Consider the following 54861-nt stretch of genomic DNA (forward strand, 5'->3'; position numbering starts at 1 on the left):
GCCGCGGTACCGCACATGCGGTACCGCGGCCGAGGCCGTTCCCGGGGGCCGGGGCCTACGCGCCGCGCTCGGCCTCCTTGTCCAGTTGGAAGGCCTCGTTGCCGAGCCCGATGCGGGCGTGGACCTCGGGCGCGCGGGCGCGCAGGACCAGGCCCTGGACCAGGCCGGCGACGAGGGCCAGCCCGATGACGCCGGGCAGCAGTCGGCTCAGCACGGAGCCGGGTCCGGCGCCGACGAGCACGTCGAAGTCCTTGGCGGTGTACCCGGCGATCACGACCAGGGCGAGGCCCGCCAGCGCCGAGGTGACCAGCCGCCAGGCCTGGGCACCGGCGGCCCCGCGGCGGGCGAAGAAGACGATGACGGACAGCGAGGCGATCGCCATCAGCACGATCACGCCGAGGGCGCCGATGTTGCCGAACCAGGTGAACAGGTGCAGGACGGGGGCGGTCGGGTCGCCGGTTGGCTTGTCGTCGGTGAGCGCGAAGGCGAGGACGAGCACCACGGCGATGCCCGTCTGGAGCAGCGAACCGGTGCCGGGGGCGCCGCTGGTGCCGGTGGTGCGGCCGAAGGCGCCGGGCAGCAGGCCCTCGCGGCCCATGGCGAAGGCGTACCGGGCGACGACGTTGTGGAAGCTGAGCAGCGCGGCGAACATGCCGGTCACGAAGAGGACGTGCAGGACGTCCGTGAAGGTGCCGCCGAGCCGGGCCTCGGTCAGGTGGAAGAGCAGTCCCGCGCTCTGCTCCTGCGAGGTGGCGACGATGTCGGCGGGGCCGGTGGCCACGGTGAGCGCCCAGCTGCTGATCGCGAAGAAGACGGCGACGCCGGTGACCGCGAGGAACATCACGCGGGGCACCAGGACGTGCGGCCGACTGGTCTCCTCCGCGTAGACCGGGGCCTGCTCGAAGCCGAGGAAGGCGGCGATGCAGAAGCACAGGGCGGTGCCCACGCCGGCGCCGGTGAGGGTGTCCGGGTTGAAGGCGTGCAGTGACAGCCCTTCCTTGCCGGGGTCGGCGACGGCGGCGACGTCGAAGACGACGACCAGGAGCACCTCGATGACCAGCAGGACGCCGAGCACGCGCGCGTTGACGTCGATCTTCAGCCAGCCCAGCGCGCCGACGGCGACCGCGGCCGCGAGCGCCGGTATCCACCAGGCGACCTCCAAGTCGGCGTAGGTGGCGAAGAGCCCGGAGACCTCGAAGCCGAAGATGCCGTAGATGCCGACCTGGAGCGCGTTGTAGGCGACCAGGGCGACCATGGCGGCGCCCGCGCCGGCGGTGCCGCCGAGGCCGCGGGAGATGTACGCGTAGAAGGCGCCGGCGTTGTGGACGTGCCGGCTCATCTCGGCGTAGCCGAGGCTGAACAGCACCAGCACGGTGCCGAGGACCACGAAGAGCAGGGGCTGGCCGACGATGCCCATCACCGCGAATGTGGTGGGCATGACACCTGCGACCACCATGAGGGGGGCGGTCGCGGCGAGCACGGAGAGCAGCAGACCGCCCGTGCCGAGGCGGTCGGCGCGCAGGGCGCGCTCCTGCCCCTTGAAGGTGCTGATGCCGTCCGCTGCGGATCCGCTCGGGCTCGAACTGTCCGTGGTCATCGGGAGACCGTCCTTGGGTCGGGAGTGGTTGTCGGGCGTGACGCGGTGGGCTGGGTCGGCCGGATCGGGCTCGTGCGGGTTCATCCGGTGCCGAGGGCGGCGGCCCGTGCGGCGCGGAAGGCGGCGAGCGGGTCACGGTCGGGGTACGACCAGGGGGCCTGGGTGGCCTTGTCGCCGATGCGGTGGAACAGGGCGACGGCCTCGGCGCCCCGGCCCTCGCAGAGCTTGGCGTGGGCGAGGAAGTTCAGGTCGATCAGGCGGCGCGGATGGCCTTCGTGCTCCCACTCCAGCCACCAGTCGAAGGCGGCCTTCATCACCTGCCGGGCACGGCGGCCCACCCAGTGGCCGGAGGCGGCCGGGTCGGCGCGCTCCTGGCCGGCGGCGGCGAGTGCGCGGTAGCGCTCGGCGTGCGCGATGACCGGCAGCATCGCCAGGGGGGAGTCTGCGGGCGCCTGTTCGGCGGACCAGTTGGCGAAGTCGTAGACCTCGTGCAGCGGGTCCGGGCCCGTCTCCACCCGGCGTTCGGCGAGCCAGGCGACCACCAGGTGGTGGGCGTGGTGGTGGTCCGTGTACCGGGTGCGGACCTGTTCGAAGACCCGCACCACGTCGCCCTCGGCGCCCTGGGCGCACTCCAGCAGCAGCAGACCGAGCCACGGGGTGGGGTCGGCGGGTGACGCCGCGGCCGCCCGGTGGCAGGCCTCGCGCGCATGGGCCGTCTTCTCCTTGCCGCGCAGGGCGCGTCTCACCAGGGCCAGGGCGAGCAGGACCGACGCGTCCCCGGAGTCGGGCTCGGCGAGCAGCCAGTCGCGGACCCAGGCGGCAGTGGATGCCTCCCGGGCGAGCACGGTGATCCGGTGGCCGCGGCGGTCCCAGTCGTCCCCCGTACGGACGAGCAGCGAGCGGGCGTTCTGCCACCGGCCTTGCGCCAGCGCGGCCCGCGCGGCGACGAGTTCCTCGTCGTCGAGGGCCTCGTCGAAGGTCTGTGCCGCACGTCTGCGGGCACGGCCGAGGGGAGGCGGGGGTGGAGACACCGCGGACTTCCTCACGCGCTCTTCTTGTGGCTCGGCCCATGTCGGACGGTCGGTCGGTACGGCAGTGGTCGGCTGCCGATAGCCATGGGCCGATCACGGACAGCAAACCGGCAGCCAACAGTTGACGTCAAGGGCGCCCGAGTCATTACACGCGTCAACCAGCGTCACGGACAGGTCACTTGGGATCCGGCGGCCGGGTTCACGTCCGTCCGGCGTGACACAGCCGGCAGCTCCCGGAAGCCGTACCTGCCGCGGACGGCCGGTCCTGCTTGGATGGGACCCATGAGTGCCGCTGACGGACCCGCGCGTGCCGCCGACGAGATCCTCGACATCGTGGACGAGGACGACCGGGTGACCGGCCGGTCCCCGCGCGGTGAGGCCTACGCCCGGAAACTGCGGCACCGTTGCGCGTTCGTCCTGGCCAGGGACGCCGAGGGCCGGATCTTCGTGCACCGCCGCACCCCGACCAAGCTGGTCTTCCCCTCCTTGTACGACATGTTCGTCGGCGGGGTCGTGGGTGCCGGGGAGAGCTACGACGAGGCGGCCCTGCGCGAAGCCGAGGAGGAACTGGGCGTGTCCGGGCTGCCTCGCCCCGAGTACCTCTTCAAGTTCCTGTACGACGACGGCACCGGCCGGACCTGGTGGTCCGCGGTCTACGAGGTCCGCTGCGACCTGCCCGTACGGCCCCAGGCCGAGGAGGTGGCCTGGCACGCCTTCCTGACCGAGGCGGAGCTGGAGCGACGCCTGAGCGAGTGGACGTGGACACCGGACGGTCTGGCGGCGTACGAACGACTCAGGGCCACCCGGGCCCGGGGGCCGGAGCGTCCGGGCTAGTGCCCGGCGGGCCACGTTCGCCCGTCAAAAGCGGCGTCACGGGGGCGTCCCCTGCTCGAGCTCGTCGAGTGCCCGGGGGAGTCGGCGGGCGACGACAACGCGGCGGATGTGCGTACCGGACCCCGCGTCTGCGGCATGATCCGCCGGACAGGCTCTGGGTGCCGTCCGGTCAGGGCGTCCCGGTAGGGTCGCGGCGTGATCGACTTCGTACGGAACGTCCGGCTGTGGTTCGCGCCCGAGGACGTGCGGCAGGAGGGGGACACGCCCGACTACCGGTTCTCACTGGCGAACGAGCGCACGTTCCTGGCCTGGCTGCGCACCGCCCTCGCGCTGATCGGCGGCGGCTTCGCCGTGGACCAGTTCCTGCCGGACCTGCGCTGGGGCTGGCGGGTCGGGCTCGCGCTGGCACTGCTCGCCGCCGGGGTGCTGTGCGCCCTGCGCGCGGTCGATCACTGGGTGCGCTGCGAGCGGGCCATGCGGCGCGGCGAGGACCTGCCGGTGTCCCGGTTCCCGGTACTGCTGAGTCTCGCCGTCGCCGTCGTCGCCGTCGCGATGGTCGTCGTGGTGCTCGTCGGGTGGAAGGGGTGAGCGGGCCGCCCGGGGCCCGGGCGGCCCGGGACCCCGGGCTGCAGCCCGAGCGGACCCGGCTCGCGTGGCGGCGTACGACCCTCGCGTGCACCGTCGCGTCCGTGCTCGCGGTGCGCACGGCGCTGCACGGCGGGGTGTCGGCCGCCGGGGTGGTCCTGTGCGCGCTGTGCTGTGTCTGCTGGCTGGGGTTCCTCCTGGTCGCCCACCGCAGGATCCACGCCCTCGCGGCCACGGCCACCCCGGCCGCGCCCTCTCCCCGGCGTCTCACCGCGGCGGTGCTCTGCGCCGGGGCCCTGGCCGTGTGCGGGGCGGCCCTCGTCCTGCTGGACCGGACCTAGGCGCGCTGTCCGGGGAGGTCGGTGACGTGGCTCCCGGAAGGCCGCCTCACCGGTCCTCCGGCTCCCCGGCCACGGTGACCACGATCTTGCCCCTGGTCCGGCCCTCCTGGTTCAGCAGGTGGGCGTCCGCCGTGCGTTCCAGCGGGAACGTCTTCGAGACGTGCACGCGCACCGCACCCTGTTCCGCCAGTTCGGACAGGTGCCCGAGGTCCCGGGGGTCGGGGCGGACGAAGCAGTAGCGGCCCCCGTACTCCGCCACCGCGTTGTCGGCGATCGACGCGAGCCGGCCCTCGGGGGCCAGGAGGTCGGCCGAGGCCTTCAGGGTGTCGCCGCCGACCGTGTCGAACACCGCGTCCACGCTGTCGGGGGCGAGCTCCCGCACCCGCGCGGCGAGGCCCTCGCCGTAGGACACCGGTTCCCCGCCCAGCTCGCGGACGAAGTCGTGGTTGTGCTCGCTCGCCGTACCGATGACCCGGGCACCGAGGTGTGCGGCGAGCTGGACGGCGATGGAGCCGACGCCGCCGGCCGCGGCATGCACCAGGACGGTCTCGGCCCGTTTCACCTCGAGGGCCCTGTACAGCACCTGGTAGGCGGTGAGTCCGGCGAGGGGCAGTCCGGCGGCTTCCTCGAAGGACAGGTTGCGCGGCTTGCGCGCGAGGGTCCGTACCGGGGCGGCCACGTACTCGGCGAAGGTGCCGCGGGAGAGGAAGTCCTCACGCACATAGCCGATGACCTCGTCGCCGACGGCGAACTCGGGGACCGCGGCACCGGGCCGTACGACCACACCCGAGACGTCCCAGCCGGGGATCACCGGGAACACCGGGGCCAGGACCGGGTCGAGATAGCCCTCGCGGCACTTCCAGTCGACGGGGTTGACGGCCGCCGCCCGCACCTTCACGAGTACCGAGTCCGGGCCGACCCGGGGATCGGCGACCTCCCCGTACTCGAGCACCTCGGGGCCGCCGTATCGCGTATAACTGATCGCCTTCATGGGGTAGACCCTCCGGCGTCGCCTCCCGCCGCGCAAGCCGAACGGCCGAACGGGCGTGTCGTGTGCGCGTGCGGTGGACGGGGCGTGGCTCCGGTCACGTTTCGCTCACCCCCTGGACGACATACCGACCGGTCGGCATCATGTGTCGGGTACCGTCACCTGCCCGTAGGAGCGAGAATGAGCCCCGACCACCCGCCCGGACTGGATCTCGACCGGCTGAGCGCCCTGCTCGAGCGGGAGCGGCCCGGCCTGGTGAACGGCCCGCTCTCCGGCCGACTCATCGAGGGCGGCAGGTCGAACCTCACCTACGCGCTCTCCGACGGCACCGCGCAGTGGGTGGTACGGCGCCCGCCGCTCGGGCATGTGCTGGCCACCGCGCACGACATGAGGCGTGAGCACCGGGTGATCACCGCACTGCACCCGACCCCCGTGCCGGTGCCCCGCACCGAGCTGCTGTGCGAGGACGAGGAGGTGCTCGGGGCGCCCTTCTACGTCATGGAGTTCGTCGACGGCGTCCCGTACCGGACGGCGGACCAGTTGGTGCCGCTGGGGCCGGAGCGCACCCGTCGGGCCGTGCTCGGCCTGGTGGACACGCTCGTCGAACTGCACGCGGTGGACCCCGGCGAGGTGGGCCTGGCCGACTTCGGCCGCCCCGAGGGCTTCCTGGACCGGCAGCTGCGACGCTGGGGCAAGCAGCTGGACGCCTCCCGCGACCGGGAGCTGGCCGGCATCGACGAACTGCACGCCGCGCTGGGGCGGAAGCTGCCCCGCTCCCCCGCGCCGGCCGTGGTGCACGGCGACTACCGCCTCGACAACGTCCTGATCGGCGAGGACGACGAGATCAAGGCGATCCTCGACTGGGAGATGTCCACGCTCGGCGATCCGCTGACCGACCTCGGCCTGCTGGTGATGTACAGCATGCCGCTGGACGTGCCCGGCTCACCCGTCTCCACGACGGCCGAGGCGCCCGGACATCCGGCACCCGCCGAGCTGATCGAGCGGTACGCCGCCCGCTCGGGACGCGACGTCTCCGCGGTGTCCTGGTACACGGCGTTCGCCTGGTTCAAGCTCGCCGTGATCCTCGAGGGCATCCACTACCGCTACACGCTGGGCCAAACGGTCGGCCGCGGCTTCGACCGCATCGGCGATCTGGTCCCCGTCTTCATCGAGCACGGTCTGACCACTCTTCAGGAAGGCTGACGGGACATGGACTTCGCGTTCGACGCGCGCACCGAGGAGCTGCGCGCCAGGCTGCTCGCCTTCATGGACGAGTACGTCCACCCGGCCGAGCAGGTCGCCCACGAGCAGCGCGCCGGGCTGGCCTCGCCCTGGGACACCGTCCCCGTGGTGGAGGACCTCAAGGCCGAGGCCCGCCGGCAGGGGTTGTGGAACCTGTTCCTGCCCGACTCCACGTACGGCGCCGGCCTCACCAACCTCCAGTACGCCCCGCTCGCCGAGATCACGGGCCGCTCCCCGCAGCTGGCGCCCACCGCCACCAACTGCGCGGCGCCCGACACCGGGAACATGGAGGTGCTGGCCCAGTTCGGCGACGAGCAGCAGAAGAAGCAGTGGCTGGAGCCCCTGCTGGCGGGGGAGATCCGCTCGGCGTTCGCGATGACCGAGCCGGAGGTGGCCTCCTCGGACGCCACCAACATCACCACGCACATCGAGCGGGACGGCGACTCGTACGTCGTCACGGGCCGCAAGTGGTACATCTCCGGGGCGATGAACCCGGGCTGCCGGATCTTCATCGTGATGGGCAAGACCGACCCGGACGGGGCGGACATCCGCCGCCAGCAGTCGATGATCCTCGTGCCCCGCGACACGCCCGGCGTCACCGTCGAGCGCGCCATGCAGGTGTTCGGTTACGAGGACCACTCCCACGGCGGCCACGCCGAGGTGGTCTTCGACCACGCGCGCGTGCCGGTGGCGAACCTGATCGGTGAGGAGGGCGGCGGTTTCGCCATCGCCCAGGCGCGGCTCGGTCCCGGCCGGATCCACCACTGCATGCGGTTGATCGGCATGGCCGAGCGGGCGATCGAGCTGATGTGCCGACGGGCCGTGTCCCGTGACGCCTTCGGCAAGGCGCTGGCCCGGCAGGGCGTGGTGCAGAACTGGATCGCGGACGCGCGGGTCGCGGTCGAGCAGCTGCGGCTGCTGGTGCTGAAGACGGCCTGGATGATGGACACCGTGGGCAACCGGGGCGCCCACACCGAGATCCAGGCCATCAAGATCGCCACCCCGCGCACGGTCGTCGGCATCCTCGACCGGGCCATCCAGTTGTACGGGGCGGGCGGGGTCAGCCAGGACTTCCCGCTGGCCGAGCTGTACGCCGCCGCCCGCACGCTGATGATCGCCGACGGCCCGGACGAGGTGCACCAGCGGTCGCTGGCGCGACGGGAGCTGAAGAAGTACCTGTAGGCGGGAAACTCCGGCGGCTCAAGGGCGGAGTGCGCGCAGCAGCAGGTCGGCGAGGTGATCGGCGACCTGCTGCGGCGTGAGGGGCCCGTCGGGGCGGTACCAGGTCGACAGGTGGTGCACGGAGCCGAAGTGGTAGTCCACCACCAGGTCGGCCGGGGTCGCCGTGGAGAACACGCCCGCCGCCTGGCCCTCCTCGATCAGGGCGCGGAAGCGCTCGTGGTAGCGGCGGCGCTCGGCCCGTACCTGCTTGTTCTTCTCCGGGCTCAGATGGTGCATGGAGCGGAAGAAGATCGACGCGTCGTCCAGGTTCTCGATCGTCGTGACGACGACGTCGGCCGCGGCGCCGCGCAGGCGCTTCTCGATCGGCTCGTCGGCGCTCGCGTAGGAGTCCAGGCGTTCCTGCTGGAGGCGCAGCATGCGCGCGTAGACCTCGTGCAGCAGGTCGTCCTTGGAGCCGAAGTAGTGGTAGAGCGCGCCCTTGGTGACGCCCGCCGCCTCGACGATCTCCTGCACGGAGGTACGGTCGTAGCCCTGCTCGGCGAAGAGCCGGGTGGCGGCGGCCAGGAGCCGCTGCGGCACCGGGGGCCCGTCACCGTCCGTCGTCCTGGGCACTGCCGCCACCTGCCTTCCGTGTCGCTGTTCGTTGTCGCCGGCCGCTGCCGGTCGTCGTCACCACTGGTCGTCGCCGCTGGTGCCGCCGGCCGTCCCGGGTCGGGGAAAACGGTTCCCCGACGGGGATCTTCCCACTTGCCGTCTGCGGCGCGTCGGGCAGGATCTCCGGCCGCCGCGCGGGCTCACGTGCGGTCATGGCCGGTCATGACCGGCCGGGCGGCTCACCGGGTGGCCTCCCAGTGCCGCTGGATGCGGTTCATGCCGCCGAGCCAGCGCTCCGGGTCGGCGGCGCGGGCCTGGTAGTACTCGGCGACCTCGGGGTGCGGCAGGATCAGGAAGCGGTCCTCCTCGATGCCGCGGAACAGGGCGTCGGCCACGTCCTCGGGCTCGATCGCGGTCGGCTTGAGCACCAGGTCGCCCGCGCTGCCGCTGTCGGTGAGCATGTCGGTGCGCACACCCTGCGGGCAGATCGCGTGGACCCTCACACCGCGGTGGCGGTACGTCAGGGACAGCCATTCGGCGAAGGCGTAGGCGCCGTGCTTGGTGACGCTGTAGGGGGCGGTGCCGATCATGGTGAGCAGTCCGGCGGCGGAGACGGTGGAGACGAAACGGCCGCTGCCGCGTTCCAGCCAGTCGGGGAGCAGCGCGTGCGCCGCGCGGACGTGGGCCATGACGTTGACGTCCCAGGAGAGCGCCCAGCCCTGTTCGTCGAGCGGCCCGCCGGGCTCCCCGCCGTCACGGCCGACGCCGGCGTTGGCGCAGTAGACGTCGATCCTGCCGCCGAGCGCGTCCAGGGCCTCGGGGACGACGCAGGAGGCGTCGCCCGGGACCGCGATGCCGCCGATCTCCTCGGCGACGGCCTTGACGCGGCCGGCGTCCAGGTCGTTGACGACGACCCGGGCCCCCTGGCCCGCGAAGCGGCGGGCGAGTGCCGCCCCGATGCCGCCCCCGGCGCCCGTGACGACCACCTTCGCACCCTGCACGGTTTCCACCATCGGACTCCTTCGACGCGGCGGCCGGCCGCTTGCCCGGCCGGCTCTGCTTTCCGGCGGTTCCGGCGATCCCGACCCGGCCGCGGCGGTGACGCGCCGCGTTGCCGCCGTCACGCCGCTCGCATCACGTCAGACTAACCGGTCGGTATGCCGGGCGGAAGAAGAAGACGCAAACCGGCCAGGCCCGACTCGTTCCCCGGTGCGGTTCACGCGCGTTAACGTGCGTGGGCATGACACCCGCAGCGATCACGGAGGTCACAGTATGAAGCTGTCCAGACGGAGCCTGCTCGCCACCACCACAGCCACCCTCGCGGCCACCGCGGCCACCGCCGTCCCGGCGCACGCGGCCCCCGGACGGGCCCCTGCCGCGGGCCGGAGGCTGCGCACCGGCTTCGAGCAGCTCGCGGCGGACGGTTACGCGCTGCTCGAGGGCCGACGTGTCGGCGTGGTCACCAACCCGACGGGCATCACCCGGGACGTACGGCACATCGTCGACGTCATGCACGCCGACGACCGCGTGGACCTGACCGCCGTGTTCGGACCCGAGCACGGCTTCCGGGGCACCGCACAGGCGGGCGGCTCCGAGGGCCGCCACGACGACCCGGCGACCGGCCTGCCCGTCTACGACACGTACCTGAAGAGCGGCCGGCCCCTCGCCGACGTCTTCACCGCGTCCGGCGTCGACACGGTCGTCTTCGACATCCAGGACGTGGGCGCCCGCTTCTACACGTACATCTGGACGCTCTATGACTGCATGGAGGCGGCGCGGCTCGCGGGCAAGCGGTTCGTCGTCCTCGACCGGCCGAACCCGATGACCGGGCGGGCGGCGCTGGGGCCCGTGCTGCACCCGGAGTTCGCGACGTTCGTCGGGCGGCAGCCGATCTCCCAGGCGCACGGGATGACGGTGGCGGAGCTGGCGCGGTTGTTCAACGCGGAGTTCCTGGCCGATCCGGTACGGCTGGAGACGGTACGGATGTCGGGCTGGCGGCGGTCCGACTTCTACGACGCCTCGGGGCTGCCGTGGGTACCGCCCAGCCCCAACATGCCGACGCCCGAGACGGCCCTGGTGTACGCGGGGACGTGCCTCTTCGAGGGCACCAACCTGTCCGAGGGGCGCGGGACGACCCGGCCGTTCGAACTGCTGGGCGCGGAGGGGATCGACGGACGCTGGGCGGCCGAGGCGAACGGGCTCGGCCTGGCGGGTGTGCGGTTCCGTGAGGCGTACTTCGCGCCCACGTTCTCCAAGTTCCAGGGGAAGACCGTCGGGGGCGTCCAGCTCCATGTGCACGACCGTGACGCGTTCGATCCGGTCCGTACGGGAGTGGGACTGCTGGTCACCGCCAAGCGGGCGTGGAGCGGATTCGCCTGGCGTCCGGACAACTGGATCGACAAGCTGACCGGCTCCACGCGCGTGCGCACGATGATCGACGCGGGCGCGGACACGGACGAGGTCGTGGCCGACTGGCGGGACGAGCTGGCGGCGTTCCGGCGGACGCGCCAGGAGTATCTGCTGTACCGCTGACGCGTGCGTTCACCCGGCGAGCGGTCCGCCGGGCACGCGCCGTACGGCGGCAGCGACCACAGCGACCACAGCGACGGTGACAGGAACGGCGGCGGGTCAGGCAGCGGCCCGCCGCCGTCCGGCTTCCGCGTGCCGGTCGTCCATCTGCTCACCGAGCACCACCCGCAGGTCTTTCACCTCTGCCACCTGCGGTGATGCCGCCCCGGCCGCGTTCGCCGGGGACAGCGGGGTGATCAGGGAAGCGATCGGTGCGCATAACGCCGCGCTCTTCAGGAACCCGTGGAGGCCGCGGGGAGTTCTCAGACTGTCGAGGGGTGTGCGCGGCACGCCGCGGCACGGGGGCTCCTCCCGGCGGGGACCGGGCGGGGCGCCACCGCCGGCCTCTCCGCGAGGGAGGGTGAACACGCGTCACTTTCCGCTGCGGCGGCACTGGAGATGACCACGGGGGACCACAACTGAATCATCGGACACGGGAGTTGACCGGTGACTCACCACGACCGACCGATGGCCGGCCCGTGGCCGCCCCACGGGGGGCCATCGAAAAAAGATGGAGCCGATTCGCGTGTCGATACGTCTACTCGACGACGTCCGTTCGACGACGCCGAAGTGACCGATTACAGGTGCAGGTGTGACGGAGGTGCAGGATGATGGCCGGTTTCCGAAGTCTGGCGAGACAGGTCCGCGATCCACGGTGCGACCTGGCGCTGCGGCGCTATTCGCTGCGCAAGTGCCTTGAGCGATTCGCTCCGTACGGGCACAGGGCGACCTGGGACCATCTGTGCTCACGTGCCGGGTTCGACCCCGAGGACCGCTCCGTCGACCCAGCGCGGCTCGTGGCCGCACTGGACGAACTGGAGGAGGCCCGGGCGGTCTGGCAGTCCTACGAGGTCGAGTTCGCCGAGCGCCGCAGGAAGGAGAAGCACGACGGCCTGCGCAGGCCGGGCAGCGTGGACGACTGGCACCGGCTGACCTGGGGCGGTTTCGGTGTGGCCTGGTGCGACGACCCGCGCGTGCATCCGCGTGAGCCGCTGGCCGAGGTGCTGCGACGGCTGATCGCCGCGCTCGAACGAGCGCCGGGTTCGGCCTGCCCCGTGTGCCGGGGGGAACGGCTCATGTGGCGGTACGACCTGGATCACGAGCCGTCGACGGGACCGGTCTGCACGGACTGCGGAATCCTGGTGCCGCGCCCCGTCCTGACCGCCGAAGCACTGGCGGGCGCCAGGCGGTCGAAACTGCTGGTGTCGGCCTGAGGGGTGTGGGGGCGCGCCGGGGATGCCGCGCCCCCACTGTCACACGGGCCCTCGCCCGGGCGGGACCCGGCCTGCCCGGTTGCCCGGCCGCTTGTCGGCTGGGTTCTCGGAGTTCACGGGATTCACGGGATTCTCAGTGTTCTCGGGGTTCTCGGGGTTCTCGCGCAGCAGCCGGGAACCCGTCAGGCGTTCGCCGAAGACGTCGTCCGGGTTGGACAGGACGCAGGTGTCCAGCGAGAGGCAGCCGCAGCCGATGCAGTCGGTGAGGTGGTCGCGCAGCCGGTTGAGCTGCTTGATGCGCTCGTCCAGTTCGGCGCGCCAGGCCTCGGAGAGATGCGCCCAGTCGCCCCGGGTGGGAGTACGTTCCTGGGGAAGCTCGGCGAGTGCCCCGCGGATCGTCGCGAGTGGGATGCCGACGCGCTGGGCGGCCCGGATGAACGCGACCCGGCGGAGGGTGTCACGGCTGTAGCGGCGCTGGTTGCCCGCGGTGCGGCGACTGCTGATCAGGCCCTTCGACTCGTAGAAGTGCAGGGCCGACACGGCTGCGCCGCTGCGCATGGAGAGCTGGCCGACCGTGAGCTCGTGGATCTTCTCCGGAATCTGGGGCACCCCTCGAAGCCTACCCACCCCGCACGGTTCGGGTCCGTTGACAAGGGCCGCACGGCCGACCATGCTAAGCAGTCGCTTAGGCAGACGCGCGCGGGTGGGCGCGTGCGATCACGTGACGCGAAAGGCCGGGACATGGCAGAGCCGAGGATCTTCACGTCCGTCGACGACCTGAAGGCGGCGGTGGGCGAGCATCTGGGGTACACGGACTGGCTGGAGGTCGACCAGAAACGGATCGACCTGTTCGCCGAGGCCACCGGTGACCACCAGTGGATCCATGTCGATCCGGAGAAGGCGGCGGCCGGGCCGTTCGGCACGACCATCGCGCACGGCTATCTGACGTTGTCGCTGCTGCCGCTGTTCGGCCCGCAGCTGCTCTCCGTCGAGGGCGTGAAGATGGGCGTCAACTACGGCACGAACAAGGTGCGCTTCCCCGCGCCCGTCCCCGTCGGGTCGCGGGTGCGTGCCACCGCGAAGGTCACCGCCGTCGACGAGGTGGCGGGCGGCGTCCAGGTGACCACGGCCTTCACCGTGGAGCGCGAGGGCGGCGAGAAGCCGGTGTGCGTGGCCGAGTCGGTGGCCCGCTACTACCTCTGAGCGGTGCCCGTCCGGTCGGCGCCGACCATCCGCAGCACGAGGTCGGCGTAGAGGGCGCCGACCTCCTCGGGGGTGCGGGCGCCGTTGGTGTTGAACCAGCGCGCCACGTCGACGCAGAGGGAGAGCACGGCGCGGGTGGTGCCCCGCACGTCGGGGACGTCGAACTCGCCCGTGCGCACGCCCTCCTCGATGATCCCGCGCACCTCGGCGTCGACCTGTCGGCGCAGGGCGATGATCTCGGCGCGGGCGTCGGGGCCGAGCGAGTCGAGTTCGTACTGCACGACCCGCGCGGTGGTACGCCCGCCGGCGTGCCAGCGGACGAAGGAGCTCACCGCGTCGGCGAGCCGTTCGGTCGGGCCGCCCTCGGCACGGGCCGCGGTACGCAGGATGTCCACGGCCTTCTCGTGGCCGATCCTGCTGATGCGGTGGAGCAGCTCTTCCTTGGTCTTGTAGTGGATGTAGAGCGCGGCCGGGCTCATGCCGGCGCGGCCCGCGATGTCGCGGGTCGTCGTGGCGTGATAGCCGCGTTCCGCGAACGCCTCCACGGCGGCGAGCAGCAGCCGTCGGGCCGCGTCGGGTGTGACCTCGCCCCACGGCTGCGCCTCACCGCCGGCCGTGTCCTCCGCCGCTCTCATCGCTCACCCCATTCGCCGACAGGGGTAACACCATACCGGCAAGGGTGAGCGGGCGCTTAGGGCCGGTCCGGCGGATCATGGCGGAGAGGCGCTCGAGGGGCCCTGGCGCGCCCGGTGTCAGAGCTTCTGCAGCGGGTCGTGTTCGGCGAGGAGCTTCTCCAGGCGCGCCTGGTCGACCCGGTTCACCATCTGCCCCGCCTCCTGGCGGTCCCGGATGACCTTGGCCAGGGTGAAGGCGGAGGTGACGAGGTACAGGACCGCGATGCCCAGGAAGGCGCGGACCCAGGCGTCGGCCTCGAGGTTGAAGATGCCGACCGCGGTGGCGCCCATGGCCACTCCGAAGGACGCCACGGCCTGACCGTAGAAGGCGGCCGTACTCTGCTGCTTGACCGGTGTGTCGCTCATGGGGACAAGAGTCGGCGGATGTGGTCGCGGCCACATCCGCTCGGATACTCAGGCAGGTACTCAGAACGCCGAGACCCCGGTCAGGGCGCGTCCGATGACCAGTTTCTGGATCTGGCTGGTGCCCTCGTAGAGGGTCATGACACGGGCGTCGCGCAGCAGCTTGCCCGCCGGGTACTCGTCGAGGTAGCCGTAACCGCCGTGGACCTGGAGGGCGTTGTTCGCGGCGCGGACGGCCGCCTCCGAGGCGAAGAGCTTGGCCTTGGAGGACTCCACCGCGAACGGCTGTCCGCGGTCGATCAGGTCCGCGACCCGCCAGGTCAGCAGCCGGGCGGCGTCGACGTCCACGGCGATGTCGCTGATCAGCTCCTGGACGAGCTGGTGGTGGGCGATGGTCTTCCCGAACTGCTCGCGCTCGCCCGCGTACCGCACGGCCGCGTCGAGCGCGGCCTGGGCTATGCCGACACAGCCCGCCGCGACCGACATGCGCCCCTTGGCGAGGGCGGACATGGCGACCGAGAAACCCTTGCCCTCGGGACCCAGCATCGCGGACGCGGGCACCCGCACGTCCTCCAGCACCAGCTCGGCGGTGGCCTGACCGCGCAGACCGAGCTTGCCGTGCAGGGTGCGACGCGTCAGGCCGGGGGTGTCGGCGGGAACGAGGAAGGCGGACATCCCCTTGTGGCCGGGGGCATCGGTGGAACGGGCGAACAGCAGGACCACGTCGGCCCAGGTGCCGTTGGTGATGAACATCTTGGTGCCGTTGATGACGTAGTCTCCCCCACCGTCGCGCACCGCGCGGGTGGAGACCTCCCCTGCGTCGGAACCCGTGCCCGGCTCGGTGAGGCCGAAGCAGCCGACGTACGCGCCCGAGGTGAGCCCGGGAAGCCAGGTCCGCTTCTGCTCCTCGTCGCCCCAGGCGGCGACCGTCTTGGCGACCAGCCCCAGGGACACGGAGACGATCCCGCGCACGGAGGAGTCGCCGCGGCCCAGTTCCTCGGTGACCAGGCAGTAGGCGAGGTGGTCGCCGCCGCAGCCCCCGTACCGCTCGTCGATCGTCAGCCCGAGGAACCCGACCTCGCCGAGCTTCTTCACGATGCCGCGGTCGACCTCCTCGGCCCGGTCCCAGGCCGTGGCGTGGGGGACGACCTCCCGCTCGACAAAGTCCCGGGCGAGCCGGCGGACGGCGCTGTGCTCCTCGCTGAGCTCCAGGTTCATGACGGCCACCCCACCTGATTAGCACTGCTAGTTTTCCGACGCAGCCCTACTATGTGCGCCATGGCCCGACCGCGCAAGCCCCTGCTCAGCCCCGACCGGATCGTCGAGACGGCCCGTGAGCTCGTGGACGCGGAGGGCCTCGCGGCCGTCTCCACGCGGCGGCTCGCCGCACAGCTGGGGGTCAGCGGGCCCTCGCTCTACAACCACTTCCGCACCAAGGACGAGATTCTCGAGGCGGTGGCCGACTCGGTGAGCGCGCTGGTCGACCTGTCGATGTTCGAGGACGGCCGGGACTGGCGGACCGCGCTGCACGACTGGGCCGTCTCCTACCGCGCCGCGCTGCGCGACCACCCCAACATCGTGCCGGTCCTGGCGCGCGGCCCCGGCCGCCGCCCGGCCGCCCTGCGGCTCGCCGACGCGGTCTACGGCGCGATGGTCGACGCCGGCTGGCCGCCGGCGCAGGCCACGTCCATCGGTGCGCTGATGCGGTACTTCATCATGGGCTCGGCGCTCGGTTCCTTCGCCGGCGGTTTCGTGGACGACGCCGGCGCCTACGATCCCGCCGACTACCCCCGTCTCGGGCAGGCCCATCTGCTCGCCGAGAAACAGGAGAAGATCGACGAGCGGGCCTTCGAGACCGGGCTGACGGCGCTGCTGGACGGTCTGGCCGAGCAGTACGAGCAGGTGCGGGGCTCTTAGCCACGTGCTGCGGTACGGGTGGTGCGGCGGGGGGCACGGGGCAGTGTCTGCGCGGACGGTTCGGCCGGCGCCGAAGAGTGCGTGCCGCATGCTGGGACGCATGACGTCGAAGGACCCCCGGGCCCCCGGGCTCGCCCGGTTCGCCGGACTGATCGCCGACGAGACACGGGCCGCGTGCCTGCTGGCCCTGCTGGACGGCCGGGCGTGGACGGCGGGCGAGCTGGCGCGGCGCGCGGGCGTCGCCCCGTCCACGCTGAGCGAGCACCTGGGCAAGCTGGTCGCCGGCGGGCTGCTCGCCGAGGAACGGCAGGGCCGGCACCGGTACGTACGGCTCGCCGACGCGCGGGTCGCCCAGTTGCTGGAGGAACTGGCCGGGCAGGTGGCCCCGGACACGGCTGTGCGGCCGCGCACCCTGCGGCAGGCCGGCGTGGGCTCGGCGATGGCCCGTGGACGCACCTGCTACGACCATCTCGCCGGCCGGCTCGGCATCACGGTGACGGACGCGTTCACGGCACGCGGACTGCTCCGCCGGGACACCGGGTTCGCGCTCACCGAAGCGGGCCTGCGCTGGTTCGACGCCCTCGGCATCGGACTCGACCGCCGCGCCCGCCGCCCGCTGGCCCGCGCCTGCCTCGACTGGACGGAACGCCGCCACCACCTGGCCGGAGTCACCGGCGCGGCCCTGTGCCGGCACGCCCTGGACGCAGGGTGGTGTGTCCGCATCGGCTCCGAGCGCGCGGTGAAGGTGACGGAGGCGGGCGAGCGGGCGCTGTCCGAACTGCTGGGGATCGAGGAAGCGGCCCTGCACTGACCGGCGCCCCGCCGCGCCGCCCCCGCACGACGCCCTAGAAGACCACCAGGGCTCGTCCGCCCTTGCCCGCCGACATGGTGTCGAAGGCCGCCGGGATGCCGTCCAGGGTGATCCGTTCCGTCACCAGGGCTCCCAGGTCGAGACGGCCCGCTCGGATGTGTCCGGCGAGGACGGGGAGGTCCCGGGCGGGATCGGAGTTGCCGTAGACGCAGCCGGACAGGGTTCTGCCCCAGTGGAAGATCTCCAGGGCGTTGAAGGTGACCTGCTGGTCCTTGCCTCCGATGCCGACGACCGTGGTGCGGCCGCCGCGGCGGGTGGAGTCCCAGGCGGTGCGGATGGTGGTCGCGCGGCCGACGCACTCGACGGCCGCGTCCACGCCCTGTTTCCCGGTGAGGGCACGGATCTCGCGGGCCGTGGTGTCCGAGGCGACGAGGTAGTCGGTCGCCCCGGCGGAGCGCGCCAGCTCCTCCTTGGCCGGGGAGACGTCGACCGCGACGATCGTCGTCGCGCCGGCGATCCGGGCCGACTGGAGGGCGGCGAGGCCCACTCCCCCGACACCGAACACCGCGACCGACTCGCCCGGCCGGACCCGCGCGCAGTGGTGGACGGCGCCGTAGCCGGTGAGCACGGCGCACCCCAGCAGGGCGGCGTCGGTGAGCGGGACGCCGTCCGGAGCGGGCAGGACGCAGGACGCGGGCACCACCGTCTCCTCGGCGAAGGCGGCGACGTTCAGGCCGGGGTGGAGCGGGGTGCCGTCGTCGGCACGGTGAGCGTGCACCCGGGCGGCACCGCTCAGGGCGTCGGCGCACAGCCACACCTCACCGCGTGCGCAGGCGGGGCAGGCGCCGCAGGAGGGCGCCCAGTTGAGGACGACGCCGTCGCCGGGAGCGACACGGGTGACGCCCTCGCCGACGGAGACGACCGTGCCGGCGCCTTCGTGGCCGAGCACGGCCGGGACCGGGAGGCGCATGGTGCCGTTGGTCAGGGACAGGTCGGAGTGGCAGACACCGGCGGCGGCGAGCCGGACCCGGACCTGGCCGGGACCGGGCTCGGGCAGGTCGATCCCCGTGGTCTCCAACGGGGCGTCGACGGCGGACAGTACGGCGGCGCGGACGGCCATGGTGGATGGACTCCCCTAGAACTGGAGGGACTTGGTCTGGAGGTACTCGGTCAGGCCGTGCACGCCGAGTTCGCGTCCCACGCCCGACTGCTTGTAACCGCCGAACGGCGCGAGGGGGTTGAAGCGGCCACCGTTGATGTCGACCTGACCGGCCTCCATGCGGCGGGCGAACGCCGCCGCCTCGGCCTCGTCGCCGGCCCAGACCGCGCCGGCGAGTCCGTAGACGGTGCCGTTGGCGATGCGCAGGGCGTCCTCCTCGTCCTCGTAGCGCAGGACGGACAGGACGGGCCCGAAGATCTCCTCCTGGGCGATCGTCATGTCCGGGGTGACGTCGGCGAAGACGGTGGGGCTGACGAAGCACCCCTTCTCGCGCGGGGCGTCAAGGCCGCCGGCGACCAGACGCGCGCCCTCGGCGACGCCCTTCTCGATGTAACCGCGCACGCGTTCCTGCTGCTTGGCGTTGACGAGGGGGCCGATGCGGTCGCCGTACTTCGCGGCGGCGGCCGCGGCGAGCTCGACCGCCTCGTCGTACTGGTCGCGGTGGACCAGCATGCGGGTCCAGGCGCTGCACGTCTGGCCGGAGTTGGACATCACGTTGGCGACCCCGACGTTGACCGCCCGGGCCAGATCGGCGCCGGGGAGGATCACGTTGGCGGACTTGCCGCCCAGTTCGAGGGCGACCTTCTTGACCGCGCCCGCGGCGACGGCGCCGATCCGGCGGCCGACGGCGGTGGAGCCGGTGAAGGAGACCAGGTCGACGCCCGGGTATTCGGCGAGGGCCTGCCCGGCCACCGGGCCGAGGCCGGTGACCAGGTTGAACACGCCGGCCGGAACCCCCGCCTCGTGCACCGCCTCCGCGAAGAGCCGGGCGACCAGCGGGGTGTCCTCGGCGGGCTTGACGACGATCGTGCAGCCGGCGGCGAGGGCCGGGGCGGCCTTCGCGACGATCTGGTGGAGGGGGTAGTTCCAGGGCGTGATCGCGCCGACCACACCGACCGGTTCGTGCAGGACGGTCGAGTTGCCCGTCTTCTCCTCGAAGGGGTACGTCGCGGCCAGCTCGGCGTACGAGCCCGCCACCGCGACGGGCACGCCCGCGTGCACGGTCTGCGAGAGCTTCAGGGGTGCGCCGAGCTCGGCCGTCACCGTCCGGGCGATCTCCTCCTGTCGGGCCACCAGCACGTCACGGAGGGCGGCGAGGCGGGCGGCGCGCTCGGCGGGCGGGGTCGCGGCCCAGGCCGGCAGGGCGGCACGGGCGGCCCGTACGGCGGCGTCCACGTCCTCGGCGGTGCCCGCGGGGACGGTGGCGATCACCTGCTCGTCGGCCGGATTCACGACCTCGATCACGTCCGGGCCGGCGGCGGGGCGCCAGGCGCCGTCGATGTACATGCCGTCGTATGCCTTCATCGCGCTTCCTCCGGAACGGGGGGTCGAGGTCCGCAACATAAACTAGCGATGCTAATTTCCTGGCGCCAGAGGGGCCGCGTCACTCGTTCGGTCAGAGCAGCCGGGGCGGGGCAGCCGCGTTCGCCGTGCCGGCGAAGACGGACAGCCAGGCTATGCCGGCTGCCGGAATGGAGCGGACGAACGCGTCCAGCCCGACCGCCGTGGCGCGTCGGCGCGTCCCGCGTCGGCGGGAGGCCCTCCGCCGGGCGCCGGCGGGCCGGTCCGCTCCGTCGGCCGGGACGACGCGCGCAGCGCCACCCCCGCGGAGAGGAACGACAGCGCGCCCGGCATGGCGAACGGGGCCGCCACGCCCGCCACTCCGGCGACCAGGCCGGCCGCGGCGGGCGTGGCGACCTGGCCCAGCCGGTTTCCTGTCAGGCGGAGCGCGAGAGCGGTGGGGCGCGTGCCGGCCGGGGAGGCCTGGACGACCGTCGTCATGGAGAGCGGCCGGCCGCGGTACGCCTTTCGGTCATGGGGTCGGTTCCGAGACCGTGATGTCGGCCGTGCTCTCCACCGGCTTTCCGCGTACGGCCCACACCGAGCCGTCGTCCGCGTGGAGGCGGGCGGTGACCTGGTGCGTGCCGCGCCGGACGGTGTGGGCGGAGAGGTGGTGGCCGGGGGTACGCAACTGTGCGACGAGGCGGTCGTTCACGTAGAGGTGGGCGAGGCCGCGGCCGGGCACCGCCCGTCGGACGGTGCCGTCCGGCGAGAAGCGGAAGTTGCGCACGGTCAGCCGTACGTCCCAGCCGCCGTCGGCGTCGGGCGTCACCTCGACCCCGACCTCGGGCGCGTCCTCCGCCCCCACCTCGCGGTAGGGGCGGCCCCCGTCGTCCTTCTCCTCCAGGAGCCTGCCGACCGGTGAGGGCGACTCGCCGTTCTCCCTCTGTCCCGCAAGCGAGCCGCAGCCCGCGGCTCCGGCCAGCAGTACGACACAGACCGCGAGTGCGGTGACCGGCTTTCCCGTCCACGCCATGCCGGGGAGCGTAGAACACGGGTACGGATTCCCGGATCCCCCTGGAGTCGGATCCCCCTGGGGTCGGATCTCCCTGGAGTCGGGTTCCCCGTCCTCCGTCACGAGGAGGGCGCGGCCCGGGAGCGGGGACGGCCGCGACACGCGGGACGGGACCGTGCGGCCCTCTTGCGCCGGGGAAACCGCAATCCTACGGTGTTGCATAGGAATCGCACGCAAGGGAGCAGCGAAGATGAGCGATGGGGGCACCGCCCGCGCGAGCGCATTCGAGCGTGGGGGAGCACGCAAGGCCGCCGAGGGACTCGACCACCTCTCCGGTTTCGGCAACGAGCACAGCTCCGAGGCGCTGCCGGGCGCCCTGCCCGAGGGACGCAACTCACCTCAGCGCGCGCCGCTCGGGCTGTACGCGGAGCAGCTGAGCGGCACGGCGTTCACCGAGCCGCGGGCCGACAACCGCCGCTCCTGGCTGTACCGGATCCGCCCGTCGGCCGCGCACCCGGCATTCACCCGCACGGGCAACGGCGCGCTCCGCAGCGCGCCCTTCACCCAGACCGTGCCCGACCCCAACCGCCTGCGCTGGAACCCGCTGCCCGCGCCGGCGGAGGGCACCGACTTCCTGGCCGGCCTGTGGACGCTGGGCGGCAACGGCGACACCGCTCAGCGCACCGGAATGGCGGTGCACCTCTACCACGCGACCGCCTCGATGGAGCGGGTGTTCAGCGACGCCGACGGTGAGCTGCTGATCGTCCCGGAACAGGGCGGGCTGCTGCTGCGCACGGAGTTCGGGCTGCTGCACGTGGAGCCGGGACACATCGCGCTGATCCCTCGCGGGGTGCGCTTCCGTGTGGAGCTTCTGGACGCCTCGGCCCGCGGTTATGTGTGCGAGAACTACGGGGCGTCGTTCCGGCTCCCCGACCTCGGCCCGATCGGCGCCAACGGACTGGCCAACGCCCGGGACTTCCGGGCCCCGGTCGCCGCGTACGAGGACGTCGAGGGGCCGGTGGAGGTGGTGAACAAGTTCTGCGGCAACCTGTGGTCGGCCACCTATGACCACTCCCCGCTGGATGTCGTCGCCTGGCACGGAAACCACGTGCCGTACGCCTACGACCTGCGCCGTTTCAATGTGATGGGCACCATCTCGTACGACCACCCGGATCCGTCGATCTTCACGGTGCTGACCTCGCCGAGCGACACCCCGGGGCTGGCCGGGGTGGATTTCGTGGTCTTCGCCCCGCGCTGGCTGGTGGGTGAGGACACGTTCCGGCCGCCGTACTTCCACCGGAACGTGATGAGCGAGTACATGGGCCTGATCGAGGGCGCGTACGACGCGAAGGCGGAGGGCTTCGTCCCCGGTGGTGGCTCGCTGCACAACATGATGTCGGCGCACGGCCCGGACCGGGAGACGTTCGAGAGGGCGAGCGCCGCCGAGCTGCGCCCGCAGAAGATCGACGACGGCCTGGCCTTCATGTTCGAGACCCGCTGGCCGGTGTCCCTGACCCCGCAGGCGGCCCGGGCGGAGCACCTGCAGCAGGGCTACGACGACGTGTGGCAGGGCTTCGAGCGTCACTTCCGCCCGTTGCACTGAACGTTCCCCGACCGGTACGGATACCCCCGTGACCTCCTTCGCCCCGGACTCGATCGTGCTGAACCGCAAGTTGCCGCTCTGGTATCAGGTGTCGCAGTCGCTCCGCGCCTCGATCCTCGGCCGCTCGCCCCAGGACCCACTGCGCCTGCCCACCGAGGAACAGCTGGCCGGGCACTACGGGGTGAGCGTGCTGACCATGCGGCAGGCGCTGAAGGAACTGGAGGACGAGGGGCTGATCACGCGGCACCGCCGGCGCGGCACGTTCATCGAGCCGGATGCCCGGCGGGGCACCCCGGTGCGCCTGCTGGGCTCGGTGGACGCGATCGTGGCCCAGCAGTCCGGCATGACGACCGAACTGCTGGAGCACGGTCCGGCGCCGGTGCCGGCCGAACTCGCCGAGTACTTCCCTGACTTGTCCGAGGCATCGGCGTACCACAGGCTGCGCAGCGACGAGAGGACGGGAGAACCGACCAACCACGCCCGCAACTACGTCCGGCCCGAACTGGCCGCCCGTATCGACCTGGACGACCTGGTGCGCTGGCCGATGACCAAGGTGCTGCGGGATGCCGTCGGGGCGGACATCAGCCGCATCACGGACATCGTGGAGGCGCGGCTCGCGGACCCGGAGACGGCCCGGCTGCTCCGGGTCCCGTTGCTCAGCCCGATCCTGCACTACACCGGGATCACGTACGACACCGACGGCCGGCCCCTGGACGTGGCCGTCATCAACTACCGGGGCGACCGCTTCTCCTTCACGGTGACGCTGGACGCCACCTGATCCGGTCGGCCCTTCAGGCCGTACGATGCCCAGCGTGACGCACGACGACGCTCCGCTGCTGGCGGACCTCATGCCGTGGTCCGTCGCACCGCCGCGACTCGGCCGGGGGTGGCCGGCGGCCCCCGACCCGGCGGCCCTGAAGGCCCGTTGGGACGCCCTGCTGAAGGCCGTGGGGCCCGACCGGGAAGCCCTGTTCCAGCCGACGCGTTCGCGGACGGTGCACACGGCGGTCGGGCAACTGCCGGGCCGGGCGGGCGGCACGGAGAAACTGGCGCGCGCCTCGGGCCCGTGCCCCGAGCCGGTCCGCGTGCTGCGCTCCCCCTTCGACGAGCAGTGGCTGATCCCCGACCAGCGGCTGATCGACGCGGCCCGCCCCGAACTGTGGCGGGTGACCGACGAGCGGCAGATCTTCGTCGTCGAGACCACCGCGGGGCGGGGCGAACGCACGCGGGGCGACCGCCCGCCGGGTGGACGCGCCGGGAGCGGCGGGGCCCGCGCGGACGACCCCGCCGGTCCGCTGCTGCTTGCCACGTCCCTGCTGCCGGTGCTGCGCCCCGGCCGTGTCCGCCCGCTGTACCGCCGGCCCGGAGGCACGGAACCGAACCTGGCCCCGGCCCTGTCCGAGCACCTCGCGGCGCGGCTCGGCCGGGAGGTCCCGGCCGTCGACGTGCTCGCCTGGACGATGGCCGTGGTGCGCGACGGGCCGGGCGGGCTCACGGTGCCGCTCACCGGGGACGCCGACGTGTGGGCCACGGGCGTGGAGGCGGGTCACCGACTGCTGTGGCTGATGCGGCGCGACGGGGAGCGCCCCCGGCTCCCGGGCGGACGCCGCCCCTACGTCCGGGCCCCGCTCCCTTCCCGGCCGCTGACCGTGCGCTACGACCCCGCTGAGGAGGCCCTGTTCCTCGACGAGGGCCGCATCTCACCGGTGCCGCCGACGGCCTGGGAGTTCGAGGTGGCCGGGGTCCGGGTGCTGGAGCGGTGGTGCGCGGTCCGCACGGGCGGGGCCGAGCCGGGCACCCTGGACGCGATCCGTCCGGCCGGCTGGCCGCAGACCTGGACCTCGGAGCTCCTGGAGCTGATCACGGTCCTCGCCCTCATGGCCGAACTGCGCCCGTTTCAGGTCGCGTCGGGGGGCCGCTTGGCGGTCGACCCGATCACGTCGACGGAACTGCACCGGGTCGGCGTGCTCCCGGCGCCGAGCTCCGCGCGCCGGCCCGCCTCGGTACTGGACGCCCACGAGGAGGGGCCGGAGGGCCAACTCGCCCTGCTCTGACGCGCCGGACGGCGGCGCGACGGCCCGGACGGCGGCTGAGGCGGACGCGACGGGCACGACGAGTACGGCAGGTGACGATCCGACGGGACCGTGGGCCGGGGAAGGGGTGTGGAAGGGGCGACGTGCCGGTGCTCGGGTGTGCGTCGTGCGCCGTGGGGTGACAGGGGGCGCGCGCGGTGCCGCGCCAGGACGGTGGGTCCGTCCGGGCGCGGGTCTAACGGCTGCCGAGCAGGGAGCGACGCAGCCGACGCAGCGGGGCGAAGAGCGAGACACGGCTCGTCCGTGCCCGCACGCCTCTGGCTCCGTGGTCGCGTGCGGTCAGCTCACGCATCAGCGACGTCGCCTCGACCGTCTCCCGCTGCGGGACGGCGGGTCCCGCCAGCACCGAGAGGTGGCGGTCCAGGCGCGCACTGGTCGCGCTGCTTCCACAGGTGATCGCAGGGACCCTGGCCCTGCTGTGCACCGTTATCCGTTCCATGTCACTCCCCACCCGTACGAGTCCACCCCGGGCAGGGTAACCCTATCGCCCCGTACGGGCACTCGTGCATCGCGGTCGCAGGATTCACCTTCCCCGTAAGGAGGTTGACGAACACTCGACGATTACTCTCCGAATCCGACCGTTTTCAGGGTGAGTTGGACGACAGGCTGGCTGGTGGGCTGCGGTGACCCCCCGCCGGGCTCGACGGTCACGGCGAGTGACGTCGCGGATGCGTCGAGGTCGGAGGCGACCAGGGGCGTGTCGGCCTCGAAGAGCCCCAGGGAGCGCGGTTCGGCCCCCGGGCGCATCAGCCACAGTTGGCGCACACGTCCGTTCGGCGGGTTGCCGTATCCGCCCAGGGTGACGACCGCGCTCCCCGCCGACGCGGAAGCGATCACTCCGATCGTGCCGCCCCCTGCACCCCGGCCGCTGCTCGCGCGGGCGTCCGGGGCCGCGAGAACGTGTGCGATCTCACGTGCACGGTCCCGTTCGGCGTTCAGTTCGTCCTGGGTCCGGTCCGCCTGGACGGCGAACAGCGAGGCGACGACGAGGGCCGCGGCGGCGGTGGCCGTCGCGAAGGGGACGAACAGCGGCATCCCGCGCCGCTCACGGGCCGGCGGCGGGGACTCGGCACCCCATACGTGGAGCGGCAGTCGCGGGGCATGCGCGCGTGTCTGTTCCCGGGACCCGGGCACGGCTTCGGGTGCGGGATCCTGCGGGGTGGTCCGTACGGCGGCCAGTACCCGGTCGCGCAGGGCGGGCGGCGCCGGGACGGCGGCGGACCGGGCGAGGCGGACGGCGTCCTCGGCCAGGACGCGCGCCTCGGCGGCGCAGCGGCGGCAGCTGCTCAGGTGCTTCTCGAAGCGGACGCGTTCGGCGGGTTCCAGCGCGTCGAGCGCGTAGGGGGCGGCCAGGGAGTGGAGGTCTTCTCGGCGCAACAACCGGTCCAGGACGCTCATGCGGCACTTCCCAGGCAGTCACGCAGTCGGGTGAGGCCGTCACGCATCCGTGTCTTGACCGTGCCCAGCGGCAGGGAGAGCCGCTCGGCCACCTCACGGTAGGTGTAGCCGTCGTAGTAGGCGAGGGTGACCGACTGCCGCTGCAGGGCGGTGAGGCGGTCCAGGCAGCGGCGCACCCACTCGCGTTCCAGGCCGGCCTCGACCTCCTCGGTGACCTGGTCGAACGCGGGCCCGCTGCCGTGCCGGGCGGCCTCACGCCGCTCGCGCTCGTCGGCCGCGCGGGCACTGCGCACCCGGTCGACGGCCCGGCGGTGGGCGAGTGTGAGGACCCAGGACAGTGCGCTGCCCCGCCCGGGGTCGAACCGGGCGGCGGAGCGCCAGAGTTCGAGCAGCACCTCCTGCGCGACCTCCTCCGACTGGGCGGGATCGCGCACCACCCGCCGTACGAGCCCGTACACCGGTCCGGACACCAGCCCGTACAGCGTCTCGAATGCCTTCTGGTCGCCGCCTGCCACCCGCACCAGAAGCTCGTCCGCCTCCAACGCGCCTCTCCTCTCCCGGCCCCGCGGGGCCACCTGGTCACCGAGGCGTTCGCCGTGATCACGCCTCCGGAGGGGATTACGGATCAGCGGACCGAAAACGCGGGTCGAACAGCGGGAAATAATACGGGCGTTCCTCCCCGTCCCGACTTTCGACCAATCCGGCCAGGACTCCGCTCCGAATCCCGGTACGTCAGACAAGTTGGCACTGAGGACGGACGGCATGACACCTAACTCCAGGACCGGCGCGGGACGCAGGAGCCTCGCGACCCTGATCTGCGGCGCGCTGGCCGCCGGCGGCCTCGCCGCCGTCGGCACGACCGCGCTGGAACCGGGGGCGGCCTCCGCCTCCAGCCACCGGGAGGCCCCCCTGATCTCGGGCACCCCGCAGTACGACAACACCGATCTGTACGCGTTCGTCAGCCCCGACAAACCGGACATGACGACGATCATCGCGAACTGGATCCCGTTCGAGGAGCCGGCCGGCGGACCGAACTTCTTCACGTTCGCCGAGGACGCGCAGTACGACATCCACGTCGACAACAACGGCGACGCGCAGGGCGAACTGCTGTTCCGCTACACCTTCCGGACGCATACGAAGAACGAGAAGACGTTCCTCTACAACACGGGCCCGGTCACCAGCCTGGACGACCCGGACCTCAACATCACCCAGACCTACGACATCGAGCTGTTGAAGCTGAAGGACCAGCACCTGGTGTCCCGTACGAAGATCGCGGACGACGTCCCGGTGGCGCCGTCGAACGTCGGCAAGGCGTCCATGCCGGACTACGGCACGCTCCGCGAGCAGGCCGTGCACGAACTGGCGGGCGGCGCGACGACGTTCGCCGGCCAGGCCGACGACCCGTTCTTCCTGGATCTGCGCGTCTTCGACCTGCTGTACGGCGGGAACCTCTCCGAGGTCGGCAACGACACGCTCAAGGGCTACAACGTCAACTCCCTGGCCCTCCAGGTCCCTACGCACATGATCACCGAGTCGGCGGACCAGCCGGTCGTCGGCATCTGGTCCACCACTCAGCGCAAGAACGCCAAGGGGGAGTTCACCCAGGTGTCGCGGCTGGGGAGTCCGCTGGTGAACGAGGTCGTCAACCCCCTGAAGGACAAGGACACCTTCAACGCGTCCGCGCCGTGGGACGACGCCCGGTTCCTGAAGAACGTCACGCACCCGGAACTGCCGAAACTCATCGAGGCGATCTACAGGATCGAGGCGCCCGCCGAGCCGCGCAACGACCTCGTCGACGTCTTCCTCAAGGGCGTCGAGGGGCTCAACCAGCCGCCGCACGTGACGCCGTCGGAGATGCTGCGCCTCAACACGTCGATCGAGCCGACGGCCGAACCGAAGCGGCTCGGTGTGCTGGACGGGGACAACGCGGGCTTCCCCAACGGGCGGCGGCTGACCGACGACGTGGTCGACGCGGCGCTCCAGGTGGTCGAGGGCGAGCTGGTCGGCGCGGAGAACGACCTGGGTGACGCGGTCGACGCCAACGACAAGGAGTTCGGCGCCTCGTTCCCGTATCTGGCCGAACCGACGGAGGGGTCGCGCGGTCCGCTCGCCGAGGGCGTGGACAGCGGCAACGACGTACGCAACCAGCTCGGTGACGCGCTGCGGCCGGCCGGCGCCGAGGGCTTCGACGACACCACCCTGATCGCCGCGTCCGCCGGTGCGGGAGCCGGCGGGATCCTGCTGATCGGCGGGGGCCTGCTGTGGTGGCGCAGGATGCGCGGCCGGGCGTACTGACCGGCTCCGCGACCGCGGACGACTGAGGACGACCACCAGCAGACCGAGGAGAGGCATGCCTCCGCGTACGAACGACCACGCCCCGGAGGGCAGCCGGGGGACCGGGCCCGCCGAGCCCGCCGCACCACCGAGGACGGCGCGCGCACAGCCGGGCGCCGAGCCCGATCCCGGCACCTTCTCCTCCGGCGCCCGTACGGCCGCCCTGCGCCGGTTCTCCGGCGCCGCGCGGCGCTCGCGCGGGCTGCGCCTCATGGTGTGCGCCGCACTGCTGGCCGTCGCGACGACCGCCGGGGCGGTCGCGGCCGGGGGCGCCCGGGACGGGGCCCGGGCCGATGCCGCTCCCGCGGCCGGGACGCTCGCGGCCGGTGTGCTCGCCCGGGGCGACCTCGACGCGGGGATCCGCTCCCTGCAGGCCCATCTCCGTGCCCAGCCGAGGGACTTCGGCGGGTGGGCCGTCCTGGGGCTCGCCTACGTCGAGCAGGCGCGGACCAAGGGGGACCCCTCGCGCTACCCGCAGGCCGAGCGGGCGTTCGTCCGCTCCCTCGCGCTCGAGCCCGGCAACGAGCAGGCCCTGGCCGGCCGTGCCGCCCTCGCCGCGGCCCGGCACGACTTCTCCGGCGCCCTGGAGTACGCCGACCGGGCCCTGCGGCAGAACCCCTACAGCGAGCGCGCTCTGTCCTCCCGGATCGACGCCCTCGTCGAGCTCGGCCGGTACGACGAGGCCGCCGAGGCCGCCGACACGGCGGACAGCAGGCGTCCGGGGGTGCCCGTCTTCACTCGGTACGCGTACGTCCAGGAACTGCGCGGCGACGTGAGGACCGCCCGCAAGGTACTGGAACGGGCCCTGGCCGGCGCGTCCACGGCCCCGGATGTGGCATACGTGGCGACCGCGCTCGGTCGACTCGCCTGGAACCAGGGGGACCACGAAGTCGCCCTGCGTCACTACGCACGGGCGCTCGGCGTCGACGAGGAGTACCTCCCCGCTCTGGAGGGCCGGGCCCGTGCCCAGGCCGCGAGCGGTGACCGCGCGGGCGGGATCGAGACCCTGGAACAGGTCGTCGCCCGCTCCCCGCTGCCCGGCCCGCTGGTCGCCCTCGGCGAGCTGTACGAGACCCGGGGCGCCGACGGCGACCGCGCGAAGGCCCAGGACCAGTACGTCCTAGTCGACGCGCAGACCGCCCTCGCCCGCGCCGGCGGGGTCAACGCCGACCTCGACACGGCGCTCGCCGCCGCCGACCACGGCGACACCCGAACCGCCCTGCACGCGGCCCGCGCCGAATGGGACCGTCGGCACAGCGTCCACACCGCGGACGCCCTCGCCTGGGCCCTGCACCGGAACGGACGCTCCGAGGAGGCGCTCCCCTACGCCCGCCGGGCCACCGCCACGGGCTACCGCGACGCCGCCTTCCTCTACCACCGCGGCATGATCGAACACGCCACCGGCCACGGCGGCGACGCCCGCCGGTCCCTCACGGCGGCGCTGGAGCTGAACCCCGGTTTCTCCCCTCTCGGTGCCCGCGCGGCCCGTGCCGTCCTGAGGGACCTGGAGGCGACGCGGTGAGCCCCCGTCGTACGCCGGCCACCGGCCTCGCCGTCCTCACCGCCGCCTGCGCGTTCGCCCTGGTGCCGACGACGACGGCGCGCGCGCACCCGCTTGGCAACTTCACCGTCAACCGTTACGACGGGCTGGTGGCCGCGCCCGGCGAGCTCCGCATCCATCATGTCGAGGACCTCGCCGAGATCCCGGCCACCCAGGCACAGCCGGACGTCAGCGCGCTGGGCACGGACGAGTGGGCCCGGCGGCGCTGCGCCACCGCCGCCCGCGACAGCGAGGTCCGCGTCGACGGACGGACGGTCCCCGTCACCGCGAGAAGCAGCCGTGCGCGCGTGCGTCCCGGTCAGGCCGGGCTCGACACGCTGCGCGTGGAGTGCCGGCTGACGGCTCCGCTGCCCGAGGGCGACGCGGTGGACGTCTCCTTCCGCGGGGCCGGGGCGTCCTCGGGTCCCGGCTGGCGGGAGATCACTGCACGCGGTGACCGGATGACGCTGGCCGCGTCGGACGTGCCGAGGATGTCGCAGTCACGCGAACTGACCCGTTACCCGGAGGAGTTGCTGTCCTCACCGGCCGACACCACGACTGCGGCCCTGCGGGTGCGTGCGGGCGGTCCCGCGCTGGCGGGGACGGAGCCCGACGCGCCGTCCGCCTCCGTGCTGCCCCGCGCCGCCGACCGGTGGACCCGCGCCCTGGACGACCTCGTCGCGCGGCACGACCTCACGGTGGGCTTCGCGGTGCTCGCGCTGCTGATCGCGCTCGTCCTCGGCGCGGCACACGCGCTCGCGCCGGGTCACGGCAAGACGCTCATGGCCGCGACGGCGGCAGCCCGGGGCGGCAGGGCCCGGCTGCGGGACGTCCTCCCGATGGCCGCCTCGGTGACGGTCACCCACACCCTCGGTGTGGTCGCCCTCGGCCTGCTGGTCACGGCCGGTTCGGCCGCCGCGCCCTCGGTGATCGCCTGGCTCGGCATCGCGAGCGGGGCACTCGTCACCCTGGCGGGCGCGAACCTCCTCCGCCGCGCGCTGCGCAACCGGCACCACACGCATCACCACGACCACGAACACGGCGACGGCAGCCATGATCACGTCCACGGCCCGCACGACCGTCCCGGTCACCCACACCCCCGTGTCGTCCAGCACACTCACGGCGGTCGCCCCCACACCCACCCCGTCGCCCCCACCCTCCGCGACACGATCCTGCTCGGCTTCGCCGGCGGGCTGGTGCCCAGTCCGTCCGCCGTCGTGGTGCTGGTGGGCGCCGCGGCCCTCGGTCAGGCCTGGTTCGGGCTGCTGCTCGTCGTCGCGTACGGCATCGGGCTGGCCCTCACCCTCACCGCCGCCGGGTACGCCGTCGTCAAGGCGGGCAGTGGAGTGACCCGGCTCCTCGCCCGGCGCCCGCGCTGGACCACGCGCCCGACGGTCGCGCTCGTGCGCCGGAGCGCGCCCCTGGGGTCGGCGTTCGTCGTCGTGGTCCTGGGCGCCGGATTGCTGTTCAGGGGGGCGGCATCCGCACTCGGCTGAGCTATTTTCATGAGGAAACGGAGAATTCGCCCGGATGCGATGGGGGGCGCCATGTCCGAGGAACCGAGCGGTGAGCGGGTGGTCGCGGGCCGGTACCGACTGCTGTCGCCGCTGGGTGAGGGCGGTATGGGGACCGTGTGGCGGGCCCGCGACGAGGTGCTGCACCGCGAGGTCGCCGTCAAGGAGGTGCGTGCCCCGGCCGGACTGCCGGCGGCCGACGTGGAGCGGATGTACGCCCGGCTCGAGCGGGAGGCGTGGGCGGCCGCCCGGATCACCGACCGCAATGTGGTGACGGTGTACGACGTGGCGACCGAGGCCGGTCGCCCGTGGATCGTCATGGAACTGGTCCGCGGCCTGTCCCTGGCCGACGTACTGGAGGCCGAGGGTCCACTGGATCCGCGACGCGCCGCGCACGTCGGCGCGGAGGTGCTCGCCGCGCTGCGCGCCGCGCACGGTGCCGGGGTGCTGCACCGGGACGTGAAGCCCGCCAACGTGCTGATCGCGAACGACGGGCGGATCGTGCTCACCGACTTCGGGATCGCCGTGGTCGAGGGCAGTTCCGCGCTGACCATGACCGGGGAGGTCGTCGGATCGCCCGAGTTCCTCGCCCCGGAGCGGGCGCTGGGCCGCACCCCCGGCCCCGAGTCGGACCTGTGGTCGCTCGGTGTACTGCTGTACGCGTCGGTGGAGGGCTGCTCGCCGTTCCGTCAGGACACCCCGCTGAGCACCCTGCGTGCGATCGTCGACGAGGAACTGCCGCCGCCGCGCCGGGCCGGACCGCTGACCCCGGTCGTCGAGGGGCTGCTGCGCAAGGACCCGGTCGAGCGGCTGTCGGCGGCGCGGGCCCAGCAGGACCTGCGGCTCGTCGCCGCCGGGGGCACCCCCACCCAGGGAGGCGTGCCCCTCGCCGGCACGGCAGGGTCGGCGCCGTACAGCCCCACCGTCACCACGCATCCCCACCCGCACGGGACCGCTGCCTCTCCCCCGCCCCCGACACCGGTCCCGGCTCCGGCAGCCGGGGCCGGCGAAACCACCCGTCCCGAGGGCGGTCGCCGCGCCGCCGCCGTCCTGGTCGCGGGCGTGGCCGTACTGGTCCTGGCGCTGGCCGGGCTGACGTACGCGCTGCTGAACCGCGGGGACGGCAGGGACGCTTCCGGCACCGACCCCCGGGGAGGCGGCGCGAGTTCGTCCGCGCGGACCGGCGACGACAAGAACCCTGAAAAAGGCGACAAGGGCGGCGGGGAGACGGCCGGGCAAACCGACGGGCCGGCCCCGCCCGCCTCCGCGAGCGGCGACGACGGCTACGACGACGGTGAGGAGACCACCCCGCCGCGGCAGTCGGTGCGGGTGACGGTGGAGGGTGCGCACACGGAGTACTCCGGGGTCTGTCCGCCGCCGAGGGAGCGGGCGCCGGCGTTCACGGCGACGTTCACGGTGGGTCGGCTGCCCGCGGAGGTGTCCTACCGCTGGGTGTCCGAGGACGGTTCGGTGGCCGACCGGGGGTGGCGGACGCTGTCGTTCCCACGGAACGGCGGGCACACGAAGCGGGACACGGTGACCGTGACGACGTACTCGGCGACCGGGACGTTCGAGAACTGGATCGCTGTGGAGGTGCGGGAGCCGGTGCGCACGACGTCCGACTCGGTGCCGTTCTCGGTGACGTGCGAGACGGAGACCCCGTCGGACGGGGCCTCCCCCTCTCGTTCCGGTTCGGTGACCGCCCCCTGAGCGGGCGGCCACCGGGGTCTTGCGTCCGGCTCAGGCCGCGCTGTTGAGCACCGGGAGGTAGCCGCCGGACTGGCCGGCCGCCTTCGGGTGGTAGGACTCACCGATGTTGAGCCAGTTCACGCTGTGCAGCCAGGAGTTGGCGGAGCAGATCTCATGGCCGGTGAAGGGGGCGCGTACGTCGCCGAAGGTGAAGGCGTGTGCGCGGGCGCGCTGGGCGATGGTGGTGGCGAGGAGGTCGGCCGCGTCGTTGATCGCCTTCCGTTTGGCCTCGGAGAGGCCGATGCAGGACGTGCCGAGCTGGTAGAAGCGGGGGTAACCGAGGACGACGACATGGGCGTTCGGGGCCCGGGTGCGGATGGCCGAGTAGACGCTGTCGAGTCGGCCGGGCAGCGTCGACTCGACGTACGCCCGCGCGGTGGCGATCCGCGAGAGGCAGGTGCTTTCGGACTGGAGCACACAGGTCGTCATGACATCGGCGAAACCGGCGTCGTTGCCGCCCACGCTGATCGAGACGAGTCCGGTGGTGGCGCTGAGCGGGCCGAGCTGCCCGGAGACGACGTCGTTCGTCCGTGCGCCCGAGCAGGCGGTGAAGTCGAAGGACGAGGGTGAGTTGGCTGCGGCCCAGAGGTAGGGATGGGCCTTCGTGCTGCGCTTGCAGTCGCCGCTGGAGCCGATGTAGCTGCCGGCTCCGACGCCGGAGGAGTAGGAGTCGCCGAGCGCCACATAGCCGCCGGCGGCGGCCTGTTGGGAAGCCTGCGCCGTGGCGGCCCCGGTGAGGGCGGTTGCGACGGCGAGGAGGAGTGAGCCGAGAAGGACGGAAAGCCGGGAACGTCTCATGGAACCTCCCTTTAGCAGGATCTCTGCCACAACTTTCATAGCAACTACGCGCGTTGACTGGAAGTGTTCATGCCAAAACTGTGACTTCCCTCAGGGCTCACGCGACTTGCCCACCTCGGACCGCATCCGGGCAGGCATGTTCAATCCCGGACGAATTCAGGCCTTAGGACCGTTCGGACCTTGACGCCCACAACGGGCTGCGCCACATTGAAGCCCGGCATCCGGCGCTTCGGGGGGCAAAGTCGGCCATGCAGACCATGCGGATCATGCGGACCATCGGCGTCAACGCGTCTTCACCGAGGCCTTCTTCGGGACCCGCCGGCCCAGGATCTCCCGGCCGGTCGACCGGAAGGCTTTCTTCGTGCGGGCCGGGACCGTCCGGCCAGACGCGCACGTAACAGCCAAATCAACAAAAACGTGAGATCTGTTTCCAGGTCTTGCCATACTGGTTCAATCATCAATACCGTCGCACACTGCAATACATCTCACTCGCACCGGTTCGTCAGTACGCGGCTCCAGGGGAGGGCTCAGGACCGCGACGGACCGAGGCGGGGCGCGGTAGGGGGGTGCCGTGCTCGGTGACCGCAACGGTGACCGAGCCGTGCCGCGCGGTCGGCCGTCGCATGCTGCGGCCGGCCAGTTTTGCCAGCTCACCCGGCGTACGCGGAACTCCGTTCCGTCGTACCGCGGGTGAGAACCCCCCTTTCGAACCGGACGAATAGCCGGGCCGCCCGGGGGCGGGCGGCCCACCGGACGAGAGGGACCAGACTCATGAGTTCCGTTCTGCAGCCGGCGACCGCGGACGAGAATCCGCCGGCCACCGGAAAGTACCGGCCCGTCTCCTCGCACCTGGCCATCGCACCGCCGGTGAGCGTGGTGATCCCGGCCATGAACGAGGCGGAGAACCTGCCGTACGTCTTCAAGACGCTCCCCGACTGGATCCACGAAGTGGTCCTGGTCGACGGCAACTCCACCGACAACACCGTCGAAGTGGCCCGCGAGTTGCGGCCGGACGTCAAGGTCGTCGAACAGCGCGGCAAGGGCAAGGGGGACGCCCTGAACGCCGGGTTCCAGGCCTGCACCGGCGACATCATCGTGATGGTCGACGCGGACGGCTCGGCCGACGGCAACGAGATCGTGTCGTACGTCTCCGCCCTGGTCTCGGGCGCCGACTTCGCCAAGGGGTCCCGCTTCGCCAACGGCGGCGGCACCGACGACATGACCTTCATCCGCAAGCTCGGCAACCGGGTCCTGTGCGGTGTCGTCAACCGCAAGTTCGGCGCCCGCTACACCGACCTCTGCTACGGCTACAACGCGTTCTGGCGGCACTGCCTGGACAAGATCGACCTCGACTGCACCGGCTTCGAGGTCGAGACCCTGATGAACATCCGGGTCGTCAAGGCCGGGCTGAGAGTGCAGGAGATACCCAGCCACGAGTACCTGCGCATCCACGGCACGAGCAATCTTCGGGCCGTGCGGGACGGGTTCCGCGTCCTCGGGGTGATCCTCGGGGAACGCTCCAACCGGCGGGCCCTGCGCCGCCGTCCGCATCACTCGCCGCTGCTCGGAACGGTCCGGGGGAAGGTGTCTTGAGCGACCCCGGCATCCCCGGTGCCCCCGGCGGCTGTGGTGACACCGGCATCTCGGTCGTGATCTGCGCCTACACCGAGGACCGCTGGGAGGACGTCCTCGCGGCGGTCGCCTCGGTGCGGGCGCAGTCCCGGCCGGCCCTGGAGACCCTGCTGGTCGTGGACCACAACCAGGTTCTGCTGGACCGTCTGGTCAAGGAGTACCGGGACACCGACGACGTGCGGGTGCTCGCCAACGCGGGCCCCCGCGGCCTGTCCGCCGGCCGCAACACCGGCATCGCCGCCTCGCGCGGTGAGATCGTCGCCTTCCTCGACGACGACGCCGTGGCCGAACGCGACTGGCTCAGGCACTTCGCCGAGGGCTACGCCGATCCGCGGGTGATGGCGGTCGGCGGGCGCACCGAGCCCGTCTGGGCGTCGGGCCGGCGTCCCGGCTGGTTCCCCGAGGAGTTCGACTGGGTGGTGGGCTGCACGTACCGGGGGCTGCCGCGCGGGCGGGTGCGGGTGCGCAACGTCCTTGGCGGCAACGCCTCCTTCCGGCGCAGCGCCTTCGACGCCGCGGGCGGCTTCGCCACCGGTATCGGACGGGACGGCGACAAGCGCCCGCTGGGCGGGGAGGAGACGGAGTTGTGCATCCGCCTCAGCCGTGCCCGGCCCGACGCGGTCCTGCTGATCGACGACCGCGCGGTGATCCACCACCGGGTGCCCCAGGTCCGCGAGCACTTCCGCTACTTCCGCACCCGCACCTACGCCGAGGGGCTGTCCAAGGCGCTGGTGGCGCGGAGCGTCGGCGCCGGGAAGGGGCTGGAGTCGGAACGCCGGTACACCACGCGTGTCCTGCCGGCCGGGGTGGTACGGGGGTTGCGCGACGCCCTGCTGGCCCGGCCGGGTGGCGCGGGACGCGCGGGCGCGATCGTCGCCGGGGTGCTCACGGCGGCGGGCGGATACGTGGTGGGGAGCGTGCGGGCCCGGCGGGGCGGGGTCACGTTCTGCGTGGTGGACGTCGGCGGCGAGGCCCGCCGTGCCGGGGTGCACCCGGGCGAGGAGCAAGGAGGCGCCCATGGCCGACGTGACTGACGAACGCGTCCCGATCCTCATGTACCACTCGGTGGCCACCGAGCCCAACGACGCCACCCGCGCGCTGTCCGTGACCCCGCAGGCGTTCGCCGAGCAGATGGCGGTGATCGCCGAGCGGGGCCTCACCCCCGTCGACACGGCGGAACTGGCCGCCTGCTGGCGCACGGGACGCCCGCTGCCCGAGCGGCCGGTGCTCGTCACGTTCGACGACGGCTACGAGGGCGTGCACCGGCACGCCCTGCCCGTGCTCGCCCGGCACGGCTTCCCGGCCACCCTGTTCGTCTCCACGGGCTGGCTCCGGGGGCCGCACGACACCGGGGGCGGCCTGGACACCATGCTGGACTGGGAGCAGGTGCGCGAACTGGCCGACGCGGGGGTGGAGATCGGCGGCCACAGCCACAGCCACCCGCAGCTCGACCAGCTCGACGACCGGCGGCTGCGCTCCGAACTGGTCCTCTGCAAGGAGATCGTCTCGGACCGACTGGGCCGCGCGCCCGCCTCGTTCGCCTATCCCTACGGCTACTCCAGCCGCCGGGTGCGGGAGGCGGTGCGGGAGACGGGGTACGCGCAGGCGCTCGCCGTCGGCAACGGTCTCGCCCGCCGGTCCCAGGGACCGTACGCGCTGCGGCGCGTCACCGTGCGCCGGTCGACGGACACCGCCGAGTTCGAACGGCTGGTGGAAGGCCGCGCCCTCAGCCGCGTGTTCGTCCGGGACCGGGCCCTGACCAAGGGGTACGCGGTGGTCCGCCGGGCGCGGCACGCACGGCGGCTGGCGGCGCCCGGTCGGCGGTGACGCCGTCCGGCACGACCGGACCGGCCGCCGCCCCGGGCCACCCGCGTGCCCCCGCGCGCCCACGGAAACCGGGTGCGCGGGGCGCCCGTGTGACCGATCATGGCGGCATGCCTGCAGACCCGTGCGACGCCCTGCCGATCCGGCTCAACGTCGACGACAGCGACTCCCCGTCCGACGTCGTCGACGCTCTGTTCCTCGGCCGCTTCGTCACGGGCGAGCAGCCGTTCTCGCACGCGGCCACCATCGACCGGGTGCGCTCCGCCGCGACCCTGCTGCCCACCGGCGCCGAGGTGCTGCGGGTCGCCCGGGACGACGACCGGAGCGCCACCCTGGCCGAGGGCGACGGCTGGACGCTGCTGGTCTCCCGCTGGAACCGGGGCGCCGACGTCACCGTCACCGCGACCACCGCCGAACTCGCGGCGAAGATCCTGGACGAGGCGACGGACGGTGCCGCGGACGAACCGGAACCGCAGCCGGAGAACGTGCCCATGGGCTTCTGGTACGTCTCCCCGCGCCGTGGTCCGCACCGCACCACACGGCAGATCTCCGCGGGCACCTGGGACGAGATCCGGCCCAACTACACCGCGCCGGTGGCCCGCGCGATGGACCGCCTGATGAAGACCACGCCCGAGGACATCGCGGGCCGGCTGCTCCTGCTGCACGGCCCGCCGGGCACCGGCAAGACGTCCGCGCTGCGCACCCTGGCCCGCTCCTGGCGGGACTGGTGCCAGGTGGACTGCGTCCTGGACCCCGAGCGGCTCTTCTCCGACGTCGGCTACCTGATGGACATCGCCATCGGCGAGGAGGACGCGGCGGGCAAGGGGCGCTGGCGGCTGCTGTTGCTGGAGGACTGCGACGAGCTGATCCGCGGCGAGGCCAAGCACACCGCGGGACAGGCCCTGTCCCGGCTGCTCAACCTCACCGACGGCCTGCTCGGCCAGGGCCGCAACGTCCTGGTCGGCGTCACCACCAACGAGGACCTGGAGCGCCTCCATCCGGCCGTCGTCCGTCCGGGCCGCTGCCTCGCCCGCATCGAGGTGGGGCCACTGACCCGGACGGAGGCGGTGAACTGGCTGGGCCACGAGGACGGCGTCGGCCGCGAGGGCGCCACCCTGGCCGAGCTGTACGCCCTGCGCCGGGGCACCTCCCCGACGGCACTGCCGGAACCGCGCGGAAAGGCGGAGGCAGGGCTGTACTTGTAGCCGCCCGTGGTTCACCCTCCGTAAGCCGCCCGCAGCGCGTCCCGTACGGCGGCCAGGGCCGCTTCCTCGCTCAGCCCGAGCCGCCGCACCCGCTCCGCGTAGGCCTGGGCCGCCGACGCCGTCTCCCGCTCCGCGGCCGAACCCGCGGCGGCGACGAACGTGCCGTTGCGGCCGCGGGTCTCGATCACGCCGTCCGCCTCCAGCGCACGGTAGGCCTTGGCCACCGTGTTCGCGGCGAGGCCGAGGGTCTCGGCCAGGCCCCGCACCGTCGGCAGCCGGTAGCCCACCGGCAGGGCTCCCGACCGTGCCTGCTCGGAGATCCGCGCCCGCACCTGCTCGTACGGGGGCGCGCTGTCGTCGATATGGATCTTCAGGGTCACGGCCCGATTGTCCCGCACCCGGCGGAAAATGAGAGGCAGCCCCAGCGCGTCCCCCCGTAGCGTGCGTCCCCATGGCCATCACCGTGCGCGACCTGCGTCCCGAAGTCCCGGCCGACGTAGAGGGGTTCTCCCACGTCCGCAGGCTCGCCGTCCCCTTCATGCTGTCCACCCCCGAGTCCGTGCTGCACCATCTGCGGCACTCCCACCCCGACGCCCACTTCGGGCAGCTCGTCGCCGAGGAGGACGGGGAGATCATCGGCACCGTCCAGCTCAGCCTCGCCCACGCCAGTCCGGAGCCCGGTCAGGGCTCCGCCAACGTCTACGTACGGGCGGACAGGACCCGGCGCGGCGCCGGGTCGCTGCTGGTGCGCGCCGCCGAGGAGCGCCTGGCCGCCCTCGGCGCCCGCAAGGTCTACACCTGGGTCATGGACGCGCCGGACAACCGCGCGTTCGCCGAGCGGCGCGGCTACCGGGCCAGCCGGTCCGCGTACTTCCTGCGGCTGGACCTGGCGGGCGGCACCCTGCCGCCGCTCCAGGATCCACCGTCCGGCGTCGAGCTGCGCACCGGCGCCGACTTCGCCGACGACCCGCGCCCGCTGTTCGTCCTGGACGCGGAGACCTCGTCGGACGAACCGAGCGACATCGACACCGAGTTCGCCGACTACGAGGCATGGCTCGAGGAGACCTGGCGGCACCCGCTGCTCGACCTCGCCCTGACCACGGTCTCGGTGGTCGACGGCACCCCTGCCGCCTTCACCGCGGCCTACACCGACGGCGCCGGCCGCTACAGCACCGCCATGACCGGTACCGCCCGCGCCCACCGCGGCCGGGGCCTGGCCAAACTCGCCAAGAACGCCTCCCTGCACCGCGCCCGCGCCGCCGGGTGCACGGAGGCCTTCACGGGCAACGACACCGGGAACGAACCGATGATCGCGATCAACGAATGGTTCGGCTACGAAATCTGCGCAACGGAGGTACGCCATGTCCGCGAACTCGTCTGAGGGCCCCGCACGCGTCGAGGTCGTCCTCGTCAAGGCGGGCCGCACCAAGATCCGCTACCCCGCCGACCTCCTCTCCGACGACGGCACCCGCGTCACCGTGCGCGCTCCCTGGGCGGGTGACGGCGCCCGCGACTTCGGCTTCGTCCGCTTCGAACCCGGTGACGTCTTCACCGAGTACTACTGGCGCGACCGGTGGTACTCCGTGAAGGAGGTGCGCACCGCCGGGGGCACCCTCAAGGGCCACTACTGCGACATCACCCGCCCGGCCGTGCTCACCGGTACGGAGCTGGTGGTCGAGGACCTCGACCTGGACCTGTGGCGCTCCGCCGACGGCACGGACGTACGACGGCTCGACGAGGACGAGTTCGCAGCGAGCGGCCTCCCGCAGGCTGACCCCCGGGCAGCGGCCACCGCCGTCGCCGCCCTCGACGAACTGGAAGCCCGAGCCCGCGGAGGCCGCTTCGACGCGCTCCTGAGGTGAAGAGGCGGCCGGCCGGGCCCGCCTCACTCCGGCATCGCGACCACCGCGTACCGCTCGTCACCCACCTCCCTCCCCCACAGCGCCGCCTCGTCCGACAGCCCCTCGATCCGTACCCGTGCGGTGAGCGGGGCGAGGAGCGCGGCGAGCCGGTCCTTCGGTATGCCGACCGGGCTCACCGTCCCCCAGACCCCCTCCACCAGCACGAACCGGCCACCGGGACGCAACAGCCCCCGCCAGTGCCGCAGCACCCGGGCCGGGTCGGGCAGCGTCCACAGCACGTGCCGCACGAGGACGACGTCGTAACGCCGCTTCCCCGTTGGGGGCGCTGCGGCGTCACCGATGAGGAACACCGCGTCGCGTCCGGCCGTCTTCTCCCGGGCGAGCGCCACCATGGCCGGGGACCGGTCGACCCCGGTCACCCGGTGCCCCTGCTCGGCGGCCAGCAGGGAGAGGCTGCCGGTGCCACAGCCCAGGTCGAGGACATCGCTCGCCCGGGCGGGCAGCCAGGAACGCAGCCGCACGGCCCAGGCCTCGCGCACCCGGGGGTCGCGCAGCCCGTGGTCCGGTTCCTCGTCGAAGGCCGCGGCCGCCAGGTCCCAGTCGACACCCGCCGTGCCCGTGACGTCACTGTCGTCGGTCATGGGGCAAGAGTGGCAGCTGCCACTGACAATCGATTCGTGATCGGGGCCACAGACAGATCGGGCTCCATGGGGAACTCTCCCCCGAAAGGTCCACCCCTGCGGGACCGCGGTGTCCGTGGACCCCGAAGGAGGCAGCCATGCGCCGTGTCACCGCACAGAAGCCCCCGAAGAAGACGGAAGCCCGCCGGATCCGCGAGAAGACCGACGAGTACCCGGCCACGCGCCCGGAGATCCGCGAGGACATCGCCCGCACCTGGTGGCCGGACGGCTGAGCGTGTCCGTTCGGCGGCGTCCGTCACACCGCGTACGTCGCCTACCTGATCTCAGCCTGAGCACTTCCTTAACGCGGCCATAAGGATCTCCTCGCACGGCCTCTGCCAGGCGATCTCACTGTTTCTTGGGGCTAGTTTCTGAGCCGTCCCCCCACGGGATTCCCCCAAGTCCAGTGATCGTTCCGAGGAGTTGCTGCCCCATGACCGCACGCCGCAAGGCCGCCGTCGCCGCCGCCGGTATCGTCCCGCTCGCCCTGACCGGGCTGTCCGCCGCACCGGCGGCCGCGCACGGTTCGATGGGCGACCCGGTCAGCAGGGTCGCGCAGTGCTTCGCCGAGGGACCGGAGAGCCCGAAGTCGGCGGCGTGCCGGGCGGCGGTCGCGGCCGGCGGCACCCAGGCGCTCTACGACTGGAACGGCATACGCATCGGCGACGCGGGCGGACGCCACGAGGAGCTCATCCCCGACGGCAAGCTGTGCAGTGCGAACAACGAGGCGTTCAAGGGGCTCGACCTGGCCCGCGACGACTGGCCGACCACTTCGGTGAGCAGCGGCTCGTACACCTTCAAGTACCGGGTGACCGCCCCGCACAAGGGCACCTTCGAGGTGTACATCACCAAGCCCGGCTACGACCCGTCCAAGCCGCTGGGCTGGGGCGACCTGGATCTGGCGAACCCGGTGGCGACGTCCACCGACCCGGCCGCCGCCGACGGTTTCTACACGTTCACCGGCACCCTCCCCGAGCGCTCCGGCAAGCAGCTGCTGTACGCGGTGTGGCAGCGTTCGGACAGCCCGGAGGCGTTCTACTCCTGCTCGGACGTCACGTTCGGCGGGGCGAACGGGAGCACCGCGAACAAGAGCACCGCCGGCAGCGGTGCCGAGTCCGGCGGCGACACGCCCAAGAACGCGGCCGCCCCGGCGCCGGTCGCCTCCGCGCCCTCCGAGAAGCAGGTCGAGGACGGCGCCGAGAAGTCGACCATCGAGAACCACGGGCACGGGGACGACGACCCGCACACTACGGCGCAGCCGACCCCGGCGGCCGACGGCGCCTCCGGCGACACCGCGGACGACGGCTCCGACGCGGCGGCCGGCGACACCGCCGACGACACCGCCGGAACCACCCCCAACCAGCCCAAGGCGGCCGGTGCTTCGGAGAACCTCGCGGAGACCGGGGGCGACGGGAGCACCCCGTACCTGTTGGTCGGCGGAGCCGCTGCGCTGGCGCTCGGTTCGGCGGCGCTGTTCGCCTCCGACCGGCGGCGCGCGGCGAGCGGACGGAACGGTCGCTGACCCGATTCCGCCCGGTACCCGGGGGCCTGTCCGGCGGCTCAGGCCGGACAGGCCCCCGGCTTGCGTGTCACCGGTCGCACGTGTCACCGACTGCGCGTGTCACCGGCTACACGTGTCAGCTGAACACCGAAGCGCAGGTGGTGGGGCGGGCGTTGGCCGGGTCCAGGGCGTTGGCGACTTCGTGGAAGGCGATCCGGTCGAGCAGTCCGATCGCCAGATGCTCGGACAGGTCGAGCGGGCACAGGTCCTGGAGCAGGACGTTGCGCACGTTCGGCCCGCTCAGGTACTGGCTGCGGTAGGGGGTGACCACCTCGTCGTACCGGGTGGCGAGGACGGTGTAGCGGACGCCGGGCACGGTGTCGCCGCCCGCGTTCAACTTGGTGAGGAAGTCGGAGCCGGCGATCTGCTGGGCGAGGGCGGGGGTGGTCTCGTTCAGCAGGTCCCCGGCGCCCGGGAAGTAGGGCAGCAGGTTGGTGAGGCCGCTGAGGGTGGTGCCGTGGTTGCTGGGCGCGATCCCGACGAGGGCGTTCACCTCGTCGGCTCCGCCGAGGAACTTGAGGTAGTAGCGGGGCATCATGCCGCCCTGCGAGTGTCCGACGAGGTCGGCCTCGGTGGCGCCGGTCGCGGCGAGCACCTTGTCGACGAAGGCGTCGAGTTGTTCCGCGGACCGCTCGATGGGGCCGAGGCCGTGGAAGAGGGGGACTCCGGCGAGCTGACCGTAGTCGAGGGAGAAGACGCAGTAGCCGCGGTGCTTCAGATAGGGCGCGAGGCCCAGCCAGTTGTCGACGGAGTTCCCGAAGGTGCCGTGGACCAGGACGACGGGACGGGGATGGACGGCGGACGGCTTGCAGGTGTAGTCGTTCCAGCCCGAGCTGGGTGCAGCCGCGGCGTGGGCGCCGGTGGCGGTGGCGGTGGCGGTGGGGACGGTGAGGGCCGCGGTGGCCAGCAGCAGTGCGGCCAGCGGTCTGGCCACTCGCTTCCAGGGCAGCATCGAGTGATCTCCTTGCGCGTCGAGGGGAGAATGCGACGGCCGTGCGCCCTGTGACCCGGATCACGAGGATGTTGTTCACTCGTCAAGTTACGGGCGAGTAGCCACACAGGGAAGTTACGCGTCAGTAAAAACTTTCCGCGACAGCCGGCAGCGCACGACGCCACCTGATAAGGAGTCATCAAGCGGAAAAACAGCCCTTTTGGGTGCAATCAGCGGCAGAACACCGCACAGCAACCGCGCTTCCCGCACCGGGCGCGCACACGAAAACGTCCCGCCCCTCGCATGGAGGGACGGGACGTCCGTGTGCGTACCGCAGGCACTACGGGTACCGCGGGTGGATCAGCCGATCTGGGTGCCGGTCGTCGAGAGGACCTCCGTCACCGGCTGGAAGAAGGTCGCGCCGCCGGAGGTGCAGTTGCCGCTGCCGCCGGAGGTGAGACCCACCGCGCTGCCGCCCGAGAAGAGCGAGCCGCCGCTGTCGCCCGGCTCGGCGCAGACGTCGGTCTGGATCAGACCGTTGACGATGTCGCCGTTGCCGTAGTTCACGGTGGCGTCCAGGCCCGTGACCGTACCGGAGTGCACCTGGGTCGTGGAGCCGCTGCGGGTGACCTGCATGCCGACGGCGGCCTCGGCGGCGCCGGAAATCGCCTGCGCGGAGCCGTCGTAGAGGTTCACCTCGCTCGGGTGGTCCACGTCGGCGGTGTAGATGCTGACGCGCTGCGAAGAGATCATGCGCAAGGTGTGCGAGGACTTCGAAGCGGAGCCGAAGGAGTTCAACGGCGAACGCGATCACGTCCACCTCCTGGTGCACTACCCGCCGAAGGTCGCCGTCTCCAAGCTGGTCAACAGCCTCAAGGGCGTCTCCGCTCGCCGGATACGGCAGGAATTCACCGGCCGGATCAACCGCGCCATCATGCACGGACACCTGTGGTCACCCTCCTACTTCTCCGCGTCGTGCGGCGGGGCGCCGTTGGCGATCGTCCGTCAATACATCGAGCAGCAGAAACGCCCACTCTGAAGTGCGCGTCAAAGCACTCTTGAGATGCATTCATCCCCGGCGTGCACGCCGGGGCTTTCTGCAAGGAACCTGGTAACTCCGCGCCCCCACAAGAGCGAGCCCCCGCACGGCGGTTGCCGTGCGGGGGCTCGTCATGCTGCCGGCTGCGGGGGCCGGTGGTACCGGCCGGCCCCCGACCCGTCCTCCTGGACGGCCCGCTGCTGGTCCGTCGACCCGGTGGACCTAGTAGACGCTGACGCCGTAGGCGCTCAGGGCCTCCGTCACCGGCTGGAAGAAGGTCGTACCGCCGGTGCTGCAGTTGCCGCTGCCGCCGGAGGTCAGACCGTACGCGGTGCCGTTGCTGCCGTACAGCGAGCCGCCGGAGTCACCGGGCTCGGCGCAGACCGTGGTCTGGATGAGGCCGGAGACTATGTCGCCGCCGCCGTAGTTCACGGTCGCGTTGAGCGCGGTGACCCGGCCGCTGTGCGTACCCGTGGTGGAGCCGTCACGGATGACGGTGGTGCCCACGGCCGGGGTGGCCGCGCGGGTGATGTCCACGCCGTTCGCGGTGCCGGGGCGGCTGACGGAGCCGGTGTAGCGCACGATGCCGTAGTCGTTGCCCGGGAAGCTGGAGCCGGCGGTCGTGCCGATGGCCGTGGTGCGGGCGGAGTTGGAGTACCAGGTGCCCGCGCCGTCGGTGCAGTGGCCGGCGGTCAGGAAGTACTCGACACCGCTGCTGGACCGGACGTTGAAGCCGAGGGAGCAGCGCCAGCTACTCGCGTAGATGGCGTCGCCGCCCTGGATGAGCTTGCTGAACTTACCGGGCGTGCGCTTGATCTGCAGCGCGCCGGCGTCGGCACCGGCCTGTTGCTTGATCTGCGCGATCTCGGCCTGGGACACCGTGCTGTCGACGGTGACGACGACCCGGTTGGTCTTGCTGTCGACGGCCCAGGCGGTGCCCGGGATGTCGGCCTTCAGCACCGATCCGCTGACGCTCTTGAGTTCGGCGGAGCTGAAGGTGGTGGGTGCTTCGGACGCGTTCGCGCTGGGGATCGCGATCGCGGCGGCGGCCACGAGACCGGTGGAGACGGCGATCAGCCGGGTGCGTCTCGAGATGCCGCTGCGGGGGGTGGTGCGCTTGATCCTCACTTCTCGTTCCTCCACAAAGGAAGTAGGGGGCCCCGTGGGGTTCGGGCCCGTGAGGCGCAGTCAGGGGACCGACCGTCCGGATTCCGAACATGCCGTGCCCCTGACAAGCGCTGGGGGTGAGTATTCGGCCGAACGACCGGTCGACGCAAGAGTGCCTTTCGGCCGTCACCCGCCCCGAGGTGTCCGGAAGTCGCCCCTCCGGGTCCCCTTCGGGCTCCTCCGGTTCCTTCTACGGAGCCCCTTCGAACGCCTCCCCTGACGCCGGTTCAGCAGTCGCAGCCGCAGTCGCAGCCGCCGTCCTCGCCGCAGCAACTGCAGCACTCACAGCAGTTGCAGCAGTCGCAGCACCCGCCGCAGTCGCACCGGGAGCAGACCGCGTCCTTGTGCTCCCGGCTCCAGGGGTCCTCGTAAGTGCCGCAGCACATCTGGCACGTACAGGCCAGTCCCAGCCACACGGCGCAGCCGGCGAGCAGCCCGCGCCGGTCGCGGCGCGGCGGCTCGGGCGGCATCGGACCTCCGGGACCACCGGGCACGCCCGGTGTGCCGGGCGGTGCGTAGGGGCCGGAGCCGTGGGCACAAGAGACGGTGTCGAAGGCACGGTGGACGGAGTTGGGCAGTTCATGGACGAGCAGCCGGTGTGCCAGAGCGCCGTCGCCGAACTCCACCTCGCGCAGCGCGAGCCGGATGCCGTGCACGGCGTCGTCGGCGAGCCGGCGGGCCTCGGTGAGGGGGGTGCCGGTGGCGGCGAGGGGGTTCCACGCGCCCGCCGCGGCGTCGGCCTCCCGGTCCTCCACGGCGTCCAGGAGATGGGCGAGCCGACCGAAGAGACGCCCGGCCTCGGCGAGCGGCCCGGCGTTGTGCGGGCGCCCGGCGAGCACCGCGGTGTGCGCGAAGGCCGCCGCGGTGGCGGTCTCGGTCGGTTCGGTGACGGTGAGGATCGGGGTGCCCGGCCCGGCCAGGGACTCGATGCCGGTCTGCCGGTCGACGGCGTCGACCAGGACGGCCGTGTCGAACCCGACGTCCGAACCGGTCCGCGCCCCGGCCCGGTCCCAGCTCTCGGCGACGCGGCGCGCGGCGCGCGCCACCGGTCGGCGGGCCAGCAGCCCGTCCCCGTCGGCCACATGGTCGCGTACCTTGGCGGAGGCCAGGACCAGCGAGACGGCCGCCGCGAGTCGCGCGCCCTCACCGTGTGCGACGGAGGCGGTCCGCATGCCGCGCAGCGGACACGGCCCCGCCGTGCGTCGCCCGGCGTCCGCGCGCGCCGCCTGAGCCTCCGTCAGGACCGAGACGAGCAACCCGTCGTAGTTGGTGACCACGCGTGCGAGCTGCCCGTGGTCCCCGCGCAACGCCAGGCACAGCCCGCACAGGTGCGCCGTCCACTGAGCAGTGAGTCGTTCACCGAGCCGGTGCCGACAGGGCCTGACCATTCCGAACATGACGTTCCCCCGTGGATGCCGCGAAGTGGAGCGGCGGCATCGTATCGGCTGTCGCGTTCACCCGTACGCGCCACCGATCACCCATACGCCGAGAAGAATCATATTTCACTCACAGTCAGCATCCGCTTACGTCAGGGCCCTTGGGGGGCTTGGGCTCTCGACGGATTCGTCGTGCACCAGTACCGTCACAAACCCCCCGCGCGGCGTCCCATCACTTGGCGCGCCATCCGCATCATGGACGACCATAGGGATGCGGAAAGCAAGAAGGACCGCTGTGAGAGGAGGCGTCCATGGGATCGGTACGCAAGGCAAGTGCCTGGCTTGGCCTCGTCGACGACAATGAAGACGAGCGTTACTACGACGACGACTACTCCGACGGGACCGAGCCGGGGGACGCCTGGGTCACCGATCCGCGGGTCAAGGTCGCCACGGACGTCGCCGAGGAGAGGGGCCGCCGCATCGGCACGGTCACCCCGGACAGCTTCCGGGACGCCCGCGCCATCGGCGAGCTGTTCCGGGACGGGGTCCCCGTCATCATCAACCTCACCGCCATGGACGCCGGTGACGCCAAGCGCGTCGTCGACTTCGCCGCCGGGCTGATCTTCGGTCTGCGCGGTTCCATCGAGCGCGTGTCCAACCGCGTGTTCCTGCTCAGCCCGGCCGACACCGAGGTCGTCAGCGGAGAGCCCGCGGCGCACCGGTCGGACGGCTTCTACAACCAGAGCTGAGGCAGGGCCGCTCGCCGGCCCTGCCCCCACCGGGCCTACCGGAACGCGTCGATCCCGGTCAGCGCCTTGCCCAGCACCAGCTGGTGCATCTCCACGGTGCCCTCGTAGGTGAGCACCGATTCGAGGTTCGTCGCGTGCCGCATCACGGGGTATTCGAGCGAGATCCCGTTGGCGCCGAGGATGGTACGGGCCGTGCGGCAGATCTCGATGGCCTCGCGGACGTTGTTCAGCTTGCCGAAGCTGACCTGCTCGGGACGCAGGCGGCCGACGTCCATGCGCCGCCCGAGATGATGGGCGAGCAGTATCCCCTTGTGCAGTTCGACCGCCATGTCGGCGAGTTTGGCCTGCGTCAGCTGGAACCCGCCGATGGGCCGCCCGAACTGCTCCCGCGACTTCGCGTAGTCGACGGCGGCCTCGAAGCAGGCGCGCGCCGCGCCCATCGCACCCCAGACGATCCCGTACCGGGCGTGCGTCAGGCAGCTGAGCGGTCCGCGCAGCCCGGTCACCTCGGGCAGTACCGCGTCGGCGGGCAGCCGTACGTCGTCGAGGACCAGCTCGCTGGTGACGGAGGCGCGCAGCGACCACTTGTGCTTGATCTCCGGCGCGGAGAACCCGGCGCTGTCGGTGGGCACCACGAACCCGCGGATTCCGTCGTCGGTCTGCGCCCACACCACGGCGACACCGGCCACGGATCCGTTGGTGATCCACATCTTGCGACCGTTCAGGACCCAGTCCCCGCCGTCGCGCTTGGCGTACGTCCGCATGGCCGCGGGGTCGGAGCCGTGGTCGGGTTCGGTGAGCCCGAAGCAGCCGATGACCTCGCCGGCGGCCATCTTCGGCAGCCACCGCTGCTTCTGCTCCTCGCTGCCGAACCGGTGGATCGCGTACATGGCGAGCGAGCCCTGTACGGAGACCAAGGACCGGATGCCGGAGTCGGCGGCCTCCAGTTCCAGGCAGGCGAGCCCGTACTGCACGGCCGAGGCGCCCGCACAGCCGTAGCCGCGAAGGGGCATGCCGAGCGCGCCGATCCCGCCGAGTTCCCTGGCCAGCTCCCGGATGCCGGGCAGTTCGCCCTTCTCGTACCAGTCGGCGACGTGGGGCAGTACCCGGTCTCCCGCCCAGGCGCGCACGGTGTCCCGGACCGCCAGGTCCTCCGGCTCCAGCAGGTCGTCGAGGCCGAGCGGGTCGGCCGGGTCGAAGGGGGGCAGCTTCGACGACTTCGCTGACGCGGACATGGGACACCCTCCGGGGGATCTGACCGGGGCGGAGCCGGCCGACACACTTGTCAACCAGCGCTGTTCATCACGGCTCGGACCGACCCGACGGTACGACGCGGTGTCGCGCACGTCCACCCGGCCCGGCGGCGGTGTGCCTCACACCGAGACCCGGGAGTCCGCGGCCGCCCGCGGCGCGGGCACGTCGGCGGCTTTGCCCCCGGGCACGTCGGCGGGCTCGTCCGCGGGGGCCTCGGCCGGCACGTCCGCGGGCGTTTCCCCGGCCGCCGCCGTCTCACAGTGCATCACCCGCGGCAGCCGCAGCGCCATCACGGCCCCGAGCAGCAGCAGGCCGGCGCTGACCAGCAGGGTCACATGCAGCCCGTGCACGAAGGCGTGGCGTGCCGCGTCCAGCAGGGCGGCTCCGGCGGGCCCGCCCAGTCGGGCGGCGACCTGGTGGGCCTCCCCCAGCGAGTGTCCCGCCGCCGTGGACGCCGACACGGGCACCCCGGGGACTCCGGTGAGGCCGGGCGCGTAGGCGGCGTTCATGACGCTGCCGAGGAGCGCGATCCCGATTCCGGCGCCCAGCTGGTACGAGGTCTCGCCTATGGCGGCGGCCCCGCCCGCCTGTTCCGGGGGCGCTTCGCTCAGCATCGACTCGTACGCCCCGAACAGGGTGGTCTCCAGGCCGAAGCCGAGCAGGACGAAGCCGCTCAGCAGCAGGGCGCGGTTGTCCTGCCCGCCCATCGCGGTCAGCAGCAGCACCGCGGCGGCCGTCAGACAGAAACCGAAGCAGACCATGCGACGCGGCCCGAACCGGCGCAGCAGCCGCGCCCCCGCCAGTCCCGCCGCCATCGCCGCGAACGTCAGCGGCAGCAGGCGCAGTCCGGTCTCCAGCGGGGACAGCCCCAGGACCAGTTGGAGGTACTGCGCGGCGATCAGTTCCAGGCCCACCAGGGCGAGCATCGCCAGCACGATGCAGCCCACCGACGTACTGAACGCCGGCCGGGCGAACATGCGCAGGTCGACCAGCGGGTGCGCGCGTCGCCGCTGCCGGCGGACGAAGGCGAACAGCAGGGCGGCGCCCGCGAGCAGCGTCAGGGCGGTCCACACACCGCCGCCGCCGCCGAGCCGCTTCACGCCCAGGACCACCGCGAACAGCCCGGCGGCGGCCATCAGCGCGCCCGCCACGTCCCAGGGGCCGCTGCCGTCGCCCTTCGACTCCGGCAGGAGGATCCGCCCCACCGGGAGGCTGACCAGCATCAGCGGAATGTTGATGAGGAAGACCGAGCCCCACCAGAAGTGCTCCAGCAGGAACCCGCCGAGCAGGGGTCCGACCGCCGCACCGACCGCGGCGACCGCGCTCCAGATGCCGATGGCGAGCGCCCGCTCGCGCCGGTCCGGAAAGACCTGCCGCAGGATCGACAGCGTCGCGGGCATGATCATCGCGCCGCCGACGCCCAGCAGCACCCGCGCCGCGATCAGCACCTGCGCGTTGTCCGCGAGGGCCGCGATGCCGGAGGCGACGCCGAACAGGGCGTAGCCGAGCAGGAGCACGCGTCTGCGCCCGACCCGGTCGCCCAGGGTGCCGAACAGGATCAGCAGCGAGGCGCAGACCAGCGGGTAGGAGTCGACGATCCAGAGCAGTTCCATCCCGCCGGGCTTGAGGTCCTCCGTGACGGCGGGGACCGCCACGTGCAGCACGGTCGCGTCGACGGCGACGAGCAGCAGGCTGGTGCAGAGGACGACGAGTACCACCCAGCGGTTGGCACCGGCCCCGGCCGCCCTACGGCGCAGCGCGGCGGCCGTGGTCGTCCCGGACATGCACAGACCTCCCAGATGTTCCCTCGCGCTCGACGGGCCCACGGGGTGGGGACTCCCCGCGACTCGGCCGGAGAGGAGCGGTGTGGCCTCCGGCCTGCGCAACGAACGGCGAGCGACACGTCAGCGTACGCGAGGGAACGGTGGTATCGAGTGGCGGGCCTCTCACAGATTCGGCAGAAACGTGTGGCGTACACCACTTTCCTTCGGGCCGCCTCCGGTGCCTTCCGGTCGTCTCCGGGGCCCGTACGCCCTCGATAATCGGGCCCGTGACCGATCTCGAGACGTGTGCCCTGCCGTCCCGCCCCGGCGTGCTGCGCCGGGCCGCGCCGGCGCTCCTCGGGTACGCGGCCGTGCGCGCCCTGGGCCTGGTCGTCCTGGCGCTGTGGAGCGAGGCGCGCGGCAAGAGCGCGTACACCCTGCTGACGGCCCGCTGGGACGCGCTCTGGTACACGAGGATCGCCGAGTTGGGGTACGGCCACGAGGTGCGCCTCCCGAACGGGGACGTGCACTCGAGCCTGGCCTTCTTCCCCCTGCTCCCCTGGCTGGAGCGGCTGCTGGCGGCGGTGTCCCCGCTGTCGTACGCCGACGGGGGCTTCGTCGTCGCCGTGCTGGCCTCGCTCGCCGCCGCCTGGGGGATCTTCGCGGTGGCGGACCATGTGTACGGGCCGCGGGCCGGGGTGTGCGCGGTGCTGCTCTGGGCGGTGCTGCCGGTCGGTGTCGTCCAGTCGATGGCGTACAGCGAGTCCCTGTTCACGGCACTCGCCGCGTGGTCGTTGTACGCGGTGCTGACCGGGCGCTGGGTGACGGCCGGGGTCCTGGCGAGTCTGGCCGGGCTGACCCGCCCGGTGGGGATGGCGGTGGTCGCGGCGGTATGGGTGGCGGGCATCACCTCTCTCGCGCACAGCCGCCACCGGTTCCCCGCCGGCCTTCGCTCGTTCGGGGGAAGCCGGGGCTCGGCAGCCGTAGGCGGCGTGCGCTTCGGGGAACGCGCCGCCCCGCACGAGGACGCCCGGCGCGTTCCCGCACCCGAGGGCGCGCACGTACCGTCGGGCGCCCCCGGCGTCCGCGTCCGCCGGGCGCTCGGCATGTTCCTCGCTCCGCTCGGTGCCGCCGGTTACGTTCTGTGGGTCGGCCGCCGGACCGGGAAGGGGCCGTTCGGGTATCTCGACGTGCAGGCCGGATGGCGGAACGGGTTCGACGGGGGTTATGCCTTCGCCCGGTTCACCCTCGAGAAGTTCACGTCGTTTCCGTCGGCCCTGGCGGGGCTCGGACTGGTCCTCGGGGTCGGTCTGCTGGTGTGGCTGTACGTGATCTGCGTACGGCAGCGCCAACCGCTCCCGCTGCTGGTGTACGCCGGTGTCGTCACCGTTCTCGCCCTGTGCGCGTCGAGCTACTTCGGTTCGAAGCCGCGCCTGCTCATGCCCGCCTTCCCGTTACTGCTGCCCCTCGCACAGGGCCTGGCCCGGCTGCGTACGCCCAGGTCGGCGCTGGTGGTGGCGTCCGTCGCGGCGGCCTCGGCGGTGTACGGCGCCTTCTGGCTGAACGGTTCCGGCCCGCCCTGAGCCGCTCCCGCCCCGGCCGTCGGCGGTGAGCACCGGGGAAATTCCGCGCCATCCCCTGGTGAACCAATTCCAAAAGCGCGATAAATCCGCGCCACCGAATGATCAAAAGAATTGAAGGGAGCACTGTCCGGGGATTGCCGATTCGCCAAGAATAAAGGTCACCTTGAGAGCAATCCCACATCACATCGTCATCACAAAGCCGCTGATTCGGAGGGGCTGCGCGTTCACTCCCTGTAACGTCGATTGGGTGCGTACCGAACGTAAGCCCACCCGTCTGGACCGGGTGTTCGCGAGGCTGGATCGTGAGCCGGAACGACCGGCTCACATCGACGTGCCTCGAATGAGCCGGCACCGGACGGTGCTCTTCGGCTCCGCCCTGGCCTTCTACGTGGCGATCGTGTGGGCCGTCGTCATCACGTCCTGGCTGGTCCGGCTGGACTGGCGGGTGATGTTCTTCCGTCCCTACGAGCAGTGGGCACAGATCCACGCCTTCGTCGACTACTACGTGGTGCTCGGCCAGCGCGGCCCGACCGCGGTGATGGTCGCCGCCTGGCTGGGCTGGCGCTCCTGGCGGCAGCACACACTGCGTCCGCTGCTCGCGCTCGGGGTCTCCCTGCTGCTGCTCAACATCACCGTCGGTGCCGCGAAGTACGGCATGGGACGCCTCGGACCGCACTACGCCACCGAGATCGGATCCAGCGAGATGTGGCTCGGCGGCAGCATATTTCCCAGCGGCCACACCGCCAACGCCGTGGTGACCTGGGGAATCCTGGCCTATCTGGCCTCCACTCCGAGAGCGCGGCGCTGGCTGTCCGCCCTGTCCGCGGTGACCTCGCTCGGTGTCGGCCTGTCCACCGTCTACCTCGGCACCCACTGGCTGAGCGACGTACTGCTCGGCTGGGTGGCCGGCCTGCTGATCCTGCTGGCGCTGCCCTGGTTCGAACCGATGATCGCCCGTGCCGAGCACCGGATCTTCGGCTGGCGCGACCGCTGGCGCGAGCGCCGGTACGCACGTCAGGGCCGCACGGCGCCCGCCGCCCCCCTGCCCGCCGCGGCGCCGGTCATGCTCAAGCCGCTCACCGACCGCGAGGACACCGCGGCCCCCGAGCCGGTCTCCGCGTCCCGTTCCACCACCCGGTCACCCGTCTACCTGGCGCCCGGCCCGTATACGGGCCGGGCGGAGCGCAGTCCGGTCACCCCGACGGGCAGCCGCCGCCCCTCGCACGGGGAACGCCATCCGCGCGGCAACGCACCGTCGACCCGCCCCTGACGGATCCCGGGGCACCGCCACGTCTCAGCCCTTCCAGGACCGCGTCACGCTGCCGTCCCTCACCTCGAAGTTCAGCCGCCCCACGAGGTACTCCATGGTGATGATCGCCCCCGGTGGCAGCGCCCGCACCGTCGACCAGCCGCGCTCGCGCGCGAGCCGCTCGGCGCGGTCCGCGGGCAGGCCCACATAGGCGTCCGGGCTGTCGTCGGGTTCCGCGGAGGGTGTCGGAATGGGTGCCATACGGTCACGCTATGCCCTGCCCGGCGGACGGGGAAGGCCCGGCCGGGAACGCGGCCCGAGATCCCCCGCCGGTCACACTTCTGTCACAGGATCACGACAGGCGTTTGCGCTCGCGGTCATCACACGAATGGGTGATTCGACGCCTCCTCCGAAGGAAGCCGCGGACAATTCCCGAGCGTCACGCCGGGGGCGCGGATAAACCCGGCGGCGGGTCCCGGAAGAAACGTCCGGGTCCTCTTGCATTTCGCCGTCCGCATGCCGGCGAAGCCGTTACCGCACAGAGTGTTCGCGTTTCCCTCACATGGCCCGCCGTCTTCGCGGTCCCGGCACGGGAACCGGGACCGCGGTCGACACCTCAGGGCTTGTAGGCCGGGTGCGGTACGTCGCAGCAGGTGCGGTTCATGTCGCCCTGGGAGTTCCAGCTCTCGCCGTCCCGCCGGCGGGCCACCGACAGACAGGTCCTGTTGGTCCCCGGCGGTTCGGGCAGCGGGCGAACGCGACGGGAAGCAGCAGCCCGCCCGCGGTGCAACCGTCGGCGCGGTTCACGAAGTCGTCGACGCACGCGCGTGACGCCCGTGCGCGCACAGGACCTCGCCGCCTCGGTGGACCAGTGGGCGGCGGCCCGTCCCTCCGACTGCCACGGGGAGCGTGCCTTCAGGCCCTCGGTGACGTCCCGGAACTCCCGTACCGCCTCGTGGCCGGTGTCGTCGAAGTCGCGGCCGGAGCAGGAGGCCCACAGGGCGTTGCGGCAGTGCGGGACGTCCTTGCAGTTCTCGGCGACGGCGGACGTCTGGTTCTGCACGTCGGTGACCTTGGCGGTGACCCGGGCGCCGACCTCGTCCACGGCCTGGCAGAGGCGTGCGTCGCCGTGGCTGTCGATGGCGCCGAGGACGAGGTCGGCGCCCTGCTGTTCCAGGTCGGCGGCCACCGCGCGGAAGTCGGGCAGGGCGAAGTCGACCTCTTCGGTGATCCCCTTGTGGCCCTCGGTCCTCAGACCCCTCTCGACGAATCTGGCGCAGGCGGCGGACGCGGACCGG

53 protein-coding genes and 4 pseudogenes (1 of these 57 only partly in view) are annotated in these 54861 nt (G+C 72.3%); 30 read left to right on the forward strand and 27 right to left on the reverse strand.

Going from position 1 to position 54861, the window contains the following annotated elements:
- Positions 1 to 55: 55 nt before the first annotated feature.
- On the reverse strand, positions 56 to 1597 hold the full coding sequence (locus AB0I73_RS18440; protein ID WP_363038560.1) for an APC family permease: 1542 nt from the start codon (positions 1595 to 1597) through the stop codon (positions 56 to 58).
- 80 nt (positions 1598 to 1677) lie between these two features.
- Entirely contained in the window at positions 1678 to 2628 is a 951-nt protein-coding gene (locus AB0I73_RS18445) for a hypothetical protein (protein ID WP_363038562.1), read from the reverse strand.
- A gap of 282 nt (positions 2629 to 2910) precedes the next feature.
- On the opposite strand from AB0I73_RS18445, the gene AB0I73_RS18450 reads away from it, so the two are divergent.
- The 3 genes from AB0I73_RS18450 (at position 2911) to AB0I73_RS18460 (ending at position 4388) form a co-directional block, all read left to right on the forward strand.
- A complete protein-coding gene (locus AB0I73_RS18450) occupies positions 2911 to 3462 on the forward strand; it encodes an NUDIX domain-containing protein (RefSeq protein WP_363038564.1) in 552 nt (183 codons plus the stop codon).
- 195 nt (positions 3463 to 3657) lie between these two features.
- Positions 3658 to 4050, forward strand: coding sequence for a DUF202 domain-containing protein (locus AB0I73_RS18455; protein ID WP_363038566.1), 393 nt, complete (start codon positions 3658 to 3660; stop codon positions 4048 to 4050).
- On the forward strand, positions 4047 to 4388 hold the full coding sequence (locus tag AB0I73_RS18460) for a DUF202 domain-containing protein (protein ID WP_363038568.1): 342 nt from the start codon (positions 4047 to 4049) through the stop codon (positions 4386 to 4388). The genes AB0I73_RS18455 and AB0I73_RS18460 overlap by 4 nt, the downstream gene beginning before the upstream one ends.
- Before the next feature lie 46 nt (positions 4389 to 4434).
- Here the strand turns inward: AB0I73_RS18460 and AB0I73_RS18465 are convergent, their stop codons facing one another.
- Positions 4435 to 5379, reverse strand: a complete 945-nt coding sequence (locus AB0I73_RS18465; RefSeq protein WP_363038570.1) for an NADP-dependent oxidoreductase — start codon at positions 5377 to 5379, stop codon at positions 4435 to 4437.
- A 177-nt stretch (positions 5380 to 5556) separates the two neighbouring features.
- Between AB0I73_RS18465 and AB0I73_RS18470 the strand changes: the two genes are divergently transcribed.
- Positions 5557 to 6579 carry a phosphotransferase family protein gene (locus AB0I73_RS18470; RefSeq protein ID WP_363038572.1) on the forward strand — a complete coding sequence of 341 codons (1023 nt, stop codon included), beginning with the start codon at positions 5557 to 5559 and terminating at the stop codon, positions 6577 to 6579.
- A gap of 6 nt (positions 6580 to 6585) precedes the next feature.
- Entirely contained in the window at positions 6586 to 7800 is a 1215-nt protein-coding gene (locus tag AB0I73_RS18475) for an acyl-CoA dehydrogenase family protein (protein WP_363038574.1), read from the forward strand.
- An 18-nt stretch (positions 7801 to 7818) separates the two neighbouring features.
- On the opposite strand, the gene AB0I73_RS18480 is transcribed toward AB0I73_RS18475, so the two are convergent.
- Both AB0I73_RS18480 and AB0I73_RS18485 read right to left on the reverse strand, forming a co-directional pair.
- On the reverse strand, positions 7819 to 8412 hold the full coding sequence (locus AB0I73_RS18480; protein WP_109380545.1) for a TetR/AcrR family transcriptional regulator: 594 nt from the start codon (positions 8410 to 8412) through the stop codon (positions 7819 to 7821).
- A 221-nt stretch (positions 8413 to 8633) separates the two neighbouring features.
- Positions 8634 to 9407: an SDR family oxidoreductase gene (locus tag AB0I73_RS18485; protein WP_363038576.1), complete on the reverse strand. Its 774-nt coding sequence runs from the start codon at positions 9405 to 9407 to the stop codon at positions 8634 to 8636.
- A gap of 259 nt (positions 9408 to 9666) precedes the next feature.
- Here AB0I73_RS18485 and AB0I73_RS18490 point away from each other — a divergent pair, with 259 nt between their 5' ends.
- From AB0I73_RS18490 to AB0I73_RS18500, 3 genes are all read left to right on the forward strand, one after another.
- Positions 9667 to 10926 (forward strand): DUF1343 domain-containing protein, encoded by a 1260-nt coding sequence (locus AB0I73_RS18490; protein ID WP_363038578.1) that lies wholly within the window; start codon positions 9667 to 9669, stop codon positions 10924 to 10926.
- 3 nt (positions 10927 to 10929) lie between these two features.
- A complete protein-coding gene (locus AB0I73_RS18495) occupies positions 10930 to 11121 on the forward strand; it encodes a hypothetical protein (RefSeq protein WP_363038580.1) in 192 nt (63 codons plus the stop codon).
- A gap of 452 nt (positions 11122 to 11573) precedes the next feature.
- Positions 11574 to 12176 carry a hypothetical protein gene (locus AB0I73_RS18500; protein ID WP_363038582.1) on the forward strand — a complete coding sequence of 201 codons (603 nt, stop codon included), beginning with the start codon at positions 11574 to 11576 and terminating at the stop codon, positions 12174 to 12176.
- Positions 12177 to 12215: 39 nt separating this feature from the next.
- Here the strand turns inward: AB0I73_RS18500 and soxR are convergent, their stop codons facing one another.
- A complete protein-coding gene (gene soxR, locus AB0I73_RS18505; RefSeq protein ID WP_363038584.1) occupies positions 12216 to 12785 on the reverse strand; it encodes a redox-sensitive transcriptional activator SoxR in 570 nt (189 codons plus the stop codon).
- 132 nt (positions 12786 to 12917) lie between these two features.
- Here soxR and AB0I73_RS18510 point away from each other — a divergent pair, with 132 nt between their 5' ends.
- A complete protein-coding gene (locus AB0I73_RS18510) occupies positions 12918 to 13379 on the forward strand; it encodes a MaoC family dehydratase (RefSeq protein WP_363038586.1) in 462 nt (153 codons plus the stop codon).
- Here AB0I73_RS18510 and AB0I73_RS18515 read toward each other — a convergent pair.
- The 3 genes from AB0I73_RS18515 to AB0I73_RS18525 form a co-directional block, all read right to left on the reverse strand.
- Positions 13370 to 14014: a TetR/AcrR family transcriptional regulator gene (locus AB0I73_RS18515; protein ID WP_363038588.1), complete on the reverse strand. Its 645-nt coding sequence runs from the start codon at positions 14012 to 14014 to the stop codon at positions 13370 to 13372. The two genes, AB0I73_RS18510 and AB0I73_RS18515, sit on opposite strands and share 10 nt — an antisense overlap.
- 117 nt (positions 14015 to 14131) lie before the next feature.
- On the reverse strand, positions 14132 to 14419 hold the full coding sequence (locus AB0I73_RS18520; RefSeq protein ID WP_363038590.1) for a YiaA/YiaB family inner membrane protein: 288 nt from the start codon (positions 14417 to 14419) through the stop codon (positions 14132 to 14134).
- Between the two features lie 60 nt (positions 14420 to 14479).
- Entirely contained in the window at positions 14480 to 15634 is a 1155-nt protein-coding gene (locus tag AB0I73_RS18525; RefSeq protein WP_363038592.1) for an acyl-CoA dehydrogenase family protein, read from the reverse strand.
- A gap of 60 nt (positions 15635 to 15694) precedes the next feature.
- On the opposite strand from AB0I73_RS18525, the gene AB0I73_RS18530 reads away from it, so the two are divergent.
- Together AB0I73_RS18530 and AB0I73_RS18535 are read left to right on the forward strand one after the other, a co-directional pair.
- On the forward strand, positions 15695 to 16333 hold the full coding sequence (locus tag AB0I73_RS18530) for a TetR/AcrR family transcriptional regulator (protein ID WP_363038594.1): 639 nt from the start codon (positions 15695 to 15697) through the stop codon (positions 16331 to 16333).
- Positions 16334 to 16433: 100 nt separating this feature from the next.
- On the forward strand, positions 16434 to 17144 hold the full coding sequence (locus tag AB0I73_RS18535) for a winged helix-turn-helix domain-containing protein (RefSeq protein ID WP_363038596.1): 711 nt from the start codon (positions 16434 to 16436) through the stop codon (positions 17142 to 17144).
- 34 nt (positions 17145 to 17178) lie between these two features.
- Here the strand turns inward: AB0I73_RS18535 and AB0I73_RS18540 are convergent, their stop codons facing one another.
- The 4 genes and pseudogenes from AB0I73_RS18540 to AB0I73_RS18555 form a co-directional block, all read right to left on the reverse strand.
- The gene (locus AB0I73_RS18540) at positions 17179 to 18264 is read right to left on the reverse strand and encodes a Zn-dependent alcohol dehydrogenase (RefSeq protein WP_363038598.1); all 1086 of its coding nucleotides are present in this window, start codon (positions 18262 to 18264) and stop codon (positions 17179 to 17181) included.
- Positions 18265 to 18279: 15 nt separating this feature from the next.
- Positions 18280 to 19668, reverse strand: a complete 1389-nt coding sequence (locus AB0I73_RS18545; RefSeq protein WP_363038600.1) for an aldehyde dehydrogenase family protein — start codon at positions 19666 to 19668, stop codon at positions 18280 to 18282.
- A gap of 150 nt (positions 19669 to 19818) precedes the next feature.
- Positions 19819 to 20160, reverse strand: a pseudogene (locus AB0I73_RS18550) (MFS transporter); the annotation flags it as partial.
- A gap of 16 nt (positions 20161 to 20176) precedes the next feature.
- Entirely contained in the window at positions 20177 to 20680 is a 504-nt protein-coding gene (locus AB0I73_RS18555; RefSeq protein WP_363038602.1) for a hypothetical protein, read from the reverse strand.
- A 229-nt stretch (positions 20681 to 20909) separates the two neighbouring features.
- Between AB0I73_RS18555 and hmgA the strand changes: the two genes are divergently transcribed.
- From hmgA to AB0I73_RS18570, 3 genes are read left to right on the forward strand one after another with little or no spacing between them, the layout of a single operon-like run.
- Positions 20910 to 22262 (forward strand): homogentisate 1,2-dioxygenase, encoded by a 1353-nt coding sequence (gene hmgA, locus AB0I73_RS18560; RefSeq protein ID WP_363038604.1) that lies wholly within the window; start codon positions 20910 to 20912, stop codon positions 22260 to 22262.
- Positions 22263 to 22290: 28 nt separating this feature from the next.
- A complete protein-coding gene (locus AB0I73_RS18565) occupies positions 22291 to 23040 on the forward strand; it encodes a GntR family transcriptional regulator (protein ID WP_363038606.1) in 750 nt (249 codons plus the stop codon).
- A gap of 25 nt (positions 23041 to 23065) precedes the next feature.
- Positions 23066 to 24316 (forward strand): type ISP restriction/modification enzyme, encoded by a 1251-nt coding sequence (locus AB0I73_RS18570; protein ID WP_363038608.1) that lies wholly within the window; start codon positions 23066 to 23068, stop codon positions 24314 to 24316.
- 214 nt (positions 24317 to 24530) lie between these two features.
- Here AB0I73_RS18570 and AB0I73_RS18575 read toward each other — a convergent pair whose 3' ends face one another.
- The 3 genes from AB0I73_RS18575 to AB0I73_RS18585 form a co-directional block, all read right to left on the reverse strand.
- Entirely contained in the window at positions 24531 to 24794 is a 264-nt protein-coding gene (locus AB0I73_RS18575) for a hypothetical protein (protein WP_363038610.1), read from the reverse strand.
- Positions 24795 to 24916: 122 nt separating this feature from the next.
- A complete protein-coding gene (locus AB0I73_RS18580) occupies positions 24917 to 25753 on the reverse strand; it encodes an anti-sigma factor (RefSeq protein WP_363038612.1) in 837 nt (278 codons plus the stop codon).
- Positions 25750 to 26517, reverse strand: a complete 768-nt coding sequence (locus AB0I73_RS18585) for a sigma-70 family RNA polymerase sigma factor (RefSeq protein WP_363038614.1) — start codon at positions 26515 to 26517, stop codon at positions 25750 to 25752. The genes AB0I73_RS18580 and AB0I73_RS18585 overlap by 4 nt, the downstream gene beginning before the upstream one ends.
- Between AB0I73_RS18585 and AB0I73_RS18590 the strand changes: the two genes are divergently transcribed.
- The 4 genes from AB0I73_RS18590 to AB0I73_RS18605 are packed head-to-tail and all read left to right on the forward strand — an operon-like array spanning position 26516 to position 32851.
- Positions 26516 to 28048, forward strand: a complete 1533-nt coding sequence (locus AB0I73_RS18590) for a DUF4331 domain-containing protein (protein ID WP_363038616.1) — start codon at positions 26516 to 26518, stop codon at positions 28046 to 28048. The genes AB0I73_RS18585 and AB0I73_RS18590 overlap by 2 nt on opposite strands.
- A gap of 55 nt (positions 28049 to 28103) precedes the next feature.
- Positions 28104 to 29609 carry a tetratricopeptide repeat protein gene (locus tag AB0I73_RS18595; RefSeq protein WP_363038618.1) on the forward strand — a complete coding sequence of 502 codons (1506 nt, stop codon included), beginning with the start codon at positions 28104 to 28106 and terminating at the stop codon, positions 29607 to 29609.
- Entirely contained in the window at positions 29606 to 31123 is a 1518-nt protein-coding gene (locus AB0I73_RS18600; RefSeq protein ID WP_363038619.1) for a nickel transporter, read from the forward strand. The genes AB0I73_RS18595 and AB0I73_RS18600 overlap by 4 nt, the downstream gene beginning before the upstream one ends.
- 51 nt (positions 31124 to 31174) lie before the next feature.
- The gene (locus AB0I73_RS18605; RefSeq protein ID WP_363038621.1) at positions 31175 to 32851 is read left to right on the forward strand and encodes a serine/threonine-protein kinase; all 1677 of its coding nucleotides are present in this window, start codon (positions 31175 to 31177) and stop codon (positions 32849 to 32851) included.
- Positions 32852 to 32881: 30 nt separating this feature from the next.
- Here AB0I73_RS18605 and AB0I73_RS18610 read toward each other — a convergent pair whose 3' ends face one another.
- A complete protein-coding gene (locus tag AB0I73_RS18610; protein WP_363038623.1) occupies positions 32882 to 33688 on the reverse strand; it encodes an SGNH/GDSL hydrolase family protein in 807 nt (268 codons plus the stop codon).
- Positions 33689 to 34459: 771 nt separating this feature from the next.
- Here AB0I73_RS18610 and AB0I73_RS18615 point away from each other — a divergent pair.
- The 4 genes from AB0I73_RS18615 to AB0I73_RS18630 all read left to right on the forward strand — a co-directional run bounded on the left by AB0I73_RS18615 (position 34460) and on the right by AB0I73_RS18630 (position 38349).
- Positions 34460 to 35281, forward strand: a complete 822-nt coding sequence (locus tag AB0I73_RS18615; protein ID WP_363038625.1) for a glycosyltransferase family 2 protein — start codon at positions 34460 to 34462, stop codon at positions 35279 to 35281.
- Positions 35278 to 36354 carry a glycosyltransferase family 2 protein gene (locus AB0I73_RS18620; protein ID WP_363038626.1) on the forward strand — a complete coding sequence of 359 codons (1077 nt, stop codon included), beginning with the start codon at positions 35278 to 35280 and terminating at the stop codon, positions 36352 to 36354. Before AB0I73_RS18615 ends, AB0I73_RS18620 begins: the two co-directional genes overlap by 4 nt.
- The gene (locus AB0I73_RS18625; protein WP_363038628.1) at positions 36338 to 37147 is read left to right on the forward strand and encodes a polysaccharide deacetylase family protein; all 810 of its coding nucleotides are present in this window, start codon (positions 36338 to 36340) and stop codon (positions 37145 to 37147) included. Before AB0I73_RS18620 ends, AB0I73_RS18625 begins: the two co-directional genes overlap by 17 nt.
- Before the next feature lie 107 nt (positions 37148 to 37254).
- Positions 37255 to 38349 (forward strand): DUF5925 domain-containing protein, encoded by a 1095-nt coding sequence (locus AB0I73_RS18630; protein ID WP_363038630.1) that lies wholly within the window; start codon positions 37255 to 37257, stop codon positions 38347 to 38349.
- An 11-nt stretch (positions 38350 to 38360) separates the two neighbouring features.
- Here the strand turns inward: AB0I73_RS18630 and AB0I73_RS18635 are convergent, their stop codons facing one another.
- On the reverse strand, positions 38361 to 38729 hold the full coding sequence (locus tag AB0I73_RS18635; RefSeq protein WP_279336859.1) for a GntR family transcriptional regulator: 369 nt from the start codon (positions 38727 to 38729) through the stop codon (positions 38361 to 38363).
- A 71-nt stretch (positions 38730 to 38800) separates the two neighbouring features.
- Here AB0I73_RS18635 and AB0I73_RS18640 point away from each other — a divergent pair, with 71 nt between their 5' ends.
- A complete protein-coding gene (locus tag AB0I73_RS18640; protein ID WP_363038632.1) occupies positions 38801 to 39730 on the forward strand; it encodes a GNAT family N-acetyltransferase in 930 nt (309 codons plus the stop codon).
- Positions 39711 to 40211, forward strand: a complete 501-nt coding sequence (locus tag AB0I73_RS18645) for a DUF402 domain-containing protein (protein ID WP_363038634.1) — start codon at positions 39711 to 39713, stop codon at positions 40209 to 40211. Before AB0I73_RS18640 ends, AB0I73_RS18645 begins: the two co-directional genes overlap by 20 nt.
- A gap of 23 nt (positions 40212 to 40234) precedes the next feature.
- On the opposite strand, the gene AB0I73_RS18650 is transcribed toward AB0I73_RS18645, so the two are convergent.
- The gene (locus AB0I73_RS18650; RefSeq protein ID WP_363038636.1) at positions 40235 to 40852 is read right to left on the reverse strand and encodes a class I SAM-dependent methyltransferase; all 618 of its coding nucleotides are present in this window, start codon (positions 40850 to 40852) and stop codon (positions 40235 to 40237) included.
- A 137-nt stretch (positions 40853 to 40989) separates the two neighbouring features.
- On the opposite strand from AB0I73_RS18650, the gene AB0I73_RS18655 reads away from it, so the two are divergent.
- Complete coding sequence (locus AB0I73_RS18655; protein WP_363038638.1) at positions 40990 to 41124, forward strand: hypothetical protein; 135 nt, start codon at positions 40990 to 40992, stop codon at positions 41122 to 41124.
- 200 nt (positions 41125 to 41324) lie between these two features.
- On the forward strand, positions 41325 to 42413 hold the full coding sequence (locus AB0I73_RS18660) for a lytic polysaccharide monooxygenase (protein WP_363038640.1): 1089 nt from the start codon (positions 41325 to 41327) through the stop codon (positions 42411 to 42413).
- Between the two features lie 115 nt (positions 42414 to 42528).
- Here the strand turns inward: AB0I73_RS18660 and AB0I73_RS18665 are convergent, their stop codons facing one another.
- The gene (locus tag AB0I73_RS18665) at positions 42529 to 43404 is read right to left on the reverse strand and encodes an alpha/beta fold hydrolase (protein WP_363038642.1); all 876 of its coding nucleotides are present in this window, start codon (positions 43402 to 43404) and stop codon (positions 42529 to 42531) included.
- 339 nt (positions 43405 to 43743) lie between these two features.
- Positions 43744 to 44109 (reverse strand): annotated as a pseudogene (locus AB0I73_RS18670) (S1 family peptidase); the annotation flags it as partial.
- A gap of 31 nt (positions 44110 to 44140) precedes the next feature.
- Here AB0I73_RS18670 and tnpA point away from each other — a divergent pair.
- Positions 44141 to 44422: pseudogene (gene tnpA / locus AB0I73_RS18675) on the forward strand (IS200/IS605 family transposase); the annotation flags it as partial.
- A 222-nt stretch (positions 44423 to 44644) separates the two neighbouring features.
- Here tnpA and AB0I73_RS18680 read toward each other — a convergent pair.
- The gene (locus AB0I73_RS18680; protein ID WP_363038644.1) at positions 44645 to 45550 is read right to left on the reverse strand and encodes a S1 family peptidase; all 906 of its coding nucleotides are present in this window, start codon (positions 45548 to 45550) and stop codon (positions 44645 to 44647) included.
- A gap of 266 nt (positions 45551 to 45816) precedes the next feature.
- The gene (locus AB0I73_RS18685) at positions 45817 to 46986 is read right to left on the reverse strand and encodes a DUF5685 family protein (RefSeq protein WP_363038646.1); all 1170 of its coding nucleotides are present in this window, start codon (positions 46984 to 46986) and stop codon (positions 45817 to 45819) included.
- Positions 46987 to 47276: 290 nt separating this feature from the next.
- Between AB0I73_RS18685 and AB0I73_RS18690 the strand changes: the two genes are divergently transcribed.
- Positions 47277 to 47714 (forward strand): cell division protein SepF, encoded by a 438-nt coding sequence (locus AB0I73_RS18690; RefSeq protein ID WP_363038648.1) that lies wholly within the window; start codon positions 47277 to 47279, stop codon positions 47712 to 47714.
- A 35-nt stretch (positions 47715 to 47749) separates the two neighbouring features.
- Here the strand turns inward: AB0I73_RS18690 and AB0I73_RS18695 are convergent, their stop codons facing one another.
- Both AB0I73_RS18695 and AB0I73_RS18700 read right to left on the reverse strand, forming a co-directional pair.
- Positions 47750 to 48949 (reverse strand): acyl-CoA dehydrogenase family protein, encoded by a 1200-nt coding sequence (locus AB0I73_RS18695; RefSeq protein WP_363038650.1) that lies wholly within the window; start codon positions 48947 to 48949, stop codon positions 47750 to 47752.
- Between the two features lie 138 nt (positions 48950 to 49087).
- On the reverse strand, positions 49088 to 50752 hold the full coding sequence (locus AB0I73_RS18700) for an MFS transporter (RefSeq protein WP_363038652.1): 1665 nt from the start codon (positions 50750 to 50752) through the stop codon (positions 49088 to 49090).
- 266 nt (positions 50753 to 51018) lie between these two features.
- Between AB0I73_RS18700 and AB0I73_RS18705 the strand changes: the two genes are divergently transcribed.
- Positions 51019 to 52314 carry a glycosyltransferase family 39 protein gene (locus tag AB0I73_RS18705; RefSeq protein WP_363038654.1) on the forward strand — a complete coding sequence of 432 codons (1296 nt, stop codon included), beginning with the start codon at positions 51019 to 51021 and terminating at the stop codon, positions 52312 to 52314.
- A 247-nt stretch (positions 52315 to 52561) separates the two neighbouring features.
- The gene (locus AB0I73_RS18710; RefSeq protein ID WP_363038656.1) at positions 52562 to 53584 is read left to right on the forward strand and encodes a phosphatase PAP2 family protein; all 1023 of its coding nucleotides are present in this window, start codon (positions 52562 to 52564) and stop codon (positions 53582 to 53584) included.
- 24 nt (positions 53585 to 53608) lie between these two features.
- Here AB0I73_RS18710 and AB0I73_RS18715 read toward each other — a convergent pair whose 3' ends face one another.
- Together AB0I73_RS18715 and AB0I73_RS18720 are read right to left on the reverse strand one after the other, a co-directional pair.
- The gene (locus AB0I73_RS18715; RefSeq protein WP_109382602.1) at positions 53609 to 53824 is read right to left on the reverse strand and encodes an I78 family peptidase inhibitor; all 216 of its coding nucleotides are present in this window, start codon (positions 53822 to 53824) and stop codon (positions 53609 to 53611) included.
- 355 nt (positions 53825 to 54179) lie between these two features.
- Positions 54180 to 54861 (reverse strand): annotated as a pseudogene (locus AB0I73_RS18720) (ABC transporter substrate-binding protein); its annotated part runs 64 nt beyond the window's last position; the annotation flags it as partial.

The organism is Streptomyces sp. NPDC050388 (genome assembly GCF_040655635.1).
GTDB lineage: Bacteria > Actinomycetota > Actinomycetes > Streptomycetales > Streptomycetaceae > Streptomyces.

Bases quoted from the DNA above. Each gene is read 5' to 3' on its own strand.
- AB0I73_RS18515 (WP_363038588.1), bottom strand. From the start codon at position 14,014: ATGAGAGCGGCGGAGGACACGGCCGGCGGTGAGGCGCAGCCGTGGGGC.
- AB0I73_RS18530 (WP_363038594.1), top strand. From the start codon at position 15,695: ATGGCCCGACCGCGCAAGCCCCTGCTCAGCCCCGACCGGATCGTCGAG.
- AB0I73_RS18510 (WP_363038586.1), top strand. From the start codon at position 12,918: ATGGCAGAGCCGAGGATCTTCACGTCCGTCGACGACCTGAAGGCGGCG.
- AB0I73_RS18630 (WP_363038630.1), top strand. From the start codon at position 37,255: ATGCCTGCAGACCCGTGCGACGCCCTGCCGATCCGGCTCAACGTCGAC.
- AB0I73_RS18700 (WP_363038652.1), bottom strand. From the start codon at position 50,752: ATGTCCGGGACGACCACGGCCGCCGCGCTGCGCCGTAGGGCGGCCGGG.
- AB0I73_RS18665 (WP_363038642.1), bottom strand. From the start codon at position 43,404: ATGCTGCCCTGGAAGCGAGTGGCCAGACCGCTGGCCGCACTGCTGCTG.
- AB0I73_RS18690 (WP_363038648.1), top strand. From the start codon at position 47,277: ATGGGATCGGTACGCAAGGCAAGTGCCTGGCTTGGCCTCGTCGACGAC.
- AB0I73_RS18525 (WP_363038592.1), bottom strand. From the start codon at position 15,634: ATGAACCTGGAGCTCAGCGAGGAGCACAGCGCCGTCCGCCGGCTCGCC.
- AB0I73_RS18520 (WP_363038590.1), bottom strand. From the start codon at position 14,419: ATGAGCGACACACCGGTCAAGCAGCAGAGTACGGCCGCCTTCTACGGT.
- AB0I73_RS18610 (WP_363038623.1), bottom strand. From the start codon at position 33,688: ATGAGACGTTCCCGGCTTTCCGTCCTTCTCGGCTCACTCCTCCTCGCC.
- AB0I73_RS18570 (WP_363038608.1), top strand. From the start codon at position 23,066: ATGCCCAGCGTGACGCACGACGACGCTCCGCTGCTGGCGGACCTCATG.
- AB0I73_RS18605 (WP_363038621.1), top strand. From the start codon at position 31,175: ATGTCCGAGGAACCGAGCGGTGAGCGGGTGGTCGCGGGCCGGTACCGA.
- AB0I73_RS18545 (WP_363038600.1), bottom strand. From the start codon at position 19,668: ATGAAGGCATACGACGGCATGTACATCGACGGCGCCTGGCGCCCCGCC.
- AB0I73_RS18585 (WP_363038614.1), bottom strand. From the start codon at position 26,517: ATGCCGTCCGTCCTCAGTGCCAACTTGTCTGACGTACCGGGATTCGGA.
- AB0I73_RS18655 (WP_363038638.1), top strand. From the start codon at position 40,990: ATGCGCCGTGTCACCGCACAGAAGCCCCCGAAGAAGACGGAAGCCCGC.
- AB0I73_RS18625 (WP_363038628.1), top strand. From the start codon at position 36,338: ATGGCCGACGTGACTGACGAACGCGTCCCGATCCTCATGTACCACTCG.
- AB0I73_RS18470 (WP_363038572.1), top strand. From the start codon at position 5,557: ATGAGCCCCGACCACCCGCCCGGACTGGATCTCGACCGGCTGAGCGCC.
- AB0I73_RS18485 (WP_363038576.1), bottom strand. From the start codon at position 9,407: ATGGTGGAAACCGTGCAGGGTGCGAAGGTGGTCGTCACGGGCGCCGGG.
- AB0I73_RS18555 (WP_363038602.1), bottom strand. From the start codon at position 20,680: ATGGCGTGGACGGGAAAGCCGGTCACCGCACTCGCGGTCTGTGTCGTA.
- AB0I73_RS18640 (WP_363038632.1), top strand. From the start codon at position 38,801: ATGGCCATCACCGTGCGCGACCTGCGTCCCGAAGTCCCGGCCGACGTA.
- AB0I73_RS18440 (WP_363038560.1), bottom strand. From the start codon at position 1,597: ATGACCACGGACAGTTCGAGCCCGAGCGGATCCGCAGCGGACGGCATC.
- AB0I73_RS18615 (WP_363038625.1), top strand. From the start codon at position 34,460: ATGAGTTCCGTTCTGCAGCCGGCGACCGCGGACGAGAATCCGCCGGCC.
- AB0I73_RS18540 (WP_363038598.1), bottom strand. From the start codon at position 18,264: ATGGCCGTCCGCGCCGCCGTACTGTCCGCCGTCGACGCCCCGTTGGAG.
- AB0I73_RS18650 (WP_363038636.1), bottom strand. From the start codon at position 40,852: ATGACCGACGACAGTGACGTCACGGGCACGGCGGGTGTCGACTGGGAC.
- AB0I73_RS18685 (WP_363038646.1), bottom strand. From the start codon at position 46,986: ATGTTCGGAATGGTCAGGCCCTGTCGGCACCGGCTCGGTGAACGACTC.
- AB0I73_RS18595 (WP_363038618.1), top strand. From the start codon at position 28,104: ATGCCTCCGCGTACGAACGACCACGCCCCGGAGGGCAGCCGGGGGACC.
- AB0I73_RS18465 (WP_363038570.1), bottom strand. From the start codon at position 5,379: ATGAAGGCGATCAGTTATACGCGATACGGCGGCCCCGAGGTGCTCGAG.
- AB0I73_RS18500 (WP_363038582.1), top strand. From the start codon at position 11,574: ATGGCCGGTTTCCGAAGTCTGGCGAGACAGGTCCGCGATCCACGGTGC.
- AB0I73_RS18590 (WP_363038616.1), top strand. From the start codon at position 26,516: ATGACACCTAACTCCAGGACCGGCGCGGGACGCAGGAGCCTCGCGACC.
- AB0I73_RS18580 (WP_363038612.1), bottom strand. From the start codon at position 25,753: ATGAGCGTCCTGGACCGGTTGTTGCGCCGAGAAGACCTCCACTCCCTG.
- AB0I73_RS18490 (WP_363038578.1), top strand. From the start codon at position 9,667: ATGAAGCTGTCCAGACGGAGCCTGCTCGCCACCACCACAGCCACCCTC.
- AB0I73_RS18645 (WP_363038634.1), top strand. From the start codon at position 39,711: ATGTCCGCGAACTCGTCTGAGGGCCCCGCACGCGTCGAGGTCGTCCTC.
- AB0I73_RS18660 (WP_363038640.1), top strand. From the start codon at position 41,325: ATGACCGCACGCCGCAAGGCCGCCGTCGCCGCCGCCGGTATCGTCCCG.
- hmgA (WP_363038604.1), top strand. From the start codon at position 20,910: ATGAGCGATGGGGGCACCGCCCGCGCGAGCGCATTCGAGCGTGGGGGA.
- AB0I73_RS18695 (WP_363038650.1), bottom strand. From the start codon at position 48,949: ATGTCCGCGTCAGCGAAGTCGTCGAAGCTGCCCCCCTTCGACCCGGCC.
- AB0I73_RS18575 (WP_363038610.1), bottom strand. From the start codon at position 24,794: ATGGAACGGATAACGGTGCACAGCAGGGCCAGGGTCCCTGCGATCACC.
- AB0I73_RS18715 (WP_109382602.1), bottom strand. From the start codon at position 53,824: ATGGCACCCATTCCGACACCCTCCGCGGAACCCGACGACAGCCCGGAC.
- AB0I73_RS18450 (WP_363038564.1), top strand. From the start codon at position 2,911: ATGAGTGCCGCTGACGGACCCGCGCGTGCCGCCGACGAGATCCTCGAC.
- AB0I73_RS18475 (WP_363038574.1), top strand. From the start codon at position 6,586: ATGGACTTCGCGTTCGACGCGCGCACCGAGGAGCTGCGCGCCAGGCTG.
- AB0I73_RS18535 (WP_363038596.1), top strand. From the start codon at position 16,434: ATGACGTCGAAGGACCCCCGGGCCCCCGGGCTCGCCCGGTTCGCCGGA.